The sequence below is a fragment of the Nonlabens dokdonensis DSW-6 genome, assembly GCF_000332115.1.
GTDB classification, from domain to species: Bacteria; Bacteroidota; Bacteroidia; order Flavobacteriales; family Flavobacteriaceae; genus Nonlabens; species Nonlabens dokdonensis.
In genome coordinates, this window is the sequence record NC_020156.1 from 1,152,668 (window position 1) to 1,210,338 (window position 57,671).

The 57,671-nt window shown below is 35.5% G+C and carries 42 protein-coding genes (2 of these 42 running past the window's edge); 20 read left to right on the forward strand and 22 right to left on the reverse strand.

The window, feature by feature from the left end; translation table 11 throughout:
- The 3 genes from sov to DDD_RS05090 form a co-directional block, all read right to left on the reverse strand.
- Window positions 1-508: the 5' portion of a T9SS outer membrane translocon Sov/SprA gene (gene sov, locus DDD_RS05080; protein ID WP_015361699.1), read on the reverse strand. Its footprint begins 6,704 nt before the window's first position; only the first 508 of its 7,212 coding nucleotides appear in the window; it begins with the start codon at window positions 506-508; its stop codon lies beyond the left edge, outside the window.
- A gap of 3 nt (window positions 509-511) precedes the next feature.
- Window positions 512-1,093: a Holliday junction branch migration protein RuvA gene (ruvA, locus tag DDD_RS05085; protein WP_015361700.1), complete on the reverse strand. Its 582-nt coding sequence runs from the start codon at window positions 1,091-1,093 to the stop codon at window positions 512-514.
- 70 nt (window positions 1,094-1,163) lie between these two features.
- Window positions 1,164-3,452: an NADP-dependent malic enzyme gene (locus DDD_RS05090; RefSeq protein ID WP_015361701.1), complete on the reverse strand. Its 2,289-nt coding sequence runs from the start codon at window positions 3,450-3,452 to the stop codon at window positions 1,164-1,166.
- A 287-nt stretch (window positions 3,453-3,739) separates the two neighbouring features.
- Here DDD_RS05090 and DDD_RS18395 point away from each other — a divergent pair, with 287 nt between their 5' ends.
- Both DDD_RS18395 and DDD_RS05100 read left to right on the forward strand, forming a co-directional pair.
- Window positions 3,740-3,979 carry a T9SS type A sorting domain-containing protein gene (locus tag DDD_RS18395; protein WP_083892375.1) on the forward strand — a complete coding sequence of 80 codons (240 nt, stop codon included), beginning with the start codon at window positions 3,740-3,742 and terminating at the stop codon, window positions 3,977-3,979.
- Between the two features lie 4 nt (window positions 3,980-3,983).
- On the forward strand, window positions 3,984-5,789 hold the full coding sequence (locus tag DDD_RS05100; RefSeq protein ID WP_015361704.1) for a T9SS type A sorting domain-containing protein: 1,806 nt from the start codon (window positions 3,984-3,986) through the stop codon (window positions 5,787-5,789).
- Between the two features lie 57 nt (window positions 5,790-5,846).
- Here DDD_RS05100 and DDD_RS05105 read toward each other — a convergent pair whose 3' ends face one another.
- Together DDD_RS05105 and ruvB are read right to left on the reverse strand one after the other, a co-directional pair.
- Window positions 5,847-7,190 (reverse strand): cytochrome P450, encoded by a 1,344-nt coding sequence (locus DDD_RS05105; RefSeq protein ID WP_015361705.1) that lies wholly within the window; start codon window positions 7,188-7,190, stop codon window positions 5,847-5,849.
- Window positions 7,190-8,218 (reverse strand): Holliday junction branch migration DNA helicase RuvB, encoded by a 1,029-nt coding sequence (ruvB, locus tag DDD_RS05110; protein WP_015361706.1) that lies wholly within the window; start codon window positions 8,216-8,218, stop codon window positions 7,190-7,192. The genes DDD_RS05105 and ruvB overlap by 1 nt, the downstream gene beginning before the upstream one ends.
- A 182-nt stretch (window positions 8,219-8,400) precedes the next feature.
- Here ruvB and DDD_RS05115 point away from each other — a divergent pair, with 182 nt between their 5' ends.
- Complete coding sequence (locus DDD_RS05115; protein ID WP_015361707.1) at window positions 8,401-8,907, forward strand: peroxiredoxin-like family protein; 507 nt, start codon at window positions 8,401-8,403, stop codon at window positions 8,905-8,907.
- A 69-nt stretch (window positions 8,908-8,976) separates the two neighbouring features.
- On the opposite strand, the gene DDD_RS05120 is transcribed toward DDD_RS05115, so the two are convergent.
- From DDD_RS05120 to DDD_RS05155, 8 genes are read right to left on the reverse strand one after another with little or no spacing between them, the layout of a single operon-like run.
- Entirely contained in the window at window positions 8,977-10,797 is a 1,821-nt protein-coding gene (locus tag DDD_RS05120; RefSeq protein ID WP_015361708.1) for a cytochrome c oxidase subunit I, read from the reverse strand.
- 4 nt (window positions 10,798-10,801) lie between these two features.
- Window positions 10,802-11,878, reverse strand: a complete 1,077-nt coding sequence (locus DDD_RS05125; RefSeq protein ID WP_015361709.1) for a cytochrome c oxidase subunit II — start codon at window positions 11,876-11,878, stop codon at window positions 10,802-10,804.
- Between the two features lie 22 nt (window positions 11,879-11,900).
- The gene (locus DDD_RS05130; RefSeq protein ID WP_015361710.1) at window positions 11,901-13,289 is read right to left on the reverse strand and encodes a hypothetical protein; all 1,389 of its coding nucleotides are present in this window, start codon (window positions 13,287-13,289) and stop codon (window positions 11,901-11,903) included.
- Window positions 13,290-13,310: 21 nt separating this feature from the next.
- Window positions 13,311-14,033 carry a c-type cytochrome gene (locus DDD_RS05135; RefSeq protein ID WP_041566945.1) on the reverse strand — a complete coding sequence of 241 codons (723 nt, stop codon included), beginning with the start codon at window positions 14,031-14,033 and terminating at the stop codon, window positions 13,311-13,313.
- Window positions 14,033-14,566, reverse strand: coding sequence for a DUF3341 domain-containing protein (locus DDD_RS05140; RefSeq protein ID WP_015361712.1), 534 nt, complete (start codon window positions 14,564-14,566; stop codon window positions 14,033-14,035). The genes DDD_RS05135 and DDD_RS05140 overlap by 1 nt, the downstream gene beginning before the upstream one ends.
- Window positions 14,567-14,578: 12 nt before the next feature.
- Window positions 14,579-16,018 (reverse strand): NrfD/PsrC family molybdoenzyme membrane anchor subunit, encoded by a 1,440-nt coding sequence (gene nrfD, locus DDD_RS05145; RefSeq protein WP_015361713.1) that lies wholly within the window; start codon window positions 16,016-16,018, stop codon window positions 14,579-14,581.
- A gap of 27 nt (window positions 16,019-16,045) precedes the next feature.
- Entirely contained in the window at window positions 16,046-19,111 is a 3,066-nt protein-coding gene (locus DDD_RS05150; RefSeq protein WP_015361714.1) for a TAT-variant-translocated molybdopterin oxidoreductase, read from the reverse strand.
- Between the two features lie 20 nt (window positions 19,112-19,131).
- Entirely contained in the window at window positions 19,132-20,472 is a 1,341-nt protein-coding gene (locus DDD_RS05155; protein ID WP_041566946.1) for a c-type cytochrome, read from the reverse strand.
- A 190-nt stretch (window positions 20,473-20,662) separates the two neighbouring features.
- On the opposite strand from DDD_RS05155, the gene DDD_RS05160 reads away from it, so the two are divergent.
- The gene (locus tag DDD_RS05160) at window positions 20,663-21,031 is read left to right on the forward strand and encodes an SPOR domain-containing protein (protein WP_083892376.1); all 369 of its coding nucleotides are present in this window, start codon (window positions 20,663-20,665) and stop codon (window positions 21,029-21,031) included.
- Between the two features lie 167 nt (window positions 21,032-21,198).
- Here DDD_RS05160 and DDD_RS05165 read toward each other — a convergent pair whose 3' ends face one another.
- On the reverse strand, window positions 21,199-22,281 hold the full coding sequence (locus DDD_RS05165) for an endonuclease/exonuclease/phosphatase family protein (protein WP_236613398.1): 1,083 nt from the start codon (window positions 22,279-22,281) through the stop codon (window positions 21,199-21,201).
- A gap of 125 nt (window positions 22,282-22,406) precedes the next feature.
- Between DDD_RS05165 and DDD_RS05170 the strand changes: the two genes are divergently transcribed.
- Complete coding sequence (locus DDD_RS05170; protein ID WP_015361719.1) at window positions 22,407-25,274, forward strand: TonB-dependent receptor; 2,868 nt, start codon at window positions 22,407-22,409, stop codon at window positions 25,272-25,274.
- A gap of 33 nt (window positions 25,275-25,307) precedes the next feature.
- Entirely contained in the window at window positions 25,308-26,723 is a 1,416-nt protein-coding gene (locus DDD_RS05175) for a DUF5689 domain-containing protein (protein ID WP_201764103.1), read from the forward strand.
- 820 nt (window positions 26,724-27,543) lie between these two features.
- On the opposite strand, the gene DDD_RS05180 is transcribed toward DDD_RS05175, so the two are convergent.
- The 3 genes from DDD_RS05180 to DDD_RS05190 form a co-directional block, all read right to left on the reverse strand.
- Window positions 27,544-28,911, reverse strand: coding sequence for an OmpA family protein (locus tag DDD_RS05180; protein WP_015361723.1), 1,368 nt, complete (start codon window positions 28,909-28,911; stop codon window positions 27,544-27,546).
- A 115-nt stretch (window positions 28,912-29,026) separates the two neighbouring features.
- The gene (kbl, locus tag DDD_RS05185; RefSeq protein WP_015361724.1) at window positions 29,027-30,220 is read right to left on the reverse strand and encodes a glycine C-acetyltransferase; all 1,194 of its coding nucleotides are present in this window, start codon (window positions 30,218-30,220) and stop codon (window positions 29,027-29,029) included.
- 43 nt (window positions 30,221-30,263) lie between these two features.
- Window positions 30,264-33,416 carry a UvrD-helicase domain-containing protein gene (locus DDD_RS05190; protein WP_015361725.1) on the reverse strand — a complete coding sequence of 1,051 codons (3,153 nt, stop codon included), beginning with the start codon at window positions 33,414-33,416 and terminating at the stop codon, window positions 30,264-30,266.
- 308 nt (window positions 33,417-33,724) lie between these two features.
- Between DDD_RS05190 and DDD_RS05195 the strand changes: the two genes are divergently transcribed.
- Entirely contained in the window at window positions 33,725-34,333 is a 609-nt protein-coding gene (locus DDD_RS05195) for a superoxide dismutase (protein ID WP_015361726.1), read from the forward strand.
- 179 nt (window positions 34,334-34,512) lie between these two features.
- Here DDD_RS05195 and DDD_RS05200 read toward each other — a convergent pair whose 3' ends face one another.
- The 4 genes from DDD_RS05200 to DDD_RS05215 form a co-directional block, all read right to left on the reverse strand.
- A complete protein-coding gene (locus tag DDD_RS05200) occupies window positions 34,513-37,032 on the reverse strand; it encodes a T9SS type A sorting domain-containing protein (protein ID WP_158441676.1) in 2,520 nt (839 codons plus the stop codon).
- A 31-nt stretch (window positions 37,033-37,063) separates the two neighbouring features.
- Entirely contained in the window at window positions 37,064-38,962 is a 1,899-nt protein-coding gene (locus DDD_RS05205; RefSeq protein WP_015361728.1) for an amidophosphoribosyltransferase, read from the reverse strand.
- A 69-nt stretch (window positions 38,963-39,031) separates the two neighbouring features.
- The gene (locus tag DDD_RS05210; protein WP_015361729.1) at window positions 39,032-39,952 is read right to left on the reverse strand and encodes a PfkB family carbohydrate kinase; all 921 of its coding nucleotides are present in this window, start codon (window positions 39,950-39,952) and stop codon (window positions 39,032-39,034) included.
- 219 nt (window positions 39,953-40,171) lie between these two features.
- Window positions 40,172-41,689: a GH3 auxin-responsive promoter family protein gene (locus tag DDD_RS05215; RefSeq protein WP_041566949.1), complete on the reverse strand. Its 1,518-nt coding sequence runs from the start codon at window positions 41,687-41,689 to the stop codon at window positions 40,172-40,174.
- A 68-nt stretch (window positions 41,690-41,757) separates the two neighbouring features.
- Between DDD_RS05215 and DDD_RS05220 the strand changes: the two genes are divergently transcribed.
- From DDD_RS05220 to DDD_RS05275, 13 genes are all read left to right on the forward strand, one after another.
- Entirely contained in the window at window positions 41,758-42,552 is a 795-nt protein-coding gene (locus tag DDD_RS05220; RefSeq protein WP_041567338.1) for a DUF2797 domain-containing protein, read from the forward strand.
- 427 nt (window positions 42,553-42,979) lie between these two features.
- Complete coding sequence (locus DDD_RS05225) at window positions 42,980-44,857, forward strand: ATP-binding protein (protein ID WP_015361732.1); 1,878 nt, start codon at window positions 42,980-42,982, stop codon at window positions 44,855-44,857.
- 3 nt (window positions 44,858-44,860) lie between these two features.
- Window positions 44,861-45,532 (forward strand): DNA-binding transcriptional response regulator, encoded by a 672-nt coding sequence (locus DDD_RS05230; RefSeq protein ID WP_015361733.1) that lies wholly within the window; start codon window positions 44,861-44,863, stop codon window positions 45,530-45,532.
- Window positions 45,533-45,728: 196 nt separating this feature from the next.
- A complete protein-coding gene (locus DDD_RS17940; protein WP_015361734.1) occupies window positions 45,729-45,875 on the forward strand; it encodes a hypothetical protein in 147 nt (48 codons plus the stop codon).
- Window positions 45,876-45,898: 23 nt separating this feature from the next.
- The gene (locus DDD_RS05235) at window positions 45,899-47,806 is read left to right on the forward strand and encodes a tetratricopeptide repeat-containing sensor histidine kinase (protein ID WP_041566950.1); all 1,908 of its coding nucleotides are present in this window, start codon (window positions 45,899-45,901) and stop codon (window positions 47,804-47,806) included.
- An 8-nt stretch (window positions 47,807-47,814) separates the two neighbouring features.
- Window positions 47,815-48,612 (forward strand): response regulator transcription factor, encoded by a 798-nt coding sequence (locus DDD_RS05240; RefSeq protein ID WP_015361736.1) that lies wholly within the window; start codon window positions 47,815-47,817, stop codon window positions 48,610-48,612.
- An 87-nt stretch (window positions 48,613-48,699) separates the two neighbouring features.
- Window positions 48,700-49,251: a hypothetical protein gene (locus DDD_RS05245; protein WP_015361737.1), complete on the forward strand. Its 552-nt coding sequence runs from the start codon at window positions 48,700-48,702 to the stop codon at window positions 49,249-49,251.
- 221 nt (window positions 49,252-49,472) lie between these two features.
- Complete coding sequence (locus tag DDD_RS05250; protein WP_015361738.1) at window positions 49,473-49,949, forward strand: hypothetical protein; 477 nt, start codon at window positions 49,473-49,475, stop codon at window positions 49,947-49,949.
- A gap of 4 nt (window positions 49,950-49,953) precedes the next feature.
- The gene (locus tag DDD_RS05255; RefSeq protein WP_015361739.1) at window positions 49,954-52,293 is read left to right on the forward strand and encodes a CARDB domain-containing protein; all 2,340 of its coding nucleotides are present in this window, start codon (window positions 49,954-49,956) and stop codon (window positions 52,291-52,293) included.
- A 103-nt stretch (window positions 52,294-52,396) separates the two neighbouring features.
- Entirely contained in the window at window positions 52,397-55,804 is a 3,408-nt protein-coding gene (ileS, locus tag DDD_RS05260; RefSeq protein ID WP_015361740.1) for an isoleucine--tRNA ligase, read from the forward strand.
- A gap of 3 nt (window positions 55,805-55,807) precedes the next feature.
- A complete protein-coding gene (locus DDD_RS05265) occupies window positions 55,808-56,194 on the forward strand; it encodes a TraR/DksA family transcriptional regulator (protein ID WP_015361741.1) in 387 nt (128 codons plus the stop codon).
- A 46-nt stretch (window positions 56,195-56,240) separates the two neighbouring features.
- Window positions 56,241-56,918 carry a hypothetical protein gene (locus DDD_RS05270; RefSeq protein ID WP_015361742.1) on the forward strand — a complete coding sequence of 226 codons (678 nt, stop codon included), beginning with the start codon at window positions 56,241-56,243 and terminating at the stop codon, window positions 56,916-56,918.
- A 27-nt stretch (window positions 56,919-56,945) separates the two neighbouring features.
- A complete protein-coding gene (locus DDD_RS05275; protein ID WP_015361743.1) occupies window positions 56,946-57,569 on the forward strand; it encodes a lipoprotein signal peptidase in 624 nt (207 codons plus the stop codon).
- An 81-nt stretch (window positions 57,570-57,650) separates the two neighbouring features.
- Here DDD_RS05275 and DDD_RS05280 read toward each other — a convergent pair whose 3' ends face one another.
- Window positions 57,651-57,671, reverse strand: partial view of a response regulator gene (locus DDD_RS05280; protein WP_015361744.1) — the final stretch only. It continues 381 nt past the right edge of the window; only the last 21 of its 402 coding nucleotides appear in the window; its start codon lies off the right edge, out of view; it ends in the stop codon at window positions 57,651-57,653.

Below are 57,671 nucleotides of genomic sequence, written 5' to 3' on the forward strand. Positions count from 1 at the left end.
GGTTTCTTGGAGAAAAACTAGGGTTATCAGATCTATTGAATAACAGTCCTAAATCGACTTCTACAGAACCTTGAGGATCTATGTCTATCTCTGTTCCCCCAAAAATCGATTCAAACAAATCTGAATTCACATAAAAATTAGGAAGTAAGTCCTTCTGTTTTTCTTTATCTTCTTTTGATTTACCAGCAATGGCAGCCGCCTTTTCCTTAAAGTAATCATGCATTTGTTGCTTCAAAACAAGATCTAGATATTGTTCTCGAGTAAGAATAAAAGGAAAATCAATATTGTATCCGTTAAAAGTACTAGAGTAAACGTAACGATCTAGATTTGCATCATATTTGTATAAAGTGGTAATACTAGGCGGATCTGGTAATCGTAAAGTACCTAACCTTACTCCAGTAAGTGTGTCTTGTGCAGTTTCAGAAGGTTCTTGCGCTTTCGCGAAAGCGGAAACCAAAAGGCATAAAATAAAGGCAACAAACCTTAAGTTAGTAGTATGATATTTCAAATCTTATAACTGTTTAAGTGCTTGTTTTATAAGTTGTTCCGTAGTTGCATCGGGCTGTGAAGAAAGTATTTTGTCTACCACTTTTTGGGCTTGCTTGCGCATATATCCTAATGTTTCTAATGCAGATAACGCTTCTTCTCGCCCAGTATTGCTTGCTACTACTGTTAATTCTGGATTATCGAGGACTTGTAAGATTTTATCTTTTAAGTCCAGTATAACACGTTGTGCTCCTTTTGCTCCTATTCCCTTTACACTTTGAATCGTCCTTGCATCACCAGATGCAATAGCTTGTGCAATTTGATTAGGTTCTAGACTAGAAAGCATCGTCCTTGCAGTATTTGCTCCTATACCAGATACGGAGAGTAGTAATTTGAACACCTCGCGTTCTGTTTTTTCAACAAAACCAAATAATCTATGAGCGTCCTCTCTAACTAATTGATATGTATATAATTTGATCAATTCACCTTCTGGAATCAAGGAATAGGTATGAAGGGAAATTTCTACAAGATAACCTACACCAGCGCAGTCTATGACTACGTCAGTCATATTTTTCTCCACCAGTTTACCTTGAAGTTGTGCAATCATAATTTAACATATTTTAAGAAATCAAATGTAAGAAAATATAAATGATCAATTGTTAAGCACGCAAGTAGATTTATTGGGCCTTTTTTGCGTGCTTTTCTTTTTGCTGTGCATCTATCACTGCAACAGCTGCCATGTTTACTATTTCATCGACACTTGCACCTAGTTGAAGAATATGAACTGGCTTTTTCATTCCCATCATAATAGGACCTATCGAGTCTATCCCATTCAATTCTTTCAGCATTTTATATGAACTATTAGCACTTTCTAAATTGGGGAACACTAGAGTGTTTACTTTCTTTCCAGCAAGTTTAGAAAATGGAAATTTACTTTTCAAAAGTTCTTGATTAAGCGCAAAGTCTGTTTGAAGCTCTCCATCTACCACTAGATCTGGATAGTATTGATGTAGATATTTTACAGCTTCGGTAACTTTTGAAGCATTAGGATGTGAGGAAGAACCAAAGTTTGCATAAGAAGTCATCGCGATTACTGGCGATACACCAAACATTGCTGCGGTACGACCAGTCATTTGTGCAATCTTAGCCAGCTCTATCGCATCTGGATTGATGTTAATAGATGTATCAGATACAAATAATGGTCCTCTCGCAGTAATCATTAAGTTAGTTGTTGCAATCTTATCTACACCTGGAGATTTACCTATAATTTCCATCATTGGTTTTACAGATATTGGATAAGATTGTGCCACACCAGTTATTAAAGCATCTGCATCGCCTAGTTTTACCATCATTGCAGCAAAGTAATTACGTTGTCTTAGTAATTTACCAGCATCAAATTCAGTAACACCTTTTCTTTGTCTCAATTTCCAAAACTCATGAGCATATCGGTCTTTACGCGCACTTTCTTCATCTGATTTAGGATCTATAATCAGACATTGCTGGTCAAAACCTAACTCTTCCATCAGTTCTTCTATAATATCTTTACGACCTAATAGAATAGGAGTTCCGATACCATCTTCTAAAACAATTTGTGCTGCCTTAAGCACGTCTATATTATCTGCCTCAGCAAATACAATTCTTTTAGGATTGATACGGGCACGATTTAGTAATAATCGCACTAGTTTATTATCAGATCCCATGCGGCTAAGCAATTGCTCTTCATATCGTTCCCAATCTAAAATAGGTTCTTGAGCCACACCACTTTCCATCGCAGCCTTTGCCACCGCCGGCGGAATAGTAGAAATTAATCTAGGATCAAAAGGTTTAGGGATGATATAATCGCGACCAAAAGAAAGCTTCAACTCTCCATAAGCAATATTTACCTGCTCAGGCACCGGTTCTTTAGCAAGCTGGGCAATGGCTTTGGTTGCTGCCATTTTCATTTCTTCATTAATTTTAGTCGCGCGCACATCCATCGCACCTCTAAAAATAAATGGAAAACCTAAAACATTATTCACTTGATTAGGGTGATCACTTCGTCCTGTAGCCATTATAATGTCTTCTCGAGACGCCATTGCAGTATCGTAATCTATTTCTGGTGTAGGATTTGCCATCGCAAAAACGATAGGAGAATCGTTCATAGATCGCAACATTTCACCATCTACAATGTTACCTACAGATAAGCCTAAGAAAACATCGGCATTTTTTAAAGCTTCTTTTAGATTGACCTTAGGGATGTCTCTTGCAAATTCCATTTGCTCAGGACCTAAATTAGTACGGTCCTTTGTGATCAATCCATCGATATCAAACATCATGATATTTTCTTTCCTAGCTCCTAGTTTTACGTATAAACTAGTACAAGAAATAGCAGCACTACCTGCTCCAGATATCACAATCTTTACATCTTCTATATTTTTCTCTGCAAGTTCTAACGCATTTAATAAAGCGGCGCTAGAAATGATAGCAGTTCCATGCTGGTCGTCATGCATTACTGGAATATCCAGCTCTTCTTTTAATCTACGTTCTATTTCAAAAGCCTCTGGAGCTTTAATATCTTCTAAGTTAATACCACCAAAAGTAGGTGCGATATTTTTTACCGTCTTTATAAATTCTTCTACATCTTTAGTATCTACCTCAATGTCAAAGCAATCTAAGTCTGCAAAAATCTTAAATAATAATCCTTTTCCTTCCATCACTGGTTTAGAAGCTTCCGGACCTATATCACCTAAGCCTAAAACCGCAGTTCCATTTGATATAACAGCAACGAGATTTCCCTTAGTGGTATATTTATAAACGTTAGTTTTATCTTTTGCTATTTCTAAGCAAGGTTCTGCCACTCCAGGACTGTAAGCAAGAGCTAGATCTCTCTGACTACTATATTTTTTTGTAGGTACTACTTTTATTTTACCAGGAGTAGGTTTTGCGTGGTACACTAACGCTTCTCTTCTCTTACTTTTTTCGCTCATAAATCCCTTAGCATTTTATAAAACAAATGTAAGGTTTAATGAATAATAAGCATTTTTATGAATGATAAAATTGGTGGTAAGTTTCGCTTTCGCGAAAGCGGGAATTTCAAATATATCCAAAACGAAAAAACAGACACTTAAGAAGACCTCATTAATTTATATACAAATTGTTTTCCATTATTGAGTGGACAGTTATTGTGCTTATTCTAAATAAAGTCTTTATATTGAAAGGCAACTAATCAAAAAATTAAGATGAAAATAGAGAAAGCGAAAAGTCTAGTTTAACAATTAGTCCAAATCCTGTAGATCAAAAAGCTACATTTACCTATGAATTATTTGAAAAAGATTTGCAACAGGTAGAATTAGAAATTTATGATCTTAACGGTTTAAGAATGTACCACACAACGTTGAAAAACACAAATGACACTGTAGAAGTAGGAATGTCTCACTTTAAGCCTACCCAATACATCGTGTTAATTAAAAGCAATGGTAAAATCTTAATACAAAACTATTTAATTAAAAAATAGCTACATGAAAAGAACTGGTATTTTATACTTTATCCTATTATTAGTAAGTATATCTGTGAACGCCCAAGAATATACTTGGGCAGCTCGTGGCGGTGGTGATGTCAACTTTGGTAGTAATCCTAATTCTACTAATGAGTATGAACATATAAGGGATATTGTTGTTGACAGCCAGAACAACTATTATTATCTAGCAACTGTTTCTAGTAATAATACCAATTTGAATGGTGTCCCTTTTACCAATTATAATAGACCTAATTTTAATAATGACACTTATTTATTTTCAACAGACTGTAGTGGCAATTTTAGATGGCAAAAAACAATAGGAGGTTATAGTGATGAGCTGACTCAACATTTAAGTTTAGACTCAAGCGATAATGTTTATATCTCAGGATATATGACACCTAAAATTAATGGTACTCATAGTGCAGGTTATTTTGATACTGATGTTATTATTGATTCTAACTTAGGTATAAATGATCCTGGTCCTCATAATAAAAATCTTTACTTGATTAAATATAATAGCACAGGTGTTTTTCAATGGCTGCAAAGACCCCAACGTGATACAGCGGTGGGAACAGATATTCAAAAATCTTACACTTTTGGTCATTATACAGATGCTAATAACGTTACGCACTGGTTGATGACTATGGGAGCAGGTACGCACATCAACGGCGCTTATACTACTGCTACTGATGATTATGCTATTTTTAGATTTGATGATCAAGGAACGTATTTAGGACAGACTCCTATAAATTTAGAGTTTACTAATGGCAGGTCAACATATGCAGCAGTCCTTACAATGGATGAAACATTAAATAGATATTACGTAAGCGTTCATAAAACTACGGTAGGCAGTCAAAATATAAATTTATTAGGCTCAAGTATTATAGGTTATACTGCCCTTGCTGCGGTAGACGCAAGCAATGGAAATGAGATATGGCGTATTGAAAACACTGGTGGTGAACAAGGCACAAGCATTATTCATATAGTCGTAGATAATCAGTCTAATATCTTTATATCTGGAGAAGGAAATACAGCTGTTGATAGTGGTTTTCCTGCTCCAGATACGTTAGCTGGACATACCTTTACACAAACAAATTTCTCTGGTACTATAGGTGGATATGCTCCATTTTTAATTAAACTAGATAGTCAAGGAAATTTACTTTGGGGAACTAACCCTACATTTGCATCAGCTTCAGCAGGATATAAAATAGCATTAAATGGTAATGAGGTGGCTATTGCCTGTGGTTTACAAATTTCAGGAGATTGGGGTAGTCAGACTTTTACTCGACCAGCTGGATCGGCAGATGATCCTGTTATAGTGCGTTTTAATACTACGAGTGGTAATGTTCTTGGAATTGAAGATATTTTAGCCCCAGGAGGAAGCCAGGAAATGGCCACTGCCATCGCAACTGATAATTTCGGTAATTATGTAGTTGGCGGTTATTTTAGAAGTACGCTGTTTCAAAACAATACCGCGATAACTCCTTTACAAATTAATGGAAACGGTGCTACTGACTTCTGGTATGCACGACTTGCTACTAAAGACTGTAATGGTGTTCCTTTAAGTATGGATGAAGAAAACCTTAATCAAGTTTCTATTTTTCCTAATCCTGCCACAGACGTTATTCAAGTAACTGGTGATTTATTGTTTACTTCCTATTCTATTTATAATATTTCAGGACAGCAAGTATTATCAGGTAATATAAATGATAATAAAATTGAGGTTCTTTCTTTGACTTCAGGAGTGTATTTTTTAAATCTAAAAAGTGATGTCGCTTCTCAAACTTTGAAACTGGTTAAGGAGTAGGTTCATGGTTTCTTTCGCGAAAGCGGAATTTCTTAAAAAAATCTAACCAGAAGAAGCTTATTTTCTTTTAAATATCAATTGTGCATTTCTTGGCTTCAAAGTAATCAAAGGATGATAATCAATCGTGTCGTGCACTGGCTTTACCTCAAAGCGCTCTAAAAGTCGTGCACTGGTAAGAACCATTTCAAATATGGCAAAATTATTACCTACACACATGCGCGGTCCAGCACCAAAGGGGAAATAGAAATCACGGTAGCTTTTTGCCTTTTCCTTTTCAAAACGCTCAGGAATGAATTCTTCTGGACGTTCCCAAAGGTCTTGCCTGCGGTGCATTTCATAAAAAGAAACTAACCAAATACTTCCTTTTTCAATTTCTACATCTTCGCAAGAATCTGCTTCTAACGCCACTCGATCTGTAACATAAGCTGGCGGATATAACCTCAAGGTCTCTTCTACACATTGCTTGATGTAAGGCATAGACATCAAACCTTCCATCAAATTTTCATTTTCTAGATGCTGTAGTTCTTGAGTAGCTTTTGTGATGGTTTCTGGATGTTGTGCAAGAAGCTGAGCTGCAAAACTTAAAGCGTTTGCAGTAGTTTCATGACCTGCAATAAAGAGCACGAGAATCTCATCAATAAGTTGATCATCCTCCATATGCGATCCATCTTCATAAGTGCTGTGCAGCAACATATCGAGCAAGTCGCCTGGTTCTTTATTTCCAGACCTACGGTTATTGATAATATTTCTTAAAATCTCGCGAGCCTCTTCAATTAGACTTAAAGAATGCGGAATGCTTTTTTTACCAGAGAGCCATTCCCGGTCAAAATACCATTTCATCCATGGGATTCTTAATTCTTTAATTAAAGTTTTCTGCGCCTTTTCTGTAATGTATTGCAGTCGGGATATTTTAGAATCCAGGTTGTCAATATCGGCAAAATCAAAAAGGCTTCTTGCTACTACTTTAAAGGCAAGGTCATTGAAGATTTCATAGACATCAGTAGCAACGTCTTCTTTTATTTTACCTATTTCTTCTTGGATCACTTCATCCATCACGTTCATTAAAGAACTAATAGATTTTTTATAAAACGCTGGCTGAATCAGCTTGCGATTTGCTCTCCATTTCTCACCGTTTTCAGTTAACAATCCATGACCTATGTATTTTCCCAAATCTTCCGTTTGTAGCGTAGACTTATTAAAATTCTTTTGATTCTTCTGTAAAATATGTTGAGTTAACTTTTCATCACAAGTAAAGTGAATGAGTAAACCAGGTTTGGGACTAATTTTAAAAGTGTTACCATATTTCTTAAAATTCTCTCTATGAAAAGGCAAAGGATCCTTATAAATCTGTCGAGATTTAGCAAGAAACGTGAGCGTAGGAACTTGTTCGATTTGTTTCATTATGAATCAAAAAGTCCTCCTAAGTTATTTTGTTTAATTTTTCCAAGATGCTGATAGGCTAATTCTGTCACTTCTCTACCGCGAGGTGTGCGCATAATAAATCCTTGTTGGATCAGAAAAGGTTCGTAAACTTCTTCAATAGTTTCGGCGCTTTCGGACACTGCAGTGGCGATAGTCGTCAAGCCTACAGGACCACCTTTAAATTTATCAATGATGGTGGATAGGATCTTATTGTCCATTTCATCAAGCCCATTTGCATCTACATGTAGCGCTTTCAAGGAATATTTTGCTATATATAAATCTATATGTCCATTTCCTTTTATCTGAGCAAAATCACGTACTCGTCTCAATAGAGCATTTGCTATACGAGGTGTTCCTCGACTACGACCAGCAATCTCAATCGCAGCATCATGATCTATAGGTACATTAAGTATCTCAGCACTACGAGTAACAATAGTAGAAAGTAACTCTGTAGAATAATATTGTAATCTCGATTGAATTCCAAATCTTGCTCGCATAGGAGCAGTAAGTAAACCTGATCTGGTGGTTGCACCTATCAAAGTAAAAGGTGCTAGATTGATTTGAACTGTTCTTGCATTGGGACCAGTTTCAATCATAATATCTATCTTAAAATCTTCCATTGCAGAGTAAAGGTACTCTTCCACAATAGGACTCAATCTATGAATTTCATCTATGAAAAGAACGTCTCTTTCATCAAGATTTGTTAGCAATCCTGCAAGATCGCCTGGTTTATCCAGTACTGGGCCAGATGTTACTTTGATAGAAACACCTAATTCGTTTGCGAGTATATGAGCAAGTGTGGTTTTACCCAATCCTGGAGGTCCATGAAAAAGTGCGTGGTCTAGAGAATCTTCTCTCTGATTTGCTGCTTCCACAAAAATCTTCAAGTTTTCCAATACTTGATCTTGTCCTGCAAAATCATCAAATGATAAAGGACGCAAAGCTCTATCTACATCATGCTCTTCATTTGAAAAATGGTTTCCGTTAGGGTCAAGATTTTCATTCATATTCCAAATATACTACTCATTGTGCAGCCTAAGAGTTTAGCAGCATAATAATTATCCTGCATTATTTGTTAAAAGATGTTTTAGGTTCCGCTTTCGCGAAAGCGGAATAACAATAGCTTAACTACATTTAAGTTAGACTTATGAATAAATAGACTTCACTTTCGTATTTTAAAATAAAAATTATGAAACCAAGACAGAAAGCACCCAACTTAGAGCTCAATTTGATCAACGACACGCAATGGTCATTACACAAACAGGAGGCAGATTCCTTTACTTTATTGATATTTTATCGAGGCTTACATTGTCCGGTATGTAAAAAGCAATTAGAATCTGTAAAAAATCATTTAGCCGATCTAACTGAAAGAGGCATTCATGTTATAGGAATAAGCATGGATACAGAAAAGAGGGCTAAAAAGGCTGGAGAAGAATGGGACATAGATGAGTTACCGATAGGTTATGAATTGAGCAGAGAAAAAGCAGAAGAATGGGGACTATATTTCTCTGAAGGAATTAGTGACAAAGAACCAGAGTTATTTTCAGAACCAGGGATGTTTCTAGTGAATGCAGACGATACATTATATTTTTCTTCAATTCAAACGATGCCATTTGCCAGGCCTAGTATAGAAGATGTGATTAAGGCGGTAGACTTTATTAAAGATAAAGATTATCCTGCACGAGGAGAAGCATAGATAAAAATAGTAACACAAAAAATGCCGCTAATCGTATTAGCGGCATTTTTTATATATGATTAATGAATACTAGTGATTCAATTCTTCTTCTCCATCCTGAAGAGGTATATGCTGTGGAGCATAATCTTGCCCTGCAATTACATATTCACCATCTTCGTTTACTTTACTATAATCATAAGGCCATCTGTAAACTGAAGGAATAGGTCCATCCCAGTTACCGTGAATGTGTTTATCACCAGTTGTCCATTCTAACGTATTAGATTTCCATGGATTTGCAGGAGCTTTCTTCCCGTAGAAAATAGACTTTACAAAATTATAAACAAAGAACAACTGAGCCAAGGCTGTTGCAATAGCAAAGTATGTAATCAATTTATTAGTATCTGCAAGATCATCAAAATATGGGAAGTTCGTATTGGTATAATAACGTCTAGGTAAACCAGCCATACCTACGAAGTGCATTGGGAAAAATACTCCATAAGCACCGATTGCAGTTAACCAGAAATGTACATAACCTAAATTCTTATTCATCATACGATTAAACATCTTAGGGAACCAGTGGTACACACCAGCAAACAGTCCATATAGAGCAGATATACCCATTACCAAGTGAAAGTGAGCAACAACAAAGTACGTATCATGTACATTGATGTCCAAAGTACTATCACCTAAAATGATACCTGTTAAACCACCTGTAATAAATGTCGATACGAGACCGATGGAAAAGAGCATTCCAGGATTCATCTGTAGGTTACCTTTCCATAATGTGGTTATATAGTTAAATGCTTTTACCGCTGATGGAATCGCAATTAATAATGTAGTAAATGTAAATACAGATCCTAAGAATGGATTCATACCTGAAATAAACATGTGGTGACCCCATACAATAGTCGATAAGAAAGCAATTGCTAATATCGATGCAATCATCGCACGATAACCAAAAATAGGTTTACGTGAATTAGTTGCTATAACTTCAGAAGTAATACCTAATGCTGGAAGTAATACAATATAAACTTCTGGGTGACCTAAGAACCAAAATAGGTGCTCAAATAATACGGGAGAACCACCTTGGTGAGCTAACACTTCACCTTTAATGTAAATGTCTGACAAGAAAAATGAGGTTCCAAAACTACGATCCATTATTAAAAGAAGCGCAGCCGATAATAAAACTGGAAATGAAACCACACCAATAATTGCAGTAACGAAGAAAGCCCAGATAGTCAAAGGCAATCTAGTCATAGACATACCTTTAGTTCTTAAGTTGATTACCGTAACGATATAGTTAAGAGAACCTAATAGAGACGAAGCAATAAATATGGCCATAGAAACTAACCATAAGGTCATACCTAATCCAGATCCACCCATCGCTTCAGGTAAAGCACTTAATGGAGGATAAATGGTCCACCCAGCAGCAGCTGGTCCTAACTCAACAAATAAAGATCCAATCATTATTGCAGCTGAGATAAAGAATAACCAATAAGAAACCATATTAAGGAATCCTGAGGCCATATCTCGAGCACCAATTTGTAAAGGAATCAAAAAGTTAGAAAAAGTACCACTCAACCCAGCTGTTAATACAAAGAAAACCATAATAGTACCATGAATGGTAACTAAGGCTAAATACATATTAGGATCCATAACTCCGTCTGGAGCCCATTTCCCTAATAGGGCTTCAAAAATCAAATTCGGCTCTCCAGGGTTAGCCAACTGCATTCTCATAAGCACTGACATAGCAATGCCTATAGCACCCATTATAAGACCAGTAATAAGATATTGCTTAGCAATCATCTTATGATCTTGAGAGAAAATATATTTAGTTACGAAAGTTTCTTTATGATGGTGGTGTTCCTCATCATGTCCGTGATCTGCAGTAACAGAGATAGCTTGTCCCATAATTCTAATTTTCAGCGTTAGCTAAAGTTGTTTCAAATGTTGTTTGTGTTTCTAACCACTTGTTGTAGTCTTCTTCACTTTCTACCACAATTTTCATTTGCATATTGTAGTGAGAAGCTCCACATATTTTATTACAAAGAAGATAGTATTCAAATTCATATGGATCTAAAGCCACATCTCCGCTTTCAACTAGCTCCTCACTTTTTTGTCGTCGTATTTCATTAATCTTACGAACTTTTTCAGTCATAAATTCAGTTGACTTGTAATCCTCTGAGGTTACGGTAGGTGTGAACTTAAATTGTGTCACCATTCCAGGCACAACATTCATTTGCGCTCTAAAATGAGGCATATAAGCAGAGTGAAGAACGTCCTGACTTCTAAATTTAAACAAGACCGGTCGATTAACAGGAAGATGCAGTTCAGTGCCTACCATATCATCCATTCCGTCTGCATCCGTAGGATCTATACCTAATTGATTAACACCTTCAATAAATCGAACATTAGCGTCACCTAAGGTATTATCTGCACCACTGTAACGAACTTTCCACCCAAACTGGTACGCATAAACCTCTACAATTAATGGATCATCATCTGTATTGGCATCCATTATATCATTCCATGAGAAAAGTCCCCATAGAATCAAACCAGCCAAAACCACAACAGGTATTGCCGTCCAGATAAATTCAAGTCGATCATTATCTGCATAAAACAATGCTTTTTGACCTTTACGACCATGATATTTGTAAGAAAAATAATGTAACAAACCTTGCGTCAAAACTTGAACAATCATGATTACTACTGTAGTAAGTAACAGTAGATCGTCATACTCACCACCGTGCGCAGATGCCGCATCTGGTAAGAAATAATCGTTGTAGGCTATGAAACAATAGATCATTAAAATATAAAGACCTATACCGAAGATCAACATATACTGACCTTGTCTTTTGTTGTCTCCATCGTTAGCTACTTCAACAGCATCGGTATCAGGCTCTGGAGCCTTACCTAGAGATACTATTTTAGAAATTTGCCAAATTGAAATTGCAAATAAAGCTGCTATAAATATGATTAGAAATGCTGTCATTACAGATGTTTTCTATTAAATTTTAATAATGAAAATGTTTACTCTCTCCTAAATAAGGATCTCCTTTAGCAAGTAATGGCGCTTTTGATATTGTATTGAATACGTACAATATAAATAACCCTGCAAAGAATAAGAATGCTCCTATTTCTGGGAAACCTATGAACCAAGACTCTCCTACAGTTGCTGGCATTACCATTACATAAATATCGAGATAATGTCCTAATATTATGAATAAACCTGCCGTTACAACAAACCAGTTAACTCTCTTAAAATCTGAGTTCATTAGAATCAATAATGGGAAAAGGAAATTAATCGCCACCATACCAAAGAATAATATATTATAGTCTTCGATACGAGTTACAAAATAAGTAACCTCTTCTGGTATGTTAGAATACCAGATCAACATAAACTGTGAGAACCATAAGTACGTCCAAAATATACTAACTCCAAACATAAACTTTGCTAAATCATGAATATGTGAATCATTCACAAACTCTAAATATCCTTTTGATTTAAGGAAAATCGTTATCAATGCAATAGTCGTAATTCCTGACACAAACATACTAGCAAACACATACCATCCAAATAAAGTTGAAAACCAGTGAGGATCAAAACTCATGATCCAGTCCCATGACATGATAGACTCCGTAACTATGAAAAACACTAGAAACATTGCGCTGTGCTTAAAACCTTTTTTATACCAAGCTATGTCTCCATCTTTAGCCTCATCCTGTTTCAAACCAAATTTTCTAATATTCCAACGGTAAAGGTTCCAACCTACTAAAAATGCTCCAGCCCTGAATAACCAAAAAGGGACATTTAAATAGCCAACTTTACCAGCAACAATAGCATCATAATTTTCGTGTCCAACAACATCTATACCTTCTTCCATCCAGACAAATAAATGATTGATATGGAAACCTGATAATAGCAAAAGAACAAACATTATAATTCCACCAGGAAGTATGTAGCTGCTGATACCTTCCATTACTCTAAATAACACCGGAGACCATCCCGCTTGTGCAGCTTTTTGAACCGCATGAAAAGCAAGAGTTCCTAAACCTATCATGAAAAAGAAAAATGCAGCTACATAAACTGCCGCCCAAGGCTTATTTGATAGCTGGTGATACACATGCTCTGCATGCTCATCTTCATGACTTGTTGCATGACCTTCTGAATGATGATCTGACGTAGTTGCATGTCCAGAAACCGCGTGATCATCAACTGCTGAGCTATGATTATCCTCTACCGCACCATGACCACCGCCATGAGCTGCTGCTTCAGTCGCAAGCATTTCCTTAACTTCCTCTTCAGAACCTGGCATTTGCCAAAAACCTACCGCAGTTAATACCGCTCCGAAAATCATCAGAGCGAAAGCGACAATTTTTAATTTGCTAGTTACCTTATACATAAATAAAATATCTTCTATGGCTTAATTGCCATCTGTTGTTGGTTCATTTTCTGTAGAATCAGCATCTGTTTGATGTGATTCACTGTTGTGGTCATCTTCTGATGTATGATCCATGCTGTCATTGTGATCTACATTAGAATTCATAGCATGTGCTGTTTCATATTCACGAGCAGGCTCACCTTTAAGTTCACGAGTCAAAGCGTCCACGTGATGAGCAATTTGCCATCTCTCCTCTTCGGAAGTTTGTGAAGCATAAGAACCCATGTAGTTGATTCCGTAATACATTACGTGATAGATAGAACCTTGAGTAATTTCTCTAGCATCATAACTTGGTACACCGAGGATCTTTTCCGTCTTCATTAAATGACCTTGACCATTACCTTTATTACCATGACAAATAGCACAATAAATATTATACAATGCTTCACCATTAGTTAGGTTTTCTTCGGTATAAGGAAGTGGATTTTGCAAGTTCGCTTTCGCGGAAGCGTAACCTTCATTATTATCCTCATAATCGTAAGGTAACCATCCTCTTGAAACCGATCCTTCAACTGGCTTTTGAGCCTCTACGTTATCAGGAAATATATCACCTTCTTGGTAGGTTTCATATCCTACAGATTCATACATATTAGGAAAATACTGTACACTTCTATTTGAAGCGGTATCTGCCGTATTATCCGAACCACAAGAAACTAAAAGTACTGTGGCAAATGTGTATAAGAACAATTTAAAATATCTTCTCATTAGTGTTCTTCTTTGTCAATTAATTTGATTTCTACTGCACCAGTATCATAAAGAAACTTAGTCGCTTCATCGATATCAGCTCCATGAGTATCTACTTCCATTAAAAAGTGATCATCTGTAGTACGCACATCAGGGTTTTCGGCTTTTTTAAATGGCCATAATCTACTCCTCATATAGAAAGTAATAACCATCAAGTGAGCTGCAAAAAATACGGTAAGCTCAAACATAATAGGTACAAAAGCCGGCATGTTTTCTAAATAAGAAAAACTAGGCTTACCACCTATATCCTGAGGCCAATCCTCAATCATAATGTAATTCATCATAGCAGTTGCAACACAAAGACCAACTATTCCATAAAGGAACGCGTTGATGGCAAGACGAGTGTCTGCAATTCCCATAGCTTTTTCAAGACCGTGTACTGGAAATGGCGTAAATACCTCTTCTATATGATAGCGCTTTTCTCTAACTTGTTTCACTGCACTTAGCAAAACATCATCATCAGTATAAAAAGCATGTATAATTTTTGTTGACATAATATCTAAGTTCTACTCGTTAGGGTGTGCAATAGGATCTCCAGATGAAGCTCCAGCAGCGTTAGACGTCATCTTATCCTCTCTCAATTTCTTGTACTTACTTCCACTAGTCTTTAAGATAGACTTCACTTCTGCCTGAGCAATTACAGGGAAAGTTCTAGAATATAATAAGAATAATACAAAGAAGAAACCTATCGTACCGATGAAAATTCCAATGTCAACAAAAGTAGGTGAAAACATTGTCCATGAAGATGGAAGGTAATCTCTATGTAAAGATGTTACAATAATTACAAAACGCTCAAACCACATTCCGATATTTACTACAATCGAAATTGCAAAAGAGAACATGATACTAGTTCTAAGTTTTTTGAACCACATAAATTGTGGTGAGAAAACATTACAGGTCATCATCGCCCAGTAAGCCCACCAATAAGGTCCAGTAGCACGATTTAAAAATGCATATTGTTCATATTCTACTCCAGAATACCAAGCTACAAAAAGCTCTGTGATATAAGCCACACCAACTATGGAACCTGTAATCATGATTACGATATTCATCAGCTCAATATGCTGAATAGTAATATAGTTTTCAAGACTCACAACCTTTCTCATAATAATAAGAAGCGTGTTTACCATCGCAAAACCAGAGAAGATTGCTCCTGCTACGAAATAAGGAGGGAAAATCGTCGTATGCCATCCCGGAATAACAGAAGTTGCAAAGTCAAAGGATACAATCGTGTGTACAGAAAGTACTAACGGTGTTGCTAGTCCTGCAAGAACCAAGGAAACCTCTTCAAAACGTTGCCAGTCCTTTGCGCGACCAGACCATCCAAAAGATAAAATACCGTAAATCTTCTTGTTAAATGGAGTTATAGCTCTATCACGTATCATGGCAAAATCTGGAAGCAAACCAGTCCACCAGAATACTAATGAAACCGATAGGTAAGTCGAAATTGCAAATACGTCCCAGAGTAATGGTGAGTTAAAGTTAACCCACAAAGAACCAAACTGATTAGGAATAGGCAAAACCCAGTAAGCTAACCAAGGACGTCCCATGTGAATAATAGGGAATAAACCTGCTTGAATAACCGAGAAAATAGTCATCGCCTCTGCAGAACGGTTGATCGCCATTCTCCATTTTTGACGGAATAATAACAGTACTGCAGAAATTAATGTTCCTGCGTGACCAATACCTACCCACCAAACAAAGTTTGTAATATCCCAAGCCCATCCAATGGTTTTGTTCAATCCCCAAACTCCGATACCAGTCGAAATTGTATATGTAATACATCCTAATCCATAAAGAAAGGCAATAAGGGCGATTGTAAACACAATCCACCATTGCTTATTTGCAACACCTTCTACTGGCGCTACAATGTCTCTTGTTACATCAGAATATGTTTTATCTCCAGTAACGAGAGGTCTTCTTATGGACGCTTCATAATGAGCCATAATGTCTTGATTAGTTTTCCTTGTTAATTATACGTTTCTCACTTTAACCTGATACATCACATTAGGCTCAGTTCCCACTTCCTCTAATAGGTGATACATACGGTCTTGTTGTTTTACTTTAAATATTTCAGAGTCCTTATCGTTAATATCTCCGAATTTAATGGCGCCGTTTGAACATGCATTTGAACATGCTGTCGCAAACTCACCATCTTTAATCATACGACCGTCTTTCTTAGCTTCAAGAATTGTCATTTGTGTCATTTGAATACACATAGAACATTTTTCCATCACACCACGAGATCTTACAGTTACATCTGGATTGATTACCATTCTACCTAAGTCGTTATTCATGTGGTAGTCAAATTCATCGTTTCCGTTATATAAGAACCAGTTGAAACGACGAACTTTATAAGGACAGTTGTTTGCACAGTAACGAGTACCTACACAACGGTTATAAGCCATATGGTTTTGACCTTGACGACCGTGTGAAGAAGCTGCCACAGGACATACTGTCTCACAAGGCGCATGATTACAGTGCTGACACATTATAGGCTGGAAAGCAACTTGTGGATTATCTGCTGGGTTTTCCAACTCACCAAAACCTCCTAATGAGCCATTATCTCCAAATAAACCATCGAAACCATCTTTTTTAGCCTCATCAGCTTCAAAACTATCTTCAGAAGAGTAATATCTATCGATACGCAACCAGTGCATATCACGAGATTTTCTCACTTCCATTTTTCCTACTACAGGAACATTGTTCTCTGCATGACAAGCTATAACACAAGCGCCACAACCAGTACATGCATTAAGATCTATAGACATATTAAAATGATGACCTACCGATCTATCAAAACTATCCCAAAGATCGACATCTGGTGAAGTCACCGGAGTTTCTATGTGATTTAAAGAAACCTCAGGAACTGGATTAAACTTATCCTTATCTCCAGTTCTATATGTAGCCAAATCAGTTTCACGAATAATATCGCGACCCATCATTGTATTTTGTAATTGTGTACAGGCAAACTCATGATTACCTCCAGCATCTTTTATAGAAACTGATTGAATAGAGCTACCATTTTTGTAGAATGGATATGCATTAACACCGGTTTGCATCTCTTCTTGGATAGCAGCCGTTTGACCGTATCCTAATGCAATACCAATTGTTCCAACGGCTTGTCCTGGCTGGATTAATGCTGGTAACTTACGCTCCACACCATCCATTGTTACCACAACATACGAACCATCCAAAGCACCGTTTGCTACGTTTTCATTAACAACTCCTAGAGACTCTGCGTCAGCTTGAGAAATAGTTACATAATTATCCCAAGTCGTTCTAGTAATAGGATCAGGCAATTCTTGTAACCAAGGATTGTTTGCCATAGTTCCATCACCTAAACCTGTCTTCGTGTATAATGTCAATTCAAAACCTGAAGGTTTTTTAGCATTTGCCATTGCATTTAGCGCAGCAGTATTGCTTTGCCCTTCCACATTCATGTCAGTAGAATTTTCTTCTACTGAAGATGTATGATAGAAACCATCTTGTAAAGACTTGTTCCAAGAAGCTCCTGAAGCAGCAGCTGTTTCCTTAAGGAAATCTTTATATGTTTGAGAACTACCTGACCACTTCAACAAGGTTTCTTGTAACTGACGTGTCTTGAATATCGGTCTTATAGTAGGCTGTGTTAAAAACACATGACCTTTCTTAATTTCTGTATCACCCCATGACTCTAAGAAGTGAGGAGTTGTAGCAACATAATCACATTTCTCAGCTGTCGCATTTAACGAGCTTGCAAAAGAAACTTTAAGTGCTACTTTTTGTAACGCTTTCGCGAAAGCGTCACTATTACTATAACTATATATAGGATCAACGCCTGCGATAAATATAGCACCTACACTACCATTGTTCATATCACCTACTAGTTTGTCAAAACCAGCACGGTCACCCTGACGTGTTAAAATCGGAGCTTTAGTATCAACTATAGTTGAAGATAAAGCTTCATTAATAGCAAGAGTTAATTGTTGAGCACCTTGATCTGGAATGCCGCAAAGCAACACACCTTTTGAACCAGCTCTTTTTAAACTAATTGCAGTTTGTTCAACAGATTTTGCCACCTTGTCAGACAACTTCACACTCGCTGAACCACCTACTATTTTACTATAAAGAGCAGCAAGAATATGTTTCTGCTCCGTAGGAGTTATAGGGTATCTTTTATCAGCGTTTGCACCAGATAAAGTCATATTAGACTCGTACTGAACATGGTGCGACATTTTACCATTCTTAGGAACTCTAGAAGAAGAATAACCTTTATCAAATCCTCCACCCTGCCAGTCACCTACAAAGTCAGCACCTACACTTACTATAGTTTCAGCGTCTGTAAAATCATAATCTGCTAGACCACGAACACCATACTTTGATTCAAATGCGTTAAGAGAAGCGTCTTCACTGACAGTGTCGTAGGTTACCACTCTTACATTAGTATATCTAGCCTTTAATTGCTCAGCAATCCTATTAAAAGAAGGACTTGTATATGTTTGAGCTAAAATCACTAACTCTTTACCGTTAAGCGATGCTAACTGAGAAGCAACTTGTTTATCTAATTCTTCCCAAGTAGACTCTTTACCTTTTACAAGAGGTGCTTTTAAACGATTATTATCGTATAAAGACAAAACAGAAGCGTGAGCGCGAGCATTTGCATCACCTCTGAAAGCAGCATCTCTGTTACTTTCAATTTTAATGGGCCTACCTTCTCTCGTTTTAACTAAAACACTAGCATAGTCATAACCATTTGCAATAGTCGTTGCATAATAGTTAGCCATCCCAGGTATAATCTGTTCTGGTTGGTTCACATAAGGAACCGAATAAATCACCGGTCCTTCGCACGCCGCAAGCGAAGCTGCTGCGGTACTAAAACCAACGTATTTCAAGAAATCTCTACGAGTAGTGTTTGACTCCTCCATCGCTTGATCATTCCCTAAAAACTCATCTGTAGGAATAGAGCTAACAAACTCATTTTGCTCTAAATCTTTAACGATCCGATTGCTATCATCTAGCTGAGCAGTGCTTTTCCAGTATTTCTTAGTAGTAGCCATAAATCTCTAAAACTATTTTATTAGTAGTGGCATTTACCACATTCAAGTCCTCCTAAGTCTGCAATAGTCAATTGACGACCACCACGAGCTTCAGAAAGTTCTTTGTGAATTTGTTCATAATAACCATTGCCTTGTAAATCTACATTAGTTTCACGGTGACAATTGATACACCAGCCCATAGTTAATGGAGAATATTGATACATGATCTCCATTTCCTCGACAGGACCGTGGCAAGTCTGACATGCTATATTACCAGCAGTAACGTGTTGTGCATGGTTAAAGTAAGCTAGATCTGGCAAATTATGAATACGCACCCATCTAACTGGCTTTTCCTCACCAACAAATTTCTGCTCGTCACTATCCCAACCAGTAGCAGCATATAATTTTTGAATCTCTTTATTGTAATCTATACCATACTCTTCCATACCTTCTTGATAAGTAGACTGAGCCACTTCTCCAATAGACTTGTGACAGTTCATACAAACATTAAGTGAAGGAATACCAGAGTGTTTAGACTCTCTAGCACTAGAGTGACAATATTTACAGTCTATTTGACTAGTACCAGCATGAATTCTGTGAGAATAGTGAATAGGTTGTAAAGGTGCATAACCTTGATCAACACCTACACTCATAAGAGCACCGTACGCAAAATAAGCACTTGCCAACAATAAAAAGATAGAAGAAACAAGAACTAAAAATTGATTCTGAACAAAAGCTTTCCAGATAGGAGTGCGCTCTTCTTCAATTTCAAATTCTGTTTGAATCCCATTTGCGTCTGCAAATCTTTTTAATGTCTTGTTCACAACTACAAGTAACACTACAAGTAAAAGAAGAACAATCGCAAGAGCTCCAAGGATTATATTATTAGTCATAGTATTATCGCCAGAACCGGCAACCGCTCCACCTTCAGCTCCTGCCGCGGCAACAACCGGTGCAGGCTTTTCAGTATCAGTGTAAGCAAGTATATTATCAATATCAACATTGCTTAACTGTTCAAAAGAGTTCATGTTTTGCTGACCATACTCATTATAAACTGCAACAGCTTGAGCATCGCCAGATGCAATTAGCTTAGCTGAGTTTTTAATCCATTTGTACAACCATTCACGTTCGTACTTTTGACTTACTTGAAAAAGTGCAGGACCAACAGCTTTTTTATAAAGCTTGTGACATGAAGCACAATTTGCTTTAAAAAGAGCTTCTCCTAACGCGGCATCGCCGCCACTACTTGCTTCTACAGGTGCCGCTGGCACACCATCTGAGGTGGTAGCATCTTGACCGTAAACTGCTATTGACGATAGCGTTACGAACAAGAAGGCTAGCAAAAATTGCCCTGCGGAAAAATGTAATCTCCTATTTATCATCTTGTTTAATGAATATTACAATAACTTTGGCACGATAATTACAGTATTTTACCGAATCGTAAATGCGAGTGCAAAAATAGGTCATAAAACATTTATTTTTGCTCTTGACAATCACATAGAAAATAATTTATAATAATTCTAAATAGTTTTTCCTCACAGAAGCAAAACTTCCCTATTTACCGCTATGACTATGAAACACTTAAAAAATTTATTATCGACAACAGCCCTCTTGTTAATTGTATCACAAGGTTTTGCACAAGAAACAACACCTGTTAATAAACAAAAAATAGACGAATTGGTCTCTACTAAAATCGCTATGGATAAGACTGGTGATTTTAAGGATAGATATACCATTCAATTATTTTATGGTGAACGAGATAAAGCAATTGCAACCAAACAAAAATATGACCTTTTAGATTTGCCTTGGAAATCTGAATTGAAGTGGGAATCTCCTTATCACAAAATATGGGTAGGTACTTATCGAAGTAGATTAGAAGCAGACAGAGCTTTAATAAAAATAAAAGAAGAGTATAAAGATGCTTTTATTTTAAAACCTTAATTGCAAGGAATAAAGCTTAAAAATGGAGTTATCAGATTAGATTGTTCAATTAATTATTACAATGAATATAATCTGCTTCTAAACATTTCTAAATAACACCATTCACTTACAAGCATAAAAAAGCACCTTTTTCAAGGTGCTTTTTCTATTTCACTACAGTGGTAAATTTATTTATCACCGTTATTTTTTATTTCTTTAACTAAGTATACATACACTGGGAAGTGATCACTGAAACCGCCGGTAAAAGTACCGTCGGCAAAACTACGCAGTGGATAACCTTTATATCTTCCTGCTTTGTTAGTCATAAAGCTAGGGTTAAAAATATGTGCATTATAATAACGATATCCATCTCGCTTTGCTTCATTTAACAACGGATAGGTGAACATTATTTGATCAAATATTCCAACTGCGTCACGATAAGCTGTCGTACCAAAGCCGTCTTTGCCCATTTGCATGTATGGATTATAAATCATTTGAGGTCTTACTTTGGATCGATCTTCTTGTGCGTTTAGAGCAACCTTTACACTCTCATCTGAAGGATAATCATTTAAATCTCCCATTACAAAAACCTTAGACATCGCATCTATACTGTGTAAGGAATCGATTACCTTTTGATTCAACTTCGCAGCAGCTATTCTCCCTGGACGACTTTTTAGCTCTCCGCCACCACGTGATGGCCAGTGATTTACTATAAAACTCATTTTATCACCATCTAATTCACCAGTTACTACTAGCTGATCACGTGTGTAGTTGCGTTTTCCAGTACTTTGATTGTAAATGATTAATTCTTTACTATCACTGTTTAACACTTTAAAATCACTTTTTTTGTACAAAAGTCCAGTATCTATCCCACGTTCATCTGGTGAATCATAATGTTCAATTCCGTAATCATATTCAATAAGTAAAGGATGATTTACAAGATCTTCAAGAACTTTTCTGTTTTCGACTTCACAAACTCCGATAATGGATGGAGCAGTTTGAGAAGTTTCAGCTCCTATTTTGCGTATCACACGAGCCATAGAAGTTAGTTTTTTCTGATAAACATCAGCTCTTACACCTTCGGCCATTTCCATGATAGGACTTCTTTCGTCATATATAGAAGTGTCGTCTTCGATGTCAAAAAGATTCTCTAAATTATAGAAGGCAACCGTTTTTACCTTGTATTGTTTTGATTTTTTTGCGGTTTGTGCTTGTGACGCTTTCGCGAAAGCGAAAACACATAAAGCACTCATTAATAGTTTTTTAATCATTTTTTATAGGGTGTCAAAAGTTATCTTATTGTAAACTCTTATACAATTTGCGCGCCAAAGGTACGCAACTGAATAGAAAATCGTAGTTTTGCCCGCTTTTCATAACGAAATCTTAATATTAACAAATGATAAACAAACAATTTAGCAAACTTCTTTTAGTTGTTTTTATGCTGGTATCCAGTTTTGGTATGGCACAAGAACTGCTTAAAGGTAGAGTTATCGATGACAACACTGAGGAACCAATTCCCGGCGTAACAATTAGTGTAAAGGGATTAAAGTTTAACGCTTCAACTGATGCCAATGGATACTTTGTAGTAACTGGAGCAATTCCTGTAGGTGATCAAATGATTACTGTAAGTAGAAGTGGTTATTATACTAAAACAATTCCAGTCGTTATAGACGCGTTAGGAGTTGTAAATTTAGATCCAATCTATTTACAATTAGACAATTCTGACATTACGCAGTCACAAGGAATTATTTCTTTAACAGAAAATGATCTAGCAGACGATGAGAATGCAGCAAATAATGTCTCTGGACTTTTACAAGCTTCAAGAGATCAATTTTTAAGAGCTGCCGCTTTTGATTTTAGTGCAACCTTCTTTAGACCTAGAGGTCTTAACAGTGAAGATGGAAAAGTTCTTATCAATGGAATTGAAATGAACAAACAATTTTCTGGAAGACCGCAATGGAGCAACTGGGGTGGAGTAAATGACTTACAACGTAATCAAAACTTTACGATGGGACTCAGCGCTGCAGACAATAGTTTCGGTGGTTATGCAGGTGTACAAAGTATAGACATGAGAGCTTCTCAACAACGTGCAGGAACTCAAATATCCTTCGCTAGTGCAAATAGAAGTTATCAAGGTCGCTATATGGTATCTCACCGTTCTGGTTTATTAAATAATGGATGGTCTTTTGCTGTTAATGCATCAAGAAGATCAGGAGATGAAGGATATGTGGATGGTACTTTATATGATGCCAACTCGTTAGGGCTTTCTGTAGAGAAAAAATTAAACGATTCGCACTCTATTAACTTTACAGGACTTTATACTCCTAACAGACGTGGTCGACGTACTGCAATCACTCAAGAAATCGAAGATCTTAAAGGAAGAAAATATAATCCGTTTTGGGGAATGCAGGATAATGTTGTGCGCAACAGTAGAATTAGAGAAATAGATGAACCTATTTTTATGTTGAATCATTACTGGACAGTGAACAGTAAATTGAAAATCAACACAAACCTAGGGTATCAATTTGGTAAAATAGGAAACACTCGTATAGATAATGGTGGTACAAGGTTAGTTACTTTAGATGGGCAAAATGCTTACGTAGGTGGAGCTAGAAACCCAAATCCAGATTACTATCAAAATCTTCCTAGTTTTTTCCTAAGAAACGGGCAGGACCCTATTGATTTTCAATATGCTTACCAGGCGCAACAAGAATTTATTAACGATGGACAACTGGATTGGAACAGTCTTTATGAAGCTAATAGATCCTTACGTGAAAATGGTGGAAACTCTTTGTATGCCATTCAAGAAGACCGTATTGATGATCAACAATTAATGGTAAACACTATCATAACGGCTGACTTGACCGATAATATAATATTTAACGGTGGTATAAGGTATCGTAATCTAAATAGTGAAAACTATGCGATGGTTAACGATCTTCTTGGTGGAACTGGATTTCTCGATGTAGATTTCTTTGCAGAAGAATCTAGTGAAGTAAGTATTGATGACGCAGCTCAATCTAACATAAGAACTCCTAATAGAATAGTAGGAGTAGGCGATCGTTACAAATACAATTATGACATCAATGCTGATGTGCTAGCCGCATTTGCACAAACACAATTCAAAACTAAGAAAGTAGATTTCTTTGTAGCTGGAAGCGTAACAAGAACTGAATATCAAAGAGATGGTAAATATGAAAACGGGAACTTTCCAGGAGCGCAGTCTTTTGGTAAGAGTAAAAAGTTAGAATTTACAGACTTTGGTGTTAAGGGTGGTGCCACTTACAAAATTTCTGGTCAGCAGTTTATTGACGTTAATGCAGCTTATATTTCTCAAGCACCTACTATAAGAAACTCTTTTAGTAATGCTAGACAAAATAATGAAACCATAGTGGGATTAGAGTCTCAAAAATCTTATAGCGGTGACTTGAGTTACATCTATACTACACCTATTATAAAAGCGAGGCTTACTGGTTACTATACGCAGTTTACAAATGGTACAGACGTAGGTTTTTACTTTACGGAAGGATTAACAACAGCAGGCGTGGAAGGTGGAACTAGATTTTTTAGAGAAAACGGAAATGCTTTTGTACAAGAAGTGGTAACTAACATAGAGCGTCGTAATATGGGTATGGAATTAGGACTTGAGGTACAAGTTACTCCAACAATTAAATTAAAAGGTGCTGCTGCAATAGGTCAGAATGTATTTACTAATAATCCTGATCTCTATTTGACTAGTGATGATTTCACAGGTCAACTTAGATTTGGTGACGGAACAACTAGTATTAAAGATTATCACGTTGCTGGCGGACCAGAAACAGCACTACAAATTGGTTTTGAATATAGAGATCCAGAATATTGGAACATAGGTGTTACTGCAAACTATTTTGCAAATGCTTACTTAGATGTGAGTAACTTAAGAAGAAGTGCTAACTTTAGACAAGATTACGACGGCATTGAATTCAATGATTTTGATCAAGAAGTAGCAGATGATCTTCTTAGACAAGAACAATTTGATAATTACATGTTATGGAACGTAATAGGTGGTAAATCGTGGAGAATAGACGATAAGTATATCGGATTTTTTGCGACTATAAATAATGTATTTGATGTAAAGTACAAAACTGGAGGATTTGAACAATCCCGTAATTCAAACTTTAGATCTGTTAGAGATGATGCTAACAACCCACAAGAAGTCTTTGCACCACGCTACTTCTTTGGTAATGGAACAACCTATTACCTAAACGTATATTTAAGATTTTAATAAGTAATGATGAATTTATTTAATAATAAAACAATGAAAAATTTCCACAAACTTTTTGCAATTGCTGTTTTAACAGTAATTACTTTCTCTTGTGTTGAAGACGACGACTTCAGCATTCCAGATACAGCTGCGGTAGATATAGAGGCTCCAGCAAACTTAATAGACATGAGCGCGGTAATTGGCCTTATAGGACAGTCTCAAACTGGCACTGTTACATTTGAAAATAATGAGCAATTTATAGAAGGTTATGTTATATCAAGTGATGAGGCCGGTAATTTCTTTGAAGAATTAATTATTCAAGACGCAATTCAAAATCCTACAGCTGGAATAAAAGTGTTAATCGATAATAGCCCTTTATTTACGACTTATGCTCCAGGACAGCGCATATATGTAAAACTAGACGGTCTTACTGCAGGACTTTCTAACGGCGTACCTGTTTTAGGTCTAAATGGTAGCGGTGTTATAGAAAAAATTGCTCCCTCACAACAAACTGAAGTTATCTTAAGAGATAGTGAGATTTTTGATATTGTGCCGACACCAGTTACTGGCCCTTCGGAATTTACTACGGCGAAGCTGTTGACATTAATTCAATTACCTGAGGCTCAATTTACAGATGGTGATATTTCTGCTAATAGAACCTTTGCAGCTGAACCTACAGACCAATTTGATGGGGTACGTTTTATACAAACTTGTGGAGACTTTTTTGCAGCGCCTATTAGGTTAGAAACAAGTACATTCTCAGACTTCAAAGCACTAAGATTACCTAATGGTAGCGGTTCTATTACTGCAATCCTACAAAGAGATTTTAGAGATGACTTTTTTGTTCTTTCCGTTAACTCTCCAGAAGATTTTAACTTTGACCCTAATACAAGATGTAATTTTGATATAGTTGCATGTGGAACTGTTGCAAACGCAGGAACAAACACACTTCTTTTTGAAAACTTTGAAACTCAATCTACAGGTGCAGCAGCAATGCCAGCAGGATGGACTAACTTTCAAGAAGAAGGTACTGAGACATGGGAAGTTTATACTGCTACGGGAGCAAATGCCTCTCTAGGAAAAAGTGTTAATTGTGGTTCTTTTAGATCTGGAGACGCAAGCACAGTAGCTTGGTTAATTACTCCTCAATTTGATTTTGACGCACAAACGGGAGAAGTATTCTCTTTTGAAACTTCTAATAGTTTCGCTGATGGTTCATCTATGGAAGTACTTTTTAGCAACGACTGGGATGGAACAACTGCTGGAATAGCAACCGCATCTTGGGAGCCTATGGCAGATCCTGTTGTAGTAAGTGATAGTGAAGCTTTTGGTAACTGGGTGTTTTCAGAAAATGTATCTCTAGACTGTGTAACTGGGACTGGAGCTATTGCTTTTAGATATATAGGTAGTGGTGATGCAGGAACTGATGGAACTTATGAGCTAGATAATATCTCTTTAACTAGCAACTAATTTTTTAGGATATATTACTATTCCGCTTTCGCGAAAGCGGAACTCTTAAAAGCCTCTCTATTCTTAAATGAATAGAGAGGCTTTTTTATGAATACACATTTTTTAAAAGCATAACAGATAGATTCCCTACAGTAATTATAGGACACCACTAACTGATTATAACAATTCCTCAAGTTCCTATTATAAATACTAAAGCAGTAATAATTTAAAAACTATTTACTTAGACAAAAGCAATCCTTTCAAATCAAGAACTGTTGATTACAACGCCTCAATAATAGTTTATTAATAGGCTTTTTACACCTTGCAAAAGGATTAAATTGTTATCAGGTTTAAAAGATTAATTTGATCGGAAAGTTGTTAAGCAAAATGATCATAAACATTTCAAACCAGCAATGAAAACTGACTAGTGATTATGATAGTCCTGATTTATATGAAGTTCAAACATAAACTCCAACGTTTGTACGCTAACAGTTTAAAGGCCATGTAACATGATAGCAAGTTTTTATCAATCTATATAGTCCTTATACGTTCTGCGATAAGAAATCAAATTGTAAACATAAATTCTAAATGGTATTTAAAGTTCTCTACGTTTCATCTTCAAGTCTCAATACATATCTTGATGTATTGAGCATTTAAAGATTTAAGCTAGGGCAATATACAATCCATATTATCAGAAGCGATATGGGTTTAATGGACTGATTGTATAATATTCTTTAAATGATACTCCTAAATCAAATAAACTGTAAAAAACAGGGCATAAAAAAACCGCTCCTCAAAAAGGAGCGGTTTAATTATAGTTAGACTATATGTAATAAATCAATTACTTGATAAGATTGATCTCTACACGTCTGTTTTGCGCTTTTCCAGCTCTAGTTTTATTAGAAGCTACTGGTTGAGTTTCTCCAAAACCTTTAGAGCTTAAACGGAATTCGTTAACTCCATTAGCTACTAAGTAATTTTTTACAGAAAGTGCGCGTGCTTCAGAAAGTCTTTGATTGAATTGCTTAGGTCCATCACTATCCGTGTGACCGTCTACCTCAAACTTAGCTTCTGGGTATTTCTTTAATATTGCAATAATGTCAGCAAGAACTTCTTCAGATTCTTTTTGAATGGAATCTTTATTTGTATCAAATAAGATAGTCTTAGCATATTCATTCAATTGCGCTTGCACCTCTACAGTTGGAACTACCGGTCTAGGACAACCTTGTAATTCTGCAATACCTGCAACATCTGGACACTTATCCATAGCATCTTCTATACCATCATTATCTCTATCTTTTACAGGACAACCTTGTCTTGAAGCAGGACCTGCTTCATTAGGACATTTATCATCAGCATCAGCAACACCATCGTTATCCGCATCAGGACAACCCATAAGAGCTACTAAACCTGCAGTTTGTGGGCACTTATCGTCTTTATCTAATACACTATCTCCATCAGAATCAGGACATCCATTAGTTTCAGCAGGACCAAATACGTTTGGACAATCATCTTTAGAGTCTTGAATACCATCCATGTCAGAATCTGGACATCCATTAAATTGCTCTAAACCAGCAACTGTAGGACACTCATCTTTTGAATCTACAATACCATCTCCGTCAGTATCAACAGCACCCCAAGTAAACTTCACTCCTACTGTGTGTTGAAAATGCTTAGGAAACGCATCTTCAAAAGCATGCTTGTAAGTAGACTGTACATTTGCGTAAATACCATCTACTATTTTAACATCTAAACCTAAAGTACCATTAAAAGTACCAAATCCATCATTATCTAAAATTTGGTAAGATCCACCTACACCTAGATAAGGACTGACAATCTCGCCGTTCCAAAGCTCAGCTAGGTTATATCTCAATCCACCGTCAAATGAATAGTAAGAAATCTCAGTAATACTTGTATCTCCTACAGTATCAATTGAGTTTACCGAAAATGCACCAGTTGCAACGATACCATCGCCTACGTAGTATCCTACTTCAAATCTAGAAGGTGCTGGTAATACGTTGTAATGACTTGTATTAAAAAATTCATCGAAATAGCCTCCTAGACCATTATCTTCTTCTCCTACCGGATAAAGATCGATTGCATTAATACCTATTGCAAAACTCCAGCGATCGCTTTCATTTTGTGCGTAACTCGTGCTGGCAGAAAGTAAGATTGCTCCAGCAACTAATAATTTAAAAATATTTTTCATGTTGGGGTTTTTATTTAACAACATTGCAAAATTAAACGGTTACTTGTCTTGTACAAGCGTCTTTGCAATAAATTTGTCTAAAAATAAGCTGATTACTGTTTATTATTTGTTAATTTTAGATAACACCTAGAGATTTTCCAACTTTTTCAAAAGAACTAATAGCTTTTTCTAAATGTTTTTGGGAATGCGCGGCACTCAATTGTACTCTTATTCTTGCTTTTTCCTTAGGAACCACAGGATAGAAAAACCCTATTACGTAAATACCTTCTTCCAAAAGCATATCAGCCATTTGTTGGGAGAGCTTTGCGTCGTACAACATCACTGGTACAATAGCGCTTTCTCCGTCCACAATATCAAAACCTAAATCCTGCATCCCTTTTTTGAAAAAAGCAGTGTTTGATTGAACTTTATCGATTAGTGCAGTACTCTCATCAATCAACTCTAGCGCTTTTATTGAAGCTCCTACTATAGAAGGTGCAAGTGAGTTACTAAATAGGTAAGGTCTTGAACGCTGTCTTAAAATTTCAATTACCTCTTTATTTGCGCAAGTATAGCCGCCCATAGCTCCTCCTAGAGCTTTTCCTAAAGTTCCTGTAACGATATCTACTCTTCCTAGAACTCCTTTTGCTTCTAATGTTCCACGACCTGTATCCCCTAAAAATCCAGCAGCATGACATTCATCTACCATGACTAGAGCATCGTATTTATCTGCTAGATCACAAATTTTATCTAACGGAGCTAATAATCCATCCATAGAGAAAACACCATCAGTTACAATCAATTTATAACGAGCACCATCTTCATTTGCTTGTTGTAATTGCTTTTCAAGATCTACCATGTCTGCACTAGCATATCGATATCTTGCGGCTTTACACAATCTTACCCCATCGATAATGGAAGCATGATTCAATGAATCTGAAATGATAGCGTCCTCTTTAGTTAACAATGGTTCAAAAACACCTGCATTTGCATCAAAACAGGCTGCGTACAAAATAGTATCCTCACAACCATAAAAGTCAGCTAACTTTTGCTCTAGTTCTTTGTGAATATCCTGAGTACCACAAATAAAACGTACCGAGCTCATCCCAAAACCATGAGAGTCTAAAGTATCTTTTGCTGCTTTGATCACTTCTGGATGAGAAGAAAGTCCTAAGTAATTATTTGCACAAAAGTTGATTACTTCAGACCCATCGTCTAAAGTAATAACCGCGTCTTGTGGCGATGTAATAATTCTTTCTTTTTTATATAACCCAGCTTCTTTGATTTCAGCTAGTTCTTTTTGTAGGTGTTCTTTAATTGATCCGTACATATTTGATTTTTATAATTACACAAAGATAACAAGCTACTCTTGCTTAACCATTCCATTTAACGATTTCTAAGGTATCTGTATAAATTAGAACTTTCTCAACTACCTTAATATTCATTGACTCCAGCAAATTTGCATATTCATTTACTTGGCTTTTATGTTTATCTAGAACAGCTCCAGTTTTATAATCCATTACGACAGCACAGTCGTTTATCATAACCACACGATCAGGAATAAGCCTTTGTCCTGATGGCAACAATATAGGTTGCTCATTCAGCACCTTTATTCCTTCTTTAAAATATGCAATGAGGTCCGGATGGTAAATCACACTAGAAATCATTGCTTTCATTTCTTTTTGTTCTGCTTTAGAAAGAGAGAAGTCACGATCTATTTTATGACTCACCTCATTATAGTCTATTGAGAATTGTATCAAAGAAAGATACTCATGCAATACATTACCTTTTTGGATGGCCTCGCTTGCACCACTGGCCCAAAGCAATCCTCTTCTCGTAGAAATAGTCAACCTTTCTTTATCAAGATGAATCTTATATTCTTTTAACATCTCACTTTGCTCTGGCTTCGTAACTTCTGATTTGCGAGCTACATCACCTATTTCTGCTGTTTGAAATCCGTTTCCTGATTTCAGTTCTAGCCCTTTATTTTGAACAAATTCCTTTAGTAACGTTGCATAACTAGCCGTTTTACTAGTTGTCTCTATCGCACTTATATACAATTGCTCTCTCGCTCTTGTAAATGCCACGTACAACGTATTGATTTGATCCATCTCTGCTTTGGCAAGGTGTTGCGCATAAACCTCTGGAGCCAATTCTGGATAGTGTTCGTTTTCCTTTTTTAAACTTATATAAACCTGATCAAAACCTTCATATTCAGTTTCATTCACTTCCACCCAACCGGTAGGATTTCTAGCCTCGTCTAGCTTCTTATCGCAATGCGGTACGATTACTACAGGAAATTCTAGCCCTTTGGATTTATGGATAGTCATGATTTGTACCGCATCTGCATCTGCTGCGGCTGGTACGCTCAATTTATCCATTTTCAATTCCCAATGCTCGATAAATCCAGAAAGAGACACTTCATAACCTGTAGAATATTCAAATAAGAATTCCATAAAAGATTGCAATCTGGTGTCTTGTTCTTTGAAAAGCCCTAAAGATTCTGCAACATGTTCTGTAGCTTGAAATAATGCCGCTTTCGCGAAAGCGGAACCTAAATCCTCTTCTTCCCAACCCATTAACTTTTCACCTAGCGCTTGCAAACTCTCGTGCAGATATGCCGTGACAAAAGAATGAATATCTTCTAATTGGAAAACCTTTGTATAGGCCATTAAAAATTCAAATCTAGGCTGCTGTTGATCGGGCGCTTGAATCATTTTCATTAATGACACTAAGAGCTGTACTTTATGAGACGCATGAACCAGTAAACTATCGCCAGAAACCACACGCATATCCTGACTAACTAGATATTTTGCAATTTCATGTCCATCTTTATTTGCTCTTACTAGAACACAAATTTCTCCCAAAGAAAAACCACTAGCCTGAGCTTTTAAAACCTGTTGATGTACATGATATGGGTAAACGCTAGCATAATCATCTTCCTCATAAGGTGCTTCAAAATCTTTTTCTATGAAGTCTATTTGGATAAAACCACCTTCCTTTGATCTGGTTTCTTGCTTTAAATACTCTTTATATAAGGTTTTATAAACATCGCTACTCAAATGGTCTCCATAAGAATCAAAAAACTGGTTGTTAAAATCGATAATATGATCATAACTGCGCCAGTTAAAAGCAAGTGTTTCTTCTTTTTTGGGCAACATAAAAAGATCTGGAGTAGCAAGAAGTCTCAGGAACTGATCTGCATCGCCACCGCGGAATCTATAAATAGACTGTTTTGCATCGCCTACGAGCATTAATGTTCCAGGAACCTGGTTCTCGCGTTGTTGTTGTAGTTCGTTTTCTATTAATGGAGACAAATTTTCCCATTGCATGCGGCTGGTATCTTGAAACTCATCAATAAAATAATGGCGGTAGCGCTCTCCTAATCTCTCGTATATAAATGGTGCTGGCTGGTCTTTTATTTGTTCTGCGAGCAAGGCATTAAATTCGTAGATTGGTACTTTTTGCTCGTTGATTTTAATTTGGTCGATCTCATGGAGCAACTCGTTAAGTAAGGATAATGGAGTAAGGCTGCTGGCTATGTTTTTATAGAAAAGCACCGCGCCCATGTTCTCCTTATATTGAATGGCAAATGACTGAATCTCGCCAGCAATTTGATCTATTCGATCCTTGATGTCTTGTGATTTTCCTTTAGGATACAAATCTCCAGCGGCTAAATCTCTAACAGAAGCTGTATCCAGGCCTACAGAGAAATCCTCGCTTGCTACTTTTATAACCGTATTAAAAATACTTCTAGAACCACCTTTGAAATCTGTGGGATCAATGTTAGAATTTTGCGATAGTTCTACTAAAGCTTTTGCCTTTTCAGCCAGTTGTTTTTGAGTGGTATTGATCTTTTTATATAAGCTTTCGCGAAAGCGTAAAAAATCTTCCACCTCTTTGCCTTTTAATTGCTTTAAGTAGGGATAATGATTTTCATTGAGAATGAGCTTTGCAATATCTTGAAGATCGTACTCGATGTCCCAGCTTTTTCCTTCTTCTATTTTTAATATTGAAAAATCTACCAATAATTGAGTGAGTTTTTTGTCTTTACCAGCACGTGCAATCAAATTATGAATCGCTTTTGAAATCAATCGCTTGCTATCTAGTTCTACTTCAAAATTATCTGGCAGGTCGATATCCTTTGCAAATGTTCTTAAAATACGATGGTTAAAAGAATCAATAGTTACAATATCAAAAGCCGAATAATCATGCAACAATTGATTAAAAATAGCTTGTGCTTTTTTTCTAAACTGCTCGCCATTTAGTCCTGTCTCGTTTTGAATATGTGTTGCGATTCCCTTAACTGAATCCTCTAACTCCTCAAAGGTAAATTTGTACAGATATTCCAGTATGCGCTCCTTCATCTCGCCTACTGCTTTGTTTGTAAAGGTTACAGCAAGAATTTTACGATAACCGTTTGAGTAGGAATTCTTAAAAAGTAGTGTCAAGTAATCTTGAGCAAGCGTATAGGTTTTACCAGATCCTGCGCTGGCACTGTAAAAAGTAGTCGGTGATTGAGCCATATTCAAAGATAAGGTATGAACTCGAACTCAGATCTGAACTCGAATTGGAAATTTTTACTTTTACTTGTAAAAGTTTGCAACCATTATTTAAAAGCAGAGCTGAATTCAAAACAAATTAAAAAGTTAAGCTGTGGAGGAAAAAAATTCAACTCACCAAATTAACTAGGTAAAATCCTTGCTTTTAACTTTTGAACTGCACAAAATGAACTTGAACACTTTAAGGATAATATAACGTTGATAATTTTAACAAATGCCTTTTTGTGCCTAATTTTAGAGTTCGATAAATAACTAATTAAAAACTATATATAATGGCTTTTGAATTACCACAATTAAAATATGCTAAAGACGCACTAGAACCTCACATCGATGCTAAGACTATGGAGATACACCATGGTAAACATCATCAAGGTTATACCAACAAATTAAATGATGCTGTTGATGGAACAGACCTAGAAGGAAAGACTATTGAGAACATTCTTAATAATCTAGATATGAACAATACTGCTGTTAGAAATAATGGTGGTGGATTTTATAATCACAGACTTTTTTGGGAAGTAATGTCTCCAAACGGTGGCGGTAACCCAAGTGGTGACCTTGCTGATGCAATCAAAACCTCTTTCGGTTCGTTTGATGCATTTAAAGATAAATTTAGTGCTGCTGCAAAAGGACAATTTGGTTCTGGATGGGCATGGCTTTGTGTTCATGAAGGTGGAAAACTTGACGTATGCGGAACACCTAACCAAGATAACCCATTGATGCCAGAAGTAGGTTGTGGAGGAACTCCTATTTTAGGTCTTGACGTATGGGAACATGCTTATTACCTAAATTACCAAAATAGACGTCCTGATTACGTAGAAGCATTTTTCAATGTAATCAACTGGGAAGAAGTATCTAGAAGATATGCTGAAGGGAAATAATTGATATTAGATATTAGATATTAGATATTAGATATTAGATATTAGATATTAGATATTAGATATTAGATATTAGATATTAGATATTAGATATTAGATATTAGATATTAGATATTAGATAAATTTAAAAATCCCCAAATCAACAAAGTTGATTTGGGGATTTTTTGTGATTTTAAATAAATTTACTTTTTAGAGAATACTGTAGTAGCCTGTAAATCTTTTCCAACTGCGTTGATCAAATAGTTTCCAGATGTCCAGTTATGAATTGGTATTCTAATTTCCGAATCATTCACGTCAATGGCCTCTACCTTTCTGCCAGTCATATCATGAACCAAAATCTGATCAATAATTCTTTGCGATGAAACATTTAGATAATCTGATGAAGGATTAGGGAAAATCTCAAATCTGAAACCTTCTTCTACGACGCTAGCGGTACAATTTAAACTAAAGGATGCAGAAGGATCTATATTTCCTAAGAAGTTTGTATTCATGTAATTTATGTCTGAAACACTAATACAGGCTAAATTATTATTAGTTGCATTAAATGACCACAACCCTTGATTACTTGGGTCATTTGGATCGTTAGGAACAATAAGTGAGTTATTGCCATTGTTTATAGAAAGTTGCGTTAATTGATTATTGTTTACTCTTATAAATGTAAGCGCTGGATTATTATCTAAATTTAAAGTTCTAAGACGGTTAGAAGTAGCAAACAAATAATTAAGTAAAGTATTATTAGAAAAATCGATATTAGAAATTGCGGTATCAATGATGGTAACGCTTTCCAACTGACTTGAATTAGTGAGATCAATACTATTTAATAAAGGATTATCGATTATTTCTATATCTCTTAGATTTAGGTTTGCTGTAACATCAATAGAAGTTAATTGAGCACTATTCAACACCAGCCAACTAAGCCTTTGTTTATTACCTAAGAACAATCCATTCATAGGTATGCCAGATAATCTCAACGTTTCTAATTGATCGTTAACTAGTAAATCTATATTTGACAGTTGTGAGTTTGCAGGATCTGCAGGATTTGCAGAAAAATTTTTAAGTAAAATATTTTGAGAGAGGTCAATATTATTCAAACTTGTGAAAGCTGCAATTAAAGTTTCTAAAAGTGGATTTTGACTCAAATCAATAGTGGAAACGTTTGGTAAGGATTGTATACTCAATAACTTTAAATTTGATAGCATAGTAACATCTAAACTATCAAACTGTCCTCCTGAAACATCAAGAGTTTCTAACATAACATTGTTACTTAAATCAATACTATTCAATCGATTAAAGATCAAATTCAAACTAACTAAATTAGTGTTGTTACTTAGATCAATGGTTTGAAACAAATTAAGACCTGCTTGTAATTGTGTTAATTGCGTCATTTGTTCAACTCCAGTAATGTTTGAAATATTCAAATCACGAATATCTAATGTTGTAATATTTGCTATGCTAGATGTCGTGACAAAATTATCCAAGATGTTATCAAATCCTTGAGTAATTAATTCTTGTTCAAAGTTATCATCTGGTATGAATGTTTGAGTTGCCGTGTTACAATCATTTACAAAGGACTGACCAGAATTTAAAGAATTAGGAAAATTAGATTGCATAAAGGCAACATCTCCTACCAGCATGCAGGCAAGATTAGAATTACCTATGGCCGAAAAACTAATTATACTAGTATTAGTAGAAGTGGATAAATCAATATATTCTAGAGAATTATTATTATTTAAAGTTATAAAACTTAAATTAGGGTTAGCACTTAAATCTAGAAAAAGTTGATCTGTTCCCGTAAATTCAATTGTTTCAAGACTAGGTGGAAACAAATCGGCATACAAATCAGTACAGTTGTTACAAAAGAATTCTTTTAAATTACTTCCTAAAGGTAAATTTAGGACCGATAGACTATTGTTATCCATCCTCAAAACTTCAAGGTTTAAAGGTATTTGCATTGAAGTTAGACTTTGACTATTTCCCAGATTTAAATTAATTAAATTTGATAGAGCACTCAAATCAATTTGTTCTACATCATTATTTGAAATATCCAGCGTAGCTAAACTGGTGAATGCCTCAATTCCTGTAGGATCAATAATACTACTAGCTGAAATGTCTAAAGTGAAAATATTTTCAATTACACTTCTTGTTACTAAATTGTCTTGCACGCTATCATAACCGAGAGAAATCAAAGCTTGTTCAAAATTATCGTCTGGTATAAATGTGTCTGTTGCAGGTATTTTAGTAAGTATAAAACTAGACTGAGTAGATGCACTAGAACAAGCATTCAAAGTATTCTCAGTAAAGCCAATATCGAAACTAGCATCACCATTTGCCACAGAATACAAAGTATTGCCTCCACTAGCAGCAGGGCCAAAAATAATATTCACTCCAGAGCAACTCAAACCAGTATTTATGTCCAGCAACTCAATTTCACCATTAGATAAGTCTAAAGTAAAGGATCTAATAAATTGAGCGCCATTACTAGAAGCTCCAGGTAAAATCTCTACTGTAAAATTTCTGATTTCAGGACTTGCTCCTACAGTTAATTGTATTTCACTAAACTTAAAAGTAGAAGTATTTAATGATGGGCCTAAAGCTGTAGATCCATCAGAAATGATATATCTCCCTACCATAAAATTTGATGGCTGTGCTTCTGACAACATTGATATAACTATCAAAAAAAATAGGAGTAATATTCTTTTCATTTTGAAAAATTTTTGATTTATTAATTTGCTACTAGTAAGCGCGCTCATCATTACCTTCAAAGAAGTTGATATAGGCACGATTTACCACTCGATTACCACCATCGGTTGGGTAATTACCAGTAAAGTACCAGTCTCCTAAGTTTTTAGGACAAGCTTTGTGAAGATCATCTACGGTTTGATAAATTACTTTTACCTCTGCATTTATATCTTCATCAGAGAGTAACTCTCCTATCTTATCTGAAATTTCTTGATCTGTAAAACGATCGTATAGTTCTTTTACATGGTTTACCACGTCTACATCTTCCATTTCAGTTTGTAGTTTGCACTTTTTATAAATGCGCTCTACCGTATCGTAAGTATCACGATCCTTATGCAAGGCTAGAGCCGCTCTAAAAGCTACTAAACCTTCTAATCGTGCCATATCTATTCCATAACAATCTGGATAACGTATTTGTGGCGCACTAGAAACGACTACAATTTTCTTTGGGTTCAATCGGTCCATCATTTTAAGGATGGATTTTTTTAAAGTTGTTCCTCTTACGATAGAATCATCTATAATAACTAAATTATCTTCTGGCTGTACTACTCCATAAGTTACATCATAAACGTGAGCAACAAGATCATCACGAGAAGAATCTTCTGTTATGAAAGTACGTAATTTGGCATCTTTTATGGCGATCTTCTCCGTTCTTAGCTTTCGCGAAAGCGTATCATCCACCTGCTTTGCAGTAAGCTTTCCTTCACCGGCGATGATATAATCTCTCTTTTGCTGGTTAAGAACTGCATGACCTTCTTCTACCATACCGTAGAAAGAAGTTTCGGCGGTATTAGGAATATAGGAAAAAACTGTGTTATCAATCTCGTTATCAATACTTTCTAATATTTTAGGAAATAATAGTTTCCCTAACATTTTGCGTTCCTGATAGATCTCGGCATCACTACCGCGAGAAAAATAAATACGCTCAAAAGAACATGCTTTGCGTTCTAATGGTGCTGTAATCTGATCCAGGCTTACCTCGCCATTTTTCTTTATGATAATCGCTTTTCCAGGATCAAGCTCTTTTACCTCATCAAAAGGCGCATCAAAAGCTGTCTGAATTACTGGTCGCTCGCTTGCCACGACTACTACTTCATCATTTTTATAATAATAAGCAGGGCGTATTCCGGCAGGATCGCGCAATAAAAAAGCATCTCCATGTCCCATGAGTCCGCCCATAGCATAACCACCATCCCAGTCTCTAGCACTTTTACGTAAAATTTTTGCAACGTCTATTTCTTCAGCAATCTTAGGGCTAGCTTCTATTTTAGAAAGTCCTTTTGATTTGAACTTTTTATATAGTTTACGTACCTCTCTGTCTTGAAAATGGCCTACTTTTTCCATAACCGTAACAGTATCTGCCATGTCTTTAGGATGCTGCCCCAATTCTACCAACTTGTTAAAAAGCTTAAAAACATTAGTCATGTTGAAGTTACCAGCCATGATCAAATTACGATGCATCCAGTTGTTTTGACGTAAAAATGGATGTACTGACTCAATACTGTTCTTACCGAAGGTCCCATAACGCACATGCCCCATTAACAATTCTCCTATGTAAGGTATCTGAGCTTTTTGCGCAGCAACATCATCTTTGATCTCTGGATTTTCAAGAAGCTCTGTATTAATACGTTCATTGATTTGCGAGAAGATGTCCTGTATAGGTTGCGCCGCATTACTACGCACTCTGGAGATGTAGCGCTGCCCTGGCTTCACGTCTAGCTTTATACTTGCAAACCCAGCACCATCTTGACCGCGATTGTGTTGCTTTTCCATCATCAAGTACATTTTATTGATACCGTAAAAAGCTGTACCGTACTTTTCCTTATAGTATTCTAATGGTTTAAGAAGACGGATAAGTGCTATACCACACTCGTGTTTTAACTGATCGCTCATGATGGGGATATCTAGGAAATAAAAATAAAAAAGCCCCAAGTAATACTTGAGGCATTTTGATAGTTTTTATTAATTGTTTATTTCAAATTTTGTTAGCGCTTTAAATTGCTCTAAACGCTTTGTTATTTCTTCGTTTGTAATGGTTTGCATGCGCTCAGTTCCAAATTTCTCTACTGCAAAAGATGCAAAATTGGAGCCATAAATAATTGCACGTTTCATATTCTCAAAAGAATAATCGCCACTTGCAGCAAGGAATCCTGCAAAACCACCTGCAAAGGTATCTCCAGCTCCGGTAGGATCAAATACTTCTTCTAATGGTAATGCTGGTGCAAAAAAGATGTCTCCATCATTAAATAACAATGCACCATGTTCTCCTTTTTTAATCACCACATACTTAGGACCCATTTCATGAATCTTCTTTGCTGCGTTTACTAAAGAGTACTCTCCAGACAATTGTCTAGCTTCTTCGTCATTAATAGTGATGACGTCTACTTTTGCGATTACTTTATGCAATAAGTCTAAAGCACTATCCATCCAAAAGTTCATCGTATCAAGAACAATAAGTTTAGCTTTAGGAGTTTGCTCAATAACACCTAATTGTACCGCTGGATGTAGATTTCCTAACATCACAACTTCAGCATCTTTAAATGATTCTGGGACAACAGGATTAAAATCTGCAAGAACGTTAAGTTCAGTCGCAAGAGTATCACGAGTATTCATATCATTATGGTACTTTCCAGACCAGAAAAATGTCTTACCATCTTTTACGATCTCAATACCTTCGATATTCATACCACGATTGGTCATCATATCAAGGTATTCTTGAGGAAAATCACCACCTACAACACTTACTAATCCTACTTCAGTATTGAAATGAGAAGCACTAAGACCTATAAAGGTTGCCGCACCACCTAAAATTTTATCGGTTTTACCAAAAGGAGTTTCAATCGCATCAAATGCTACTGTTCCTACCACAACTAATTTGCTCATGTAAAAAATTTTTGCAAAAATACGGATTTAATGTGTTTTGGAGTGGTGTTTATAATGATAATGAGTTTTAATTTAAGCCTTAAGCGTATCCTAAATCCTATTCAAAAGAAAGGAGCACATTGTAGTTAAAATCAATCACACTATCACGATTTTAATAGGTAATTAAAAAATTTGCGCAAGCAAATTACTAATCGGCAATTTTCGAGTTCGAGTTCGAATTCAAGTTCGATGTATCGCCAGCAACTCCTCCATATACTCACGCGAATTGCTCAATCTAGGAATTTTATGCTGTCCGCCCAGTTTATCTTTTTGCTTTAACCAGTTGTAGAAAACATCAGGTCGTGCATTGTGAATTCTAAGTTCTGTAAGTGTGATGTTATTAGCTCGTTTTGCCTCATAATCACTATTTTCTCTTTGAAGATTGTGGTCTAGCGCTTTCGCGAAAGCGGAAACATCATCAGGCTGTGTCGCAAATTCTATCATCCATTCGTGCGCACCTTTTTCCTTTCCTTCCATAAAAATAGGCGCAACCGTGTAGTCTTTAATAGAACAGGGCACTTCTGCGATGGTTTTTTTAAGCGCAGCCTCAGCATTTTCAATAATTAATTCTTCACCGAATACGTTGATGTGATGTTTAGTACGACCACTTACCTTAATACGATACGGATTTTTTGAAGTAAACCGAACGGTATCTCCTATTTTATAACGCCATAATCCTGCGTTAGTAGTAATTAAAATTGCATAATTCTCTCCTAGTTCTACCTCACTTAAAGGTATAATTTTTTCATTCGGCGTTCCATAATTTTTCATTGAGATAAACTCATAGAAAATTCCATAATCCAGCATTAACAATAGTTCTTTGCTGTTATTAGTGTCTTGAATAGCAAAGAAACCTTCACTTGCATTGTAGGTTTCATAATACTTGATATGATTTGCAGGCAACAGTTTTTTATATTGATCTGTATAAGGATCAAAGCTCACACCACCGTGAAAAAACACTTCCATTTGAGGCCAGACTTCTAGTATATTTTCTTTTCCAGTTGTTTCTAATACATTATTTAACAATACCATCATCCATGAAGGAACTCCTGCAAGACTGGTTACATTTTCCGTAATCGTTTCCTTAACAATAGCAGGCATTTTAGTTTCCCAATTTGCCATTAACGCCACTTCATTTCCAGGAGTAGAACTATAATCTGCCCAAAATGGCATATTATCAATTAAAATACTGCTCAAATCTCCTGCCACCGTTCCAGATTTTTTATCCAGCACATTACTACCTCCCAATCGCAATCCTTTTCCTTTAAAAAGTTTAGAGTCTGGATTATTGTTTAAATACATACATAAAAGATCCTTTGCGGCGGCGTAATGACAATCTTCAAGCGATTGCTGGCTTACTGGTATATATTTACTTCTAGAGTTAGTCGTACCACTACTCATAGCAAACCATTTGATATCGCTAGGCCAGAAGATGTTCCCTTCACCTTTTCTAGATCGCTCGATAGAAGATTGAATTTCTGAATATTCCGAAACTGGAACACGATCTGCAAAATCTCTATAGGATTTTATAGAATCAAAACCATATTTTTTACCTATTTCTGTATGTCGAGCATAATAAATAAGATCTTGTAAAATATTATCCTGCAACTCTTGTGGGTGCTTCATAAAAAGCTCCATATCATGAATGCGTTTCTTAAGAAACCACGATACAACAGAATTGAGTAATGCGTTTGCCATATTTTAAAAATCCTAATTGGTATTTTTACGGTTTCAAAGATACTTCGATAATATTTAAAGTTCCTAAAATGATCTTAACTGGCACGATTAGAAAAATGCAAACCGAACTCAAAGAAACAGTTCAGTATTACCTTGTTTTTCGAGACAATTTTCTTCATGTTAACCAGCTGCTAGATAAAAACATAACTTTGAAACACGTAGCAAATGAATGTCTCAACTGCAGTCTGGATAAGAAAATATGGAGACAAGGCTTTTGCTACGACTGTTTTACTGACATACCACAGGCTGGTGACTGGATCATGAAACCAGAATTGAGTCGCGCGCATCTTGACGAAGAAGATCGCGATCTGGAATATGAAAAGAAAGTCCAGCTCAAACCACATATCGTTTATCTAGCAAATAGCAGCAACATAAAAGTAGGTGTAACTCGCAAAACACAAGTACCTACTCGATGGATCGATCAAGGCGCTCATGAAGCAGTAGCGATTCTAGAAACACCCAACCGCTACCTCGCAGGAATTGCTGAAGTCGCGCTTAAAGACCACGTAGCCGATAAAACCAACTGGCGTAAAATGCTAACTAATGATGTTGTAGATGAGGATTTATTACGCTGCCGCGAAAGCTTGCTCCAATACATTCCTCAAGAAGCTCAAGAATACATTCTCGATAACGAAAAAGAATGGCAAATCAAGTTTCCAGTCTTAGAATACCCTAAAAAAGTTACGAGCGTAAATCTTGCCAAAACACCTCAACACAATGGTAAACTCAAAGGTATCAAAGGACAATACCTCATCTTTGAGGATGGCAAAGTGATGAATTTAAGAAGTCATGAAGGGTTTGTGGTGGAGATGATTGTGATTTAATTTAATAGGCTACAATACTATTAATCTGATGTACTTTTACTCCTTGAATACGGATTAAGTCATTTAAGAACATCGCTTAGGAGAAACGCTCGAGCACATCCAATACCAAGAAATCATTTGGAAAATCTCTGAAAAATCTACACCATTTTCTTTCCCGATTATCACAGACCGCTTACGCGGAAAGTTATTTAGCAAAAAGCTCACCGATAGAATTAAAAAGGTGCAGTTGAAGTGGGAATGAGAAGAAATGTCAAACTTAAAACTATGAAACTTTGATCTACATACTTTATATAAGCTAAGATAATACGCCATATATTAAGGAAAATATTACTTATTTAAAGGAGAATAACAAAGGACTTATTTAAATTATTTCATTTGAAGATTAAAGAAATAAGGATTAGCTTTAAAACACTAAATCACAGTACATATGAAGCGTAAAATATGTTTTTCCTTTTTAATATTTATCACTTTTACTCAGTCGTTAAAAGCTCAAAACCAATCTGATTATGAACGTTATTCTTTTAAAGGAGATACTCTATTTTCTGATGGCAAATATCTGAGTGCAACAAAGGAATATAAAAATGCTTTAATACAATTAACAGATAATCAGTATATAGAAAAAATTGAAACCTTTTACCGAATAGGTCATTCATTTCAAAGAGCAACAGACTTAGATTCTGCAAGCTTCTATTATTTAAAAGGCGATAGTTATTATCATGAGGACCTTCCTAAAATTTTAAAATCAAAATTTCATCATAATAAAGCTTCCATTAATTATGCACTTGGGAAAACAGATTCCGCAATGTATCATAGTATCAAAGCTTTAGACATAGCTAATAAAACTGATAATTTAAGCTATCAATCTCTAACTCATTCTAATCTTGGTGATATTTTTTTGAAAAAAGAAATATTTGAAAAAGCTGAAGAATATTATAACACATCTTTAAAATTAGCAGAGAAATCAAAAGATGAACTCGCCAAGGCAGACGTAATTCAACGTATAGGACAATTAAAGCTTAAAGAAAAGAACTATCAAGAGGCTATTAATTACATGAATAAAGCACTATCAATTTATGAACGAAATAAAAATAAGCTTGGTATTCTTGCTTCGAAAACTTACCTGTCACAAGCCTACTATTTTTCAGGAAACTTTGAACTAGCCACACAAATAAGTTTTCAACTTATACCTTTAATGAATGAAATCGAATTTTCTGGAAACACAAAAAAGCTTATCAACAATGCAAATGAAATGATAAAATTGCCAAGTAGGGATAGCTTAAGTAAAAAAGCACTGGCTAAGGCAAAAAAACTCATGGAAGAAAATATTGCGTTAACTACTGTCCCAGAGGTAAATATTGATCAAAAAAAGGCGATAATTAAATTTTTTGAAGAAGAAGTCAAACAAATCAAAGACACTTCTTTTATCACTTATAAGCAACCGTCTTTGAACAAGAAATTAAATGAAATATCGAAACAAAAAGATAGTTTATATCAGGCAGCGCTCAAGGGACAATTCAAAGAATTAGAAATCAAATACAGAACGCAGGAAAAGGAAAAAGAACTTGCCGAGCAAAAAATTGCTACTCAAGAACAAGAGTTACTCGCCCAACAAGAAAGCTCAAAAAAATGGTTGTTCATATCCTTGTTTCTAATTTCCTCACTATTAATACTATCTGTTATTATTTATTTCTATTTCAGAAATAAAAAACAAAAAATCACTCATCAAATAAATATCCTAAAAGCAAAACAACAGGAACAAGATAATTTGGGGAGGGAATTACATGATCGTTCATCTAAAGATTTAGAAGCAGTAGTGATAGCATTAAATAAAAGTGGAAACAAACAACTAGCAGATCAAGTGGATATCATAAAATCTGAGATAAGAACACTATCTCATGAATTAAGTTACGTTGACTTTACCGAAAGTGAATTTGACGAACAAATTATAACACTTGCTGCTTGCTATGATTCTCACGAAACCAGTATTGAATTAATTGGTCTAAATAAAATTCCGTGGCAGCAAATTGAATCTACTCTAAAACATCACTTGCTTTTAACGATTAGGGAAGCCATTTCAAATGTTTACAACCATGCTAATGCAACAGAACTTATTATAGAATTCCAAAAAAACAGAGATGCTATTCATCTTATTATTTCTGATAATGGCAATGGATTTGACCTTAAAGAAAAACTAGGACAAGGTCTTCGCAATTTAAGAAATAGATTAAAAGATATAGGTGGACATCTAGATATTATATCTAGTGAGGAGAAAGGCACGATTTTAAACATTATTGTTAAACCTTAATCTATGAAACCACACATCTTAATTGTAGAAGATATAGAGGACATTTTTGAAAATCTACAAAACAAATTAAACATCGTATATCCAGATTATAAGATAAGTGTATCTGATAATTGTGACCTCGCACTACATGAAATACAAAGGCATTTATCAAATCAAAAGGTTACTTTACTAATATTAGATCTTTCATTCAATCACATTAAGCCTACTGTGCGCCTTAAAACAGGTAATGATTTACTGAACAAACTAAAAACCCTAAAAATTACGATACCTACCATTATATATAGTGTGTTTAGTGAAATGACACAGGTTTATCCTGTGATGTCAAAATACGAACCTGAAGGCTATGTCGTTAAGTCAAACAATAGCTCCCATGAATTACTATTAGCGATTCAAAAAATATTAGATGGTGACAAATACTATAGTCATAAGATTCACGAAGAACAATTAAAACGTTACCAATACAGTCATAAATTAGACGACGTTGATCTACAAATCATCAAACATCTACCAGAAATTTCAACCATTAACCAGTGGGAAAATAGAATTTTCTTAAAAGAAGTTGCACTTAGTCAGCGCAGTATTTATAAACGATTAATAAGAATAAGAGCAGATTTTCATGTTGATAATGACAAACAACTGGTAATTAAATTGTACAAGCTAGCACTCATTCAGTAAGATTCTAACATTTCCATTATTTACTTCTCTAGGTTCCATTTTTGGAACCTTTCTCTTTTTACACTAAAATAAATTTGTAATAACGAATTATAAGTGACAGTAAAGTGAGATACTGAACATCCACACTTATAATTTACTCACGTTAAAGCTGTACAGCAATAGGATAACATGTTTAACCATCTAAAAAATTTAAAAGATGAAAAAAGTAATGTTAGCTATTGCACTAATAAGTTGTGCCGGTATATTTTCATGCACCCCAGAAGCTATACCAATTGAAAAAAATGAAACCCAAAACACTATAGGTACTGGAGAGAATCATTCTACCGAAGAGGATGACGATTAAAAAAAGTTAATTACTTTTAAGCAATGAAATTTATTTCACTGCATTTTATACTAATCTTATATAGTCTTGTGTGCTACGGTCAGGGAAACCAGCCCAGTGCACAAGCCTATTTTATTAATAGTAAAAATAAAGAACTTTCTATAGAACAGCGTATTAAATTTATAGACTCTGCAATAACTGTAAGCAATGCTGACAGCACCACTTTAAAATACATTTCTTACAAAAGCTCTATCTACTCTAAGCAACGCGATTTTGATAAAGCATTGATTACTGCTAATGAATTATTACAAACAGCAAAAGAGAGAAACAGTCTCTTCTACATTGCAAAAGCTCAATTTAAACTGGGGTTATACTATGCCAAATTAAATCAATTTGAAAAATCATATAATTGGTATTTCAAATCTAGTATGACTTATGAAAAATTAGAAGATTATTTTAATTTTTCAAAATGCCTATTGAGGCTAAGTATGCTACAACATAATAATGGAAACTTTATACAATCTGAAGAGTTAATTACCAAAGCATTAAAGCGATTACCAAAAAACGAAATCAAATTGCGTTTTGATTTTTATTACCAACTAGCCTATAGCTCACTTGAATTAGCAGATAAAAACTCAGTAAACCACTGGGGAAATGAATCTCTAAAAAATGCTCAAACTGCGATAGATAGTAGCCTTGTATATAACTTATATGGACTTTTAGCCCATGAAGATTCTAAATATATCAAAGCTCTAGATTATTACAATAAGGCTTTATCATTCAGAAATATATATAATGAAAGACATCAATTGATGATTCAGAGTAATAAAGCTCTCAGTAATGCCATGCTAGACGATCGATCAAGCATAGATGAATTAAATAGAATAATTAGTGAAAAACAAGAACTTTCATCTGATGTACTCACATATGCCAGCCTGATTCATCTTTCTAAAACATACACACATTTCAAAGAATTAGACAAAGCTGCAGTAGTTTTAAATAAAGCTTATACAATAGCTGAAGATATATCTAGTAAAGAAGCACAACAAGAGAGTCTTGGGCTATTGATAGACATTGATAAAGCTAATAGCTTTCAAATTAGACATTATAAAACTACTACGGAACAACTAGAAAAAAATAGGACTCAACTTACACGCACCTTTGATAAAATTAATTTACAAACTGAGCAAGCCATTAATAACAATCTACAACTCAAAGCAGAAAAGGCTGAGCAGGAAGTATTGCTAGCTCAAGAAAATAAGCGCAAATGGCAACTAGGTGGTGGACTTGGCGCTTCATTGATAGGGCTAGGGATATTTGGATTTTATTACCGAAGAAATAAAAAACAAAAAGAACTTATTGAATCTCTACAAAAAGAACTTCATCACAGAGTAAAAAATAATTTATCAATAATAGATACATTTATAGAAGTAGCTAAAGAGGAATTTGATGATTTAAAGTTCACAGATAAGCTCACTGAATTACAAAATAGAATAGACAGCATAAATGAGGTACACCAGCAATTGTATCAAAAAGAAGATGTAACAAATCTTAATTTGAAAGAATATATCAAAACCCTTTCTGATAATGTTTCTTCATCATTCTCAAACGAGCGCATCATCATAGAAAATGATATTAATGATACTATTGAAATTCAAGCAGATCGCTCTTTTAGCATAGGATTAATCATAAATGAATTCTTGACAAATTCGTTCAAATACGGATTTGAAACAGAAGAAAAAGGTTTAGTTAAAATTAAGGTTCAAGAAGATAAGACCTCTTACCAACTGTATCTATCAGATAACGGTAAAGGTTTACCTGAAGGTTTTGATATTGAACAATTAGAAAGTTTTGGACTTCGCATTATTAAACTATTATCGCAACAGCTTGATGGATCTTTTGAATTAAGAAATGAAAACGGAGTTCATCTAGATGTTACATTCCCTAAATAGATTACCAAATGAAAACACATGTACTTATTGTTGAGGACGAAGCTGCTCTATATGAAAGACTACGTCGAGCACTGGTAAAACAAAATTTTAGTGTAGATCAATACACTAAATCCTATGATGATGCCATAGAACGCATTACAAAAGAGCGACCAGATGTTGTTTTACTAGATATAAATTTAGAAGGAAAAAAAGACGGTATTGACCTAGGTGAAACGTTAAATAAACAGTATCAAATTCCCTTTATCTACGTGACCAGTCTAGATGATGATATCACATTTTCAAAAGGATTACATACCAATCACGAGAATTACTTAGTAAAGACTAAACCTAGACTGAACATCGAGGACATCACTAGGGCTATTAATACCGTAATTCATAAAAATAAGAATGATAGGAATGATTTTAAAAAAGGTATTATCGGTCTTGTGGGCTATCTTGACGAGATTAAGAACATGGGAAAAGACACCATATCACGAGTAAAGATTAACTATGAAGATATTCTTTACTTCTCTACAAAACCATTTAGGAATCAAAATGATGAATTTGAAGCTGTAGAAAAAAACTACTGCTGGTTCATGACTAGAAGTGGCGAGTACTATTTCTTAAGAGAAAGTTTGAGTTCGCTTTCGCGTAAGCTTCCTTATCACTTTATACGTATTAATGAAAGCTATATTATTAACATCAGTAATGAAGTGAACGTCGCACGCATTAACGGATCAAGAATTAAAGTTGAGAAAACGGAGTTTTTCATTAGCGCAACTTATAAGAAAGAGGTGAATAAGAGATTAGAGCATTTCTATGGTTAATATTTTCATTCAAAAAAGGTGAATTTTCATTATTAATTTTTTTAAGACTTAAGTGATTTCATATTTGTGGAAAACAATTTAATCACTATGAAAAATTTATTCTTAACTCTAGTCCTTTTATCATCATATTTTACACTTGCCCAAAATGATATTGTTGCACCAGAACCTGACTTTGAAGGCGAGATTTCTTTTGTAAAAGATGGTAAGGAATTAGTTGAATTAGAGATGGTTACCACATCAATGAAGTCTGGTCAATCAGTTGGAAGAATGTTATCTGGAATAGGTAAAGTAAAAGCAAGAGTAGTCGCAAAAGGAAAAACATCCACTACAGTTATACAAAAGGATGAAATAATCTATTTTATTTACAACCACGGATCTAATAACTTGAGACCAGATAAAGTCGCACAACTTTTAAAGTTTGAACAACGAAAAAAAACTAGAGAATATCTTATCGCTAGTTCAAGTAATGTCTCAGGTCAGACTGAAACTAATGTGGTTGAAGGAATAAAATTCAAAGGATCCAAATATGGTGAGACATCATATCTTATAAAAGTAAGTAACCTTGAACCTGGTGAGTATGCATTCTTTGTAGGAACTGAAGAAACTTATGATGGTAATTTCTTTACTGTAGTAGAATAGGGTTTGTTTTAAGAATAAACTTATTGGCTTCTTCATAATTTAACAAAACATGGTAAACGTTAATCTATCCGTCTTTAAAAAATCTTGCCTAAAAATTCAGCATCAGTTCTAATTTCATCTAACTCTATGAATTTAGAATCATTTATTAATAGTACTCTTCAAAAATAGACTTCAACAAATAAAATCCCATAACAAAGTTTAATCTTAAAAAAAATTTAAAAATGAAAATACATTTAAAAGTTTTATTTGTCGTTTCGGTTGCACTAATCCTAAATAGCTGCAAAAAGCCAGATAAAACAGAATTAAGTTCTAATACTTCTAAGACTATTAAAGAAAAACGAATAATACTAAACGATAACAAAGATGAAGTTGTTGAATACTCTTTGGTATTTAAGAATGCAATTGAAACGGATAATGACTCACGAATAACAAGAAAGATAAATCTAACAAATACAACGGGTGCGATGATTTCTGCCTATTCACTGGACACAAGTGAGTATGAAGTATCCTTCAGGACACTTGAGGACGATGTTTGGTCAGAATGGAGTTACTTTAAGATAAATCATGAAGTCAAAAATCCTAACAGGAAAGTATTTTCTCCGAATTCCTTAACTAATCATGTTAGCAAAATTGAATTTAAATCTAGTAAACCAATATCTAATCCAGTAATCTTTCGTGTTTTCAAATTTTTAAAATAATGTTATGAAAAAAATACTACTAATAATCATCTTTTTGATAATAAATATTTGTGCAGCAAATTGTCCTCAACCTAATTTTTGTAACAGACCATGCTGGGATCCGTCAAATACACATCCAACTCAAAATAACCCCACATTTACAAGTCCAACTCATGTAATTATTCATCACACAGGAGACGCTACGGTCTTCCCTCCTACAACTGACTTTGCTCAAGTTGTAAGGTTTTATTGGGATCTTCATGTTAATACAAATGGATGGTCAGATATAGGTTATAATTGGCTGATAGACAGAAACGGAATTATCTACGAAGGAAGAGGTGACGGTATTTTAGGCGCTCATTTTAGTGGTCAAAACACAGGCACAACTGGAATTGCGCTAATTGGAAATTTTGGATTAGAACAACCTAGCTCCGCTGCCTTAAACTCTTTACAAGACCTTCTAGCCTGGGAATCAGATGATAAAAACATTAGTATTAATGGTTCAAGTTTACATAATGCTTCAGGACTCGTTTTAAATCACATATCTGGACACAGAGATGGAGGTAGCACTGTTTGCCCAGGTAATAATTTATATAATTTACTTCCATCTATAAGAACTAATGTTAGTAACGATCCATGTTTTAATAGTTCTACCAACAACTCTGATCTGGTGATCGAGAACATGTATACAGTTCCATCAAATCCCCAAGTAGGTCAAAGCGTTGATCTATTTGTCGAAATTAAAAACGTAGGGACTGTAACCGCTAACAGTCTATCATGGGATTATGAAATTGACGGACAATTTATCGATGATGATACTCATTCTAGTTTAGCTCCTAATGCAACACATATAGAAAGTGAAAACAACTATACATTTACCTCAGCTGGTTCTTATAACTATTGTGTATTCATTGATGCTGATGTTAACGAGGTAAATACAGCAAATAATAGCTTCTGCATTCAAGTAAACGTTACGGGAACGCAAAATAATGAAGATATTTTCCTAACTAATTTATCCGTCAATCCATTGACCATTTCGCCTGGTAATGACGTCACAGCTCAGGTAACAATGAATTATACAGGAAATCAAAATTTAGCTGCTTTGCCGAATTTTGATTTAGAATATTATCTTTCTACAGATTGTAATCTTGACAATAATGACATTTTATTAGACGATGATGTTTCGTCCATTGCGAGTGATGACCCAGATGATGATGAAAGTGCAGTATTGACTATACCTAGTGGAACTCCTTCTGGAACATATTTCATTTTATTCTATGCCGATTCTGATGAAGAGTTATCAGAAAATGATGAAAATAATAACATTCGATGTATACAGTTAACTGTATCTGGAATGCAAGGTGGTGAGGATATTTTCTTGACTAATTCCTCTGTAAGCTCAAATACTTTAAACGAAGGCCAGTACTTTGAAGCATCTACTGTAATGAATTATAATGGATCACAGTTAGATAGTAATTTACCAAATTTTAAACTAGAGTATATTTTATCCGCCGATTGTTTAGTAAATAATAATGATATTTATTTAGGTGACGATACTTCAACTATAGGTAGCGATGATCCAAATGACCCTGAAAGTATAGATGTTCAAATACCTGTCGGTACACCAGCCGGACAATACAATTTACTTTTTTATGCAGATGCAGACAATGATTTAGTTGAAGGAAATGAAAGCAATAATGTGGACTGTGTAGTTATTACTGTAACTAATAATCCACCTACAGAGGATATTTTCTTAACTAATTTATCGCTCAGTTCAACAACAATGGCTAGCGGAACAGATATAACCGCATTGGCTAGGATTAATTATACAGGAAATACTCTTGACACCTACCTTCCTGCTTTTGATTTAAACATCTACTTATCCAGCGATTGTATAATTGATACTTCTGACGTGCTGTTAGAAGATCCGTCTGCTCAAATAGGAAGCGATGATCCTTTTGCAGATGAAAATGAAACCATTACTATTCCACAAGGTACTCCAGATGGTAATTATTTAATCCTTTTTTACGCAGATGCAGATGATGAGTTATATGAAAGCGATGAATTTAACAACGTACAATGTATTCAAATAACAGTTGACAATACACTAAGTAACGAAGAGATAGAACAAAATAAAATTGTCATCTACCCAAATCCAACAACTGGAATTTTAAAAGTGGAAAGTGGAAATCAACTGAAAAGCTATCAACTTTTCAATTTAGCTGGTCAATTAATTATGCAAGATGATATCTCTAACAGCCAATCACAATCAATTGATATCAGTTCAGTAGTAAAAGGAGTTTACTTAATCAAACTTCTTGGACAAAACGGAGCAATTAATACTTTCAGAATTATAAAAAAATAATTCAAAAATTAATTTCCACTTAAACCACTAAAAAGCGCTGAACCCAATCAGCGCTTTTTTCACACCTTTTCCGTACTTTTGCCAGCTTTAAAACACTAGTGCAATGAGTAATAAATTCAACGAATACAAAGGATTGAACCTTCCAGAAGTAGATGAACGCATCAAAGCTTTTTGGCAAGAGAACGACATTTTTAACAAGTCCATGACGACTCGTGAAGGAAATGAGCCTTTTATTTTCTTTGAAGGACCACCGTCTGCAAACGGATTGCCTGGTATTCACCATGTTATGGGAAGAACGATCAAAGATTTATTCTGTCGTTTTAAAACCCAGCAAGGTTTTCAAGTCAACCGTAAAGCAGGATGGGACACGCACGGTCTTCCTGTGGAATTAGGTGTAGAAAAAGCACTTGGAATTACCAAGGAAGATATTGGCACTAAAATATCTGTAGAAGATTACAATCAAGCGTGTAAAGATGCCGTGTTGAAATATACCGATATCTGGAGCAAGCTTACTGATGACATGGGTTATTGGGTAGATATGGAAGATCCATACATTACCTACAAGCCTAAATACATGGAAAGTGTTTGGTGGTTATTGAAACAAATCTATTCTAAAGATTTGCTTTATAAAGGTTACACCATCCAGCCGTATTCTCCAGCGGCAGGAACCGGTTTGAGCTCACACGAGCTGAACCAACCTGGCTGTTATAAAGATGTGACCGACACTACGGTTACCGCTCAATTTAAAGTAGAAGATCCTTCAAAATTACCTTTTGAAACGAGTGGAGAAGTATTTTTCCTAGCTTGGACCACTACTCCATGGACATTACCATCTAACACGGCACTTACCGTAGGTCCTAAAATCGATTACGTTCTCGTAGAGACTTTTAATCAATACACTGGCGAGCCGATGCAAGTCATTCTTGCTGAGAAATTGGTAAGCTATCAGTTCGGTAAAAAATATGAGGCTTTGGAAGGTGACGCTTTCGCGAAAGCGAAACAAGAATATCAACTAGGCGATAAAAAAATACCTTATCAGGTAATAGGTTCTTGCAAAGGGGCTGATCTTATCAATATAAAATACGAGCAATTATTACAGTATGCTCAACCCTTCGAAAATGCACAAGATGCTTACCGAGTGATTGCTGGAGATTTTGTAACCACTGAAGATGGTACTGGAATCGTACACACGGCACCTACTTTTGGGGCAGATGATGCACTGGTGGCAAAACAAGCCACACCACCTATTCCACCAATGCTGGTGCTGGACGAAAATCAAAATCCAGTGCCACTGGTCAACCTGCAAGGAAAATTTAGAGATGAGTTGCCTGATGTAGGTGGTAAATATGTAAAAAACGAATACTTTGTTGATGGTGAAGCGCCAGAACGCTCTGTAGATGTAGATATCGCCATTGCTTTAAAAGAGCAAAATCGTGCTTTTAAAGTAGAGAAATATGTACACAGTTATCCGCACTGTTGGAGAACTGATAAGCCCGTACTGTACTATCCGCTAGATAGTTGGTTTATAAAAGTGACCGAATTTAAAGATCGCATGCATGAACTCAACAAGTCCATCAACTGGAAACCTAAATCTACTGGAGAAGGAAGATTTGGTAACTGGCTGGCAAATGCAAATGACTGGAACTTATCGCGTTCAAGGTTTTGGGGAATCCCACTTCCTATTTGGAGAAATGAAACTGGAACTGAAGAAATGATCATCGGTTCTATAGAAGAACTCACTGCCGAAATCGAGAAATCGATCACAGCCGGATTCATGACTTCTAATCCTTTTGCTGGATTTAAGGCTGGCGACATGAGTGAAGAAAACTATAATATCGTAGATCTTCATAAAAATGTCGTGGATCAGATTCATCTTGTAGGTAAATCGGGAGAGAAACTTACTCGTGAGGCAGATTTGATAGACGTATGGTTTGACTCAGGTTCTATGCCTTATTCCCAATGGCACTATCCATTTGAAAATAAAGAAGCAGTAGAAAGCGGCCTGCGCAAAGCAGATTTCATCGCCGAAGGTGTGGATCAAACTCGTGGATGGTTCTATACACTTCACGCTATCGCTACCATGATAAGTGATGATGTGGCTTACAAAAACGTAGTTTCTAATGGTCTAGTGCTCGATAAAAATGGGCAAAAAATGTCCAAACGTCTTGGAAATGGTGTAGATCCATTTGAAACCCTAGGGAAATTTGGTGCCGATGCTACGCGATGGTACATGGTAAGCAATGCAAATCCTTGGGATAACCTGCGTTTTGATACAGATGGAATTACTGAGGTGCAGCGCAAGTTTTTTGGTACACTTTATAACACTTACAGTTTCTTTGCTTTGTATGCAAATGTTGATGGGTTTAGCTTTCGCGAAAGCGAGATACCGCTAACAGAAAGACCAGAAATAGACCGTTGGATTCTATCAGAGCTAAACACATTGATCAAGGAAGCAACGGCATTCTATGAAGATTATGAGCCTACTAAAGCAGCTCGTACCATCACCACTTTTGTAACAGAGAACTTAAGTAACTGGTACGTGAGATTGTGTAGAAGACGTTTTTGGAAAGGAAGCTACGAGCAAGATAAAATTGCTGCTTACCAAACCTTATATACTTGCTTAAAAACAGTGGCACAATTAGGAGCGCCTATTGCGCCATTCTTCATGGATCAATTGTACAGGGATTTGACAAGCGTTTGTGAAAATGATGCTATTGAAAGTGTACATTTAGCCTTATTCCCTAAAGTTGATGAGTCTGTAATTGATGCTGCTTTAGAAGAGAAAATGCACAAAGCACAGGTAATATCTAGTCTAACTTTATCGTTACGTAAAAAGGAAAGTATTAAAGTGCGCCAGCCGTTACAGCGCATTATGATCCCAGTTTTGGATGCTGGTGATAAAGCACAAATTGAGGCTATTGCAGATCTTGTAAAAAGTGAAGTAAACGTAAAAGAGATCGAACTTATCGATGACGCTAGCGGAATATTAGTAAAAGAAATCAAGCCTAATTTTAAAGCTTTAGGACCACGTTTTGGTAAAGCTATGGGGCAGATCGCCGGTAAGATCAAAAGTTTTCAACAAGAGGACATTGCTTTGTTAGAAAAAACAGGCGAGAAAAAGATAGATGTAAACGGAAATGAGATTATCTTGACCCTTGAAGATGTAGAAATTACATCATCAGACATAGAAGGATGGTTAGTAGCAAATCAGTCAGGTATTACTGTAGCACTCGATGTAACAATATCTCCAGAGCTTAAGAAGGAAGGGATTTCACGTGAACTTGTGAATCGTATTCAAAACATAAGAAAAGACTCCGGACTCGAGGTAACAGATCGTATTACTATTGAGATCATTTCTCATAATGAGATGGATGATGCTCTCATGGCAAACGAACAATATATCAAAGATGAAACGCTTGCTGATCACTTAAACATAACAAAACATATTGATAACGGTACGATAATTGAATTTGACGATATTGCAACCACTATCAAGATTACTAAAATATAAAACATGAGTACAAACGCAGATGAAAAATTAAGATACAGCGATGCTGACCTGGCTTATTTCAAAGAGTTATTGAATAAAAAAATTAATGAAGCGCAGGAACAATATGAATTAATCAAAAGTGCTTACATGAATAATGCAAGCAATGGAACTGACGATACCGCTCCACAATTTAAAGCTTTTGATGAAGGAAGCGCTGTTATGAGCAAAGAAACCAGCTCACAGCTCGCTATACGTCAAGAAAAGTTTATACGCGATCTTAAAAACGCATTGATAAGAATTGAGAACAAATCTTACGGCGTTTGTAGAGTTACTGGAAAATTAATCAACAAGAAAAGATTAGAACTAGTGCCTCACGCAACATTGAGTATCGAAGCAAAAAACATGCAGTAATCGCAATAGCATCTCCTTTGATGTTATGCTACTTAACCTTTGTATTATGAATAAGCTTATAGACTGTTCTACACTACAAAGGTTTTTTTGTGCTTTTGCAGTTTTTTATTTTCTCGCTTTCGCGAAAGCGGATGCCCAACAACCTTCTTCCATAAAAAATGAAACTCAACTTATGCAAAGTGAGTTTAAGGTGGTAGATATAAATGTTTTTCAATATTTAAAACTGGATATAAAAACTACCAACGAAGAGCGAGTGAGAATAATCACAAGTCAAGATGGAGAATACAAAAACGCGGTTATATTATCTGGGCAAGTGCGCAACGACTCCTTAATTGTGAGAGATCCAATTAACCCTTCTTTCTCTTTTCCTGAAGATAAATTAAGTGCGCATAAGATCATTGATGGGTCTGCCACATTACTAATTCCAGAAAATAAAAAGATAGTAATCAATACCAATGCTGCTGATATTTCTATTACAGGAAATTATGCCGATGTTTATATAAATCAGCTGTCTGGCACCTGTAAAATAGCGCGATTAGAAGGTAATTTACGTTACATATCTGTATATGCTGATCTTTTTGTCCAGCTTAAAAATTACGATATAAGCTGTAGCTCTAGAAACGGAAAAGTGACGTCCTTTGAAAAACCTAGAATTATTAAGTATTTTGCTGTATTAGAAACGGTATCTGGTAACATAAGTAAATTAAAAAAGACTAAGAAGTAGTATTTTTACACTCCTCAAAAACGATTAATGAAATTATCTAAAGCCATTTTTATTATAGTTCTTGTCTTACTTATAGATCAGGCTAGTAAGATTTACATTAAACTTAATTATACATTAACACCTAGCAATAGTGATCCTATTGTAGATTGGGGTAAGTTTCAATTGCTTTTTTATGAAAATGCAGGCGCAGCATGGGGAATGGAAATACCTGGTGATTATGGGAAATTAATTCTCGTGATTTTCAGAATATTTGCGGTTTTTGGTATAGGATACTGGCTAGTAAGCAGCATTAAAAAAAATGGTCATAGAATATTGATCATTTGTATCTCCCTTATTTTTGCTGGCGCCTTAGGAAATATAATTGATTCGGTATTTTACGGTGTGATCTTCTCTGGTAGTTACCATGGTGCTATAGCCACTGCATTTCCAGAATCTGGCGGTTATGCTGGATTGGGTTACGGTCATGTGGTAGATATGTTATATTTTCCTTTATTTGAAGGTAATTGGCCAGAATGGATGCCTGTAGTAGGTGGCGATAGATTTAAGTTCTTTAATGCAATTTTTAATGTAGCAGACAGTGCCATTACAATAGGAGTGATTTTACTTATACTTTTCAGTAAAAAGGCTTTTCCCGAGCCTAAGAAATCTTAATAGGGATCGAAATTGAATAAGCAAATAGATTAATAACTTAAAAAATATTGGACCTAGAGTTCTAGTGCATCATATTTAATTTTATTCCTTAGAAAAGGCTGT

Bases quoted from the DNA above. Each gene is read 5' to 3' on its own strand.
- DDD_RS05170 (WP_015361719.1), top strand. From the start codon at position 22,407: ATGATAAACAAACAATTTAGCAAACTTCTTTTAGTTGTTTTTATGCTG.
- DDD_RS05205 (WP_015361728.1), bottom strand. From the start codon at position 38,962: ATGAGCGATCAGTTAAAACACGAGTGTGGTATAGCACTTATCCGTCTT.
- DDD_RS05115 (WP_015361707.1), top strand. From the start codon at position 8,401: ATGAAACCAAGACAGAAAGCACCCAACTTAGAGCTCAATTTGATCAAC.
- DDD_RS05125 (WP_015361709.1), bottom strand. From the start codon at position 11,878: ATGACAGCATTTCTAATCATATTTATAGCAGCTTTATTTGCAATTTCA.
- DDD_RS05265 (WP_015361741.1), top strand. From the start codon at position 55,808: ATGAGTACAAACGCAGATGAAAAATTAAGATACAGCGATGCTGACCTG.
- DDD_RS05190 (WP_015361725.1), bottom strand. From the start codon at position 33,416: ATGGCTCAATCACCGACTACTTTTTACAGTGCCAGCGCAGGATCTGGT.
- DDD_RS05220 (WP_041567338.1), top strand. From the start codon at position 41,758: ATGATCTTAACTGGCACGATTAGAAAAATGCAAACCGAACTCAAAGAA.
- DDD_RS05150 (WP_015361714.1), bottom strand. From the start codon at position 19,111: ATGGCTACTACTAAGAAATACTGGAAAAGCACTGCTCAGCTAGATGAT.
- nrfD (WP_015361713.1), bottom strand. From the start codon at position 16,018: ATGGCTCATTATGAAGCGTCCATAAGAAGACCTCTCGTTACTGGAGAT.
- DDD_RS05165 (WP_236613398.1), bottom strand. From the start codon at position 22,281: ATGATTAAAAAACTATTAATGAGTGCTTTATGTGTTTTCGCTTTCGCG.
- DDD_RS05105 (WP_015361705.1), bottom strand. From the start codon at position 7,190: ATGAAACAAATCGAACAAGTTCCTACGCTCACGTTTCTTGCTAAATCT.
- DDD_RS05235 (WP_041566950.1), top strand. From the start codon at position 45,899: ATGAAATTTATTTCACTGCATTTTATACTAATCTTATATAGTCTTGTG.
- DDD_RS05175 (WP_201764103.1), top strand. From the start codon at position 25,308: ATGAAAAATTTCCACAAACTTTTTGCAATTGCTGTTTTAACAGTAATT.
- DDD_RS05120 (WP_015361708.1), bottom strand. From the start codon at position 10,797: ATGGGACAAGCTATCTCTGTTACTGCAGATCACGGACATGATGAGGAA.
- DDD_RS05225 (WP_015361732.1), top strand. From the start codon at position 42,980: ATGAAGCGTAAAATATGTTTTTCCTTTTTAATATTTATCACTTTTACT.
- DDD_RS05240 (WP_015361736.1), top strand. From the start codon at position 47,815: ATGAAAACACATGTACTTATTGTTGAGGACGAAGCTGCTCTATATGAA.
- DDD_RS05245 (WP_015361737.1), top strand. From the start codon at position 48,700: ATGAAAAATTTATTCTTAACTCTAGTCCTTTTATCATCATATTTTACA.
- DDD_RS05180 (WP_015361723.1), bottom strand. From the start codon at position 28,911: ATGAAAAATATTTTTAAATTATTAGTTGCTGGAGCAATCTTACTTTCT.
- DDD_RS05140 (WP_015361712.1), bottom strand. From the start codon at position 14,566: ATGTCAACAAAAATTATACATGCTTTTTATACTGATGATGATGTTTTG.
- DDD_RS05255 (WP_015361739.1), top strand. From the start codon at position 49,954: ATGAAAAAAATACTACTAATAATCATCTTTTTGATAATAAATATTTGT.
- DDD_RS05130 (WP_015361710.1), bottom strand. From the start codon at position 13,289: ATGTATAAGGTAACTAGCAAATTAAAAATTGTCGCTTTCGCTCTGATG.
- DDD_RS05090 (WP_015361701.1), bottom strand. From the start codon at position 3,452: ATGAGCGAAAAAAGTAAGAGAAGAGAAGCGTTAGTGTACCACGCAAAA.
- DDD_RS05275 (WP_015361743.1), top strand. From the start codon at position 56,946: ATGAAATTATCTAAAGCCATTTTTATTATAGTTCTTGTCTTACTTATA.
- DDD_RS05160 (WP_083892376.1), top strand. From the start codon at position 20,663: ATGAAACACTTAAAAAATTTATTATCGACAACAGCCCTCTTGTTAATT.
- DDD_RS05270 (WP_015361742.1), top strand. From the start codon at position 56,241: ATGAATAAGCTTATAGACTGTTCTACACTACAAAGGTTTTTTTGTGCT.
- DDD_RS05215 (WP_041566949.1), bottom strand. From the start codon at position 41,689: ATGGCAAACGCATTACTCAATTCTGTTGTATCGTGGTTTCTTAAGAAA.
- DDD_RS05210 (WP_015361729.1), bottom strand. From the start codon at position 39,952: ATGAGCAAATTAGTTGTGGTAGGAACAGTAGCATTTGATGCGATTGAA.
- DDD_RS05200 (WP_158441676.1), bottom strand. From the start codon at position 37,032: ATGAAAAGAATATTACTCCTATTTTTTTTGATAGTTATATCAATGTTG.
- DDD_RS05100 (WP_015361704.1), top strand. From the start codon at position 3,984: ATGAAAAGAACTGGTATTTTATACTTTATCCTATTATTAGTAAGTATA.
- ruvA (WP_015361700.1), bottom strand. From the start codon at position 1,093: ATGATTGCACAACTTCAAGGTAAACTGGTGGAGAAAAATATGACTGAC.
- ileS (WP_015361740.1), top strand. From the start codon at position 52,397: ATGAGTAATAAATTCAACGAATACAAAGGATTGAACCTTCCAGAAGTA.
- ruvB (WP_015361706.1), bottom strand. From the start codon at position 8,218: ATGAATGAAAATCTTGACCCTAACGGAAACCATTTTTCAAATGAAGAG.
- DDD_RS05135 (WP_041566945.1), bottom strand. From the start codon at position 14,033: ATGAGAAGATATTTTAAATTGTTCTTATACACATTTGCCACAGTACTT.
- DDD_RS05155 (WP_041566946.1), bottom strand. From the start codon at position 20,472: ATGATAAATAGGAGATTACATTTTTCCGCAGGGCAATTTTTGCTAGCC.
- DDD_RS17940 (WP_015361734.1), top strand. From the start codon at position 45,729: ATGAAAAAAGTAATGTTAGCTATTGCACTAATAAGTTGTGCCGGTATA.
- DDD_RS05195 (WP_015361726.1), top strand. From the start codon at position 33,725: ATGGCTTTTGAATTACCACAATTAAAATATGCTAAAGACGCACTAGAA.
- DDD_RS05250 (WP_015361738.1), top strand. From the start codon at position 49,473: ATGAAAATACATTTAAAAGTTTTATTTGTCGTTTCGGTTGCACTAATC.
- kbl (WP_015361724.1), bottom strand. From the start codon at position 30,220: ATGTACGGATCAATTAAAGAACACCTACAAAAAGAACTAGCTGAAATC.
- DDD_RS05230 (WP_015361733.1), top strand. From the start codon at position 44,861: ATGAAACCACACATCTTAATTGTAGAAGATATAGAGGACATTTTTGAA.